This window comes from Thermophilibacter sp. ET337, from assembly GCF_024733715.1.
Classification (GTDB): Bacteria; Actinomycetota; Coriobacteriia; order Coriobacteriales; family Atopobiaceae; genus Thermophilibacter.
Window position 1 is genome coordinate 1 of record NZ_JANRHO010000008.1, and the last position, 56,491, is coordinate 56,491.

Annotated in this window: 52 protein-coding genes; 11 read left to right on the forward strand and 41 right to left on the reverse strand. The window is 67.9% G+C overall.

The features are described from left to right. The 13 genes from NW198_RS07675 to NW198_RS07735 form a co-directional block, all read right to left on the reverse strand. A partial coding sequence (locus tag NW198_RS07675; protein ID WP_258340641.1) for an S-layer homology domain-containing protein occupies positions 1-1,904 on the reverse strand: 1,904 nt, incomplete at its 3' end. 376 nt (positions 1,905-2,280) lie between these two features. Then, complete coding sequence (locus tag NW198_RS07680; protein WP_258340642.1) at positions 2,281-3,564, reverse strand: AI-2E family transporter; 1,284 nt, start codon at positions 3,562-3,564, stop codon at positions 2,281-2,283. Between the two features lie 105 nt (positions 3,565-3,669). Continuing rightward, complete coding sequence (locus NW198_RS07685) at positions 3,670-4,497, reverse strand: SigB/SigF/SigG family RNA polymerase sigma factor (protein ID WP_087314063.1); 828 nt, start codon at positions 4,495-4,497, stop codon at positions 3,670-3,672. Continuing rightward, entirely contained in the window at positions 4,487-4,855 is a 369-nt protein-coding gene (locus NW198_RS07690; RefSeq protein ID WP_258340644.1) for an ATP-binding protein, read from the reverse strand. The genes NW198_RS07685 and NW198_RS07690 overlap by 11 nt, the downstream gene beginning before the upstream one ends. Beyond that, on the reverse strand, positions 4,855-5,448 hold the full coding sequence (locus tag NW198_RS07695; protein WP_258340645.1) for a hypothetical protein: 594 nt from the start codon (positions 5,446-5,448) through the stop codon (positions 4,855-4,857). The genes NW198_RS07690 and NW198_RS07695 overlap by 1 nt, the downstream gene beginning before the upstream one ends. Before the next feature lie 55 nt (positions 5,449-5,503). Beyond that, a complete protein-coding gene (locus NW198_RS07700; protein ID WP_258340646.1) occupies positions 5,504-6,871 on the reverse strand; it encodes a replication-associated recombination protein A in 1,368 nt (455 codons plus the stop codon). Between the two features lie 277 nt (positions 6,872-7,148). After that, a complete protein-coding gene (locus NW198_RS07705; RefSeq protein ID WP_258340647.1) occupies positions 7,149-8,153 on the reverse strand; it encodes an alpha/beta hydrolase in 1,005 nt (334 codons plus the stop codon). Between the two features lie 182 nt (positions 8,154-8,335). Then, positions 8,336-9,583, reverse strand: a complete 1,248-nt coding sequence (locus tag NW198_RS07710) for a deoxyguanosinetriphosphate triphosphohydrolase family protein (RefSeq protein ID WP_258340648.1) — start codon at positions 9,581-9,583, stop codon at positions 8,336-8,338. 7 nt (positions 9,584-9,590) lie between these two features. Continuing rightward, positions 9,591-10,958 carry a hypothetical protein gene (locus tag NW198_RS07715; RefSeq protein WP_258340649.1) on the reverse strand — a complete coding sequence of 456 codons (1,368 nt, stop codon included), beginning with the start codon at positions 10,956-10,958 and terminating at the stop codon, positions 9,591-9,593. Positions 10,959-11,108: 150 nt separating this feature from the next. Further along, on the reverse strand, positions 11,109-12,920 hold the full coding sequence (locus NW198_RS07720) for a GNAT family N-acetyltransferase (RefSeq protein ID WP_087314050.1): 1,812 nt from the start codon (positions 12,918-12,920) through the stop codon (positions 11,109-11,111). Positions 12,921-12,997: 77 nt separating this feature from the next. After that, a complete protein-coding gene (locus NW198_RS07725; protein WP_258340650.1) occupies positions 12,998-13,771 on the reverse strand; it encodes a metallophosphoesterase family protein in 774 nt (257 codons plus the stop codon). 127 nt (positions 13,772-13,898) lie between these two features. Continuing rightward, complete coding sequence (locus NW198_RS07730) at positions 13,899-14,432, reverse strand: very short patch repair endonuclease (RefSeq protein ID WP_239386606.1); 534 nt, start codon at positions 14,430-14,432, stop codon at positions 13,899-13,901. Then, positions 14,426-15,391, reverse strand: a complete 966-nt coding sequence (locus NW198_RS07735; protein WP_258340652.1) for a hypothetical protein — start codon at positions 15,389-15,391, stop codon at positions 14,426-14,428. Before NW198_RS07735 ends, NW198_RS07730 begins: the two co-directional genes overlap by 7 nt. Positions 15,392-15,579: 188 nt before the next feature. Here NW198_RS07735 and NW198_RS07740 point away from each other — a divergent pair, with 188 nt between their 5' ends. After that, on the forward strand, positions 15,580-16,806 hold the full coding sequence (locus NW198_RS07740) for an MFS transporter (protein WP_258340654.1): 1,227 nt from the start codon (positions 15,580-15,582) through the stop codon (positions 16,804-16,806). Between the two features lie 169 nt (positions 16,807-16,975). Here the strand turns inward: NW198_RS07740 and NW198_RS07745 are convergent, their stop codons facing one another. The 8 genes from NW198_RS07745 to NW198_RS07780 all read right to left on the reverse strand — a co-directional run bounded on the left by NW198_RS07745 (position 16,976) and on the right by NW198_RS07780 (position 25,541). Continuing rightward, positions 16,976-18,025 carry a hypothetical protein gene (locus NW198_RS07745; protein WP_258340655.1) on the reverse strand — a complete coding sequence of 350 codons (1,050 nt, stop codon included), beginning with the start codon at positions 18,023-18,025 and terminating at the stop codon, positions 16,976-16,978. A 468-nt stretch (positions 18,026-18,493) separates the two neighbouring features. Beyond that, positions 18,494-19,762, reverse strand: coding sequence for an acetylornithine/succinylornithine family transaminase (locus tag NW198_RS07750; RefSeq protein ID WP_239386604.1), 1,269 nt, complete (start codon positions 19,760-19,762; stop codon positions 18,494-18,496). Positions 19,763-19,775: 13 nt separating this feature from the next. Continuing rightward, positions 19,776-20,657, reverse strand: coding sequence for an acetylglutamate kinase (gene argB, locus NW198_RS07755; RefSeq protein WP_258340656.1), 882 nt, complete (start codon positions 20,655-20,657; stop codon positions 19,776-19,778). Positions 20,658-20,887: 230 nt separating this feature from the next. After that, entirely contained in the window at positions 20,888-22,174 is a 1,287-nt protein-coding gene (gene argJ / locus NW198_RS07760) for a bifunctional glutamate N-acetyltransferase/amino-acid acetyltransferase ArgJ (RefSeq protein ID WP_258340657.1), read from the reverse strand. Positions 22,175-22,219: 45 nt separating this feature from the next. Continuing rightward, entirely contained in the window at positions 22,220-23,296 is a 1,077-nt protein-coding gene (gene argC, locus NW198_RS07765; RefSeq protein ID WP_258340658.1) for an N-acetyl-gamma-glutamyl-phosphate reductase, read from the reverse strand. Between the two features lie 276 nt (positions 23,297-23,572). Continuing rightward, entirely contained in the window at positions 23,573-24,175 is a 603-nt protein-coding gene (locus tag NW198_RS07770; protein WP_258340659.1) for a DAK2 domain-containing protein, read from the reverse strand. 126 nt (positions 24,176-24,301) lie between these two features. Then, entirely contained in the window at positions 24,302-24,589 is a 288-nt protein-coding gene (locus NW198_RS07775; protein ID WP_258340660.1) for a hypothetical protein, read from the reverse strand. Positions 24,590-24,647: 58 nt separating this feature from the next. Continuing rightward, positions 24,648-25,541 (reverse strand): LysR family transcriptional regulator, encoded by an 894-nt coding sequence (locus NW198_RS07780; protein ID WP_258340662.1) that lies wholly within the window; start codon positions 25,539-25,541, stop codon positions 24,648-24,650. A 227-nt stretch (positions 25,542-25,768) separates the two neighbouring features. Here NW198_RS07780 and NW198_RS07785 point away from each other — a divergent pair, with 227 nt between their 5' ends. Further along, the gene (locus NW198_RS07785; RefSeq protein WP_258340663.1) at positions 25,769-26,752 is read left to right on the forward strand and encodes a LacI family DNA-binding transcriptional regulator; all 984 of its coding nucleotides are present in this window, start codon (positions 25,769-25,771) and stop codon (positions 26,750-26,752) included. 119 nt (positions 26,753-26,871) lie between these two features. On the opposite strand, the gene NW198_RS07790 is transcribed toward NW198_RS07785, so the two are convergent. Further along, on the reverse strand, positions 26,872-27,396 hold the full coding sequence (locus NW198_RS07790; protein WP_258340664.1) for a DNA-deoxyinosine glycosylase: 525 nt from the start codon (positions 27,394-27,396) through the stop codon (positions 26,872-26,874). Between the two features lie 147 nt (positions 27,397-27,543). Between NW198_RS07790 and NW198_RS07795 the strand changes: the two genes are divergently transcribed. Then, positions 27,544-27,798, forward strand: coding sequence for an HPr family phosphocarrier protein (locus tag NW198_RS07795; protein WP_087314024.1), 255 nt, complete (start codon positions 27,544-27,546; stop codon positions 27,796-27,798). Between the two features lie 45 nt (positions 27,799-27,843). Here the strand turns inward: NW198_RS07795 and NW198_RS07800 are convergent, their stop codons facing one another. From NW198_RS07800 to lacA, 5 genes are all read right to left on the reverse strand, one after another. After that, entirely contained in the window at positions 27,844-28,545 is a 702-nt protein-coding gene (locus NW198_RS07800) for a TVP38/TMEM64 family protein (protein ID WP_087314022.1), read from the reverse strand. A gap of 362 nt (positions 28,546-28,907) precedes the next feature. Then, positions 28,908-29,693 (reverse strand): TIGR00730 family Rossman fold protein, encoded by a 786-nt coding sequence (locus NW198_RS07805; RefSeq protein WP_258340666.1) that lies wholly within the window; start codon positions 29,691-29,693, stop codon positions 28,908-28,910. A gap of 150 nt (positions 29,694-29,843) precedes the next feature. Continuing rightward, positions 29,844-32,198 (reverse strand): ferrous iron transport protein B, encoded by a 2,355-nt coding sequence (feoB, locus tag NW198_RS07810; RefSeq protein ID WP_258340667.1) that lies wholly within the window; start codon positions 32,196-32,198, stop codon positions 29,844-29,846. Positions 32,199-32,377: 179 nt separating this feature from the next. Beyond that, complete coding sequence (gene lacB, locus NW198_RS07815) at positions 32,378-32,905, reverse strand: galactose-6-phosphate isomerase subunit LacB (protein WP_204571338.1); 528 nt, start codon at positions 32,903-32,905, stop codon at positions 32,378-32,380. Between the two features lie 12 nt (positions 32,906-32,917). Continuing rightward, on the reverse strand, positions 32,918-33,346 hold the full coding sequence (gene lacA / locus NW198_RS07820; RefSeq protein ID WP_204571337.1) for a galactose-6-phosphate isomerase subunit LacA: 429 nt from the start codon (positions 33,344-33,346) through the stop codon (positions 32,918-32,920). 306 nt (positions 33,347-33,652) lie between these two features. Between lacA and NW198_RS07825 the strand changes: the two genes are divergently transcribed. Then, on the forward strand, positions 33,653-33,991 hold the full coding sequence (locus tag NW198_RS07825) for a PTS lactose/cellobiose transporter subunit IIA (protein ID WP_087217116.1): 339 nt from the start codon (positions 33,653-33,655) through the stop codon (positions 33,989-33,991). A 109-nt stretch (positions 33,992-34,100) separates the two neighbouring features. Here NW198_RS07825 and NW198_RS07830 read toward each other — a convergent pair whose 3' ends face one another. Beyond that, the gene (locus NW198_RS07830; protein WP_309147706.1) at positions 34,101-35,147 is read right to left on the reverse strand and encodes a LacI family DNA-binding transcriptional regulator; all 1,047 of its coding nucleotides are present in this window, start codon (positions 35,145-35,147) and stop codon (positions 34,101-34,103) included. A 295-nt stretch (positions 35,148-35,442) separates the two neighbouring features. Between NW198_RS07830 and NW198_RS07835 the strand changes: the two genes are divergently transcribed. Continuing rightward, positions 35,443-37,317, forward strand: a complete 1,875-nt coding sequence (locus NW198_RS07835; protein ID WP_258340669.1) for a lactose/cellobiose PTS transporter subunit IIB — start codon at positions 35,443-35,445, stop codon at positions 37,315-37,317. 138 nt (positions 37,318-37,455) lie between these two features. Then, complete coding sequence (lacG, locus tag NW198_RS07840; protein WP_258340670.1) at positions 37,456-38,889, forward strand: 6-phospho-beta-galactosidase; 1,434 nt, start codon at positions 37,456-37,458, stop codon at positions 38,887-38,889. Between the two features lie 76 nt (positions 38,890-38,965). Here lacG and NW198_RS07845 read toward each other — a convergent pair whose 3' ends face one another. From NW198_RS07845 to NW198_RS07865, 5 genes are all read right to left on the reverse strand, one after another. Next, positions 38,966-39,571 (reverse strand): hypothetical protein, encoded by a 606-nt coding sequence (locus NW198_RS07845; protein WP_258340671.1) that lies wholly within the window; start codon positions 39,569-39,571, stop codon positions 38,966-38,968. 70 nt (positions 39,572-39,641) lie between these two features. Beyond that, entirely contained in the window at positions 39,642-40,304 is a 663-nt protein-coding gene (locus tag NW198_RS07850; RefSeq protein WP_258340672.1) for a PTS sugar transporter subunit IIC, read from the reverse strand. Beyond that, complete coding sequence (locus NW198_RS07855; protein WP_258340673.1) at positions 40,301-40,639, reverse strand: PTS sugar transporter subunit IIC; 339 nt, start codon at positions 40,637-40,639, stop codon at positions 40,301-40,303. The genes NW198_RS07850 and NW198_RS07855 overlap by 4 nt, the downstream gene beginning before the upstream one ends. A 70-nt stretch (positions 40,640-40,709) precedes the next feature. Then, positions 40,710-40,859 carry a PTS sugar transporter subunit IIB gene (locus tag NW198_RS07860; RefSeq protein ID WP_258340674.1) on the reverse strand — a complete coding sequence of 50 codons (150 nt, stop codon included), beginning with the start codon at positions 40,857-40,859 and terminating at the stop codon, positions 40,710-40,712. A 154-nt stretch (positions 40,860-41,013) separates the two neighbouring features. Next, positions 41,014-41,208 (reverse strand): hypothetical protein, encoded by a 195-nt coding sequence (locus tag NW198_RS07865; protein ID WP_258340675.1) that lies wholly within the window; start codon positions 41,206-41,208, stop codon positions 41,014-41,016. Positions 41,209-41,481: 273 nt separating this feature from the next. On the opposite strand from NW198_RS07865, the gene NW198_RS07870 reads away from it, so the two are divergent. The 4 genes from NW198_RS07870 (at position 41,482) to NW198_RS09670 (ending at position 45,106) form a co-directional block, all read left to right on the forward strand. After that, entirely contained in the window at positions 41,482-42,246 is a 765-nt protein-coding gene (locus tag NW198_RS07870) for a DeoR/GlpR family DNA-binding transcription regulator (RefSeq protein ID WP_258340677.1), read from the forward strand. Between the two features lie 51 nt (positions 42,247-42,297). Continuing rightward, a complete protein-coding gene (locus NW198_RS07875) occupies positions 42,298-43,074 on the forward strand; it encodes a DeoR/GlpR family DNA-binding transcription regulator (protein WP_258340678.1) in 777 nt (258 codons plus the stop codon). A gap of 293 nt (positions 43,075-43,367) precedes the next feature. Beyond that, positions 43,368-44,873: a hypothetical protein gene (locus NW198_RS09665; protein WP_375378033.1), complete on the forward strand. Its 1,506-nt coding sequence runs from the start codon at positions 43,368-43,370 to the stop codon at positions 44,871-44,873. Next, positions 44,783-45,106, forward strand: a complete 324-nt coding sequence (locus tag NW198_RS09670) for a hypothetical protein (RefSeq protein WP_375378034.1) — start codon at positions 44,783-44,785, stop codon at positions 45,104-45,106. The genes NW198_RS09665 and NW198_RS09670 overlap by 91 nt, the downstream gene beginning before the upstream one ends. Positions 45,107-45,505: 399 nt before the next feature. Here NW198_RS09670 and NW198_RS07885 read toward each other — a convergent pair whose 3' ends face one another. Next, positions 45,506-46,360, reverse strand: coding sequence for a DegV family protein (locus NW198_RS07885; RefSeq protein WP_087314016.1), 855 nt, complete (start codon positions 46,358-46,360; stop codon positions 45,506-45,508). 195 nt (positions 46,361-46,555) lie between these two features. Here NW198_RS07885 and NW198_RS07890 point away from each other — a divergent pair, with 195 nt between their 5' ends. After that, complete coding sequence (locus NW198_RS07890) at positions 46,556-48,319, forward strand: 1-deoxy-D-xylulose-5-phosphate synthase (RefSeq protein WP_258340680.1); 1,764 nt, start codon at positions 46,556-46,558, stop codon at positions 48,317-48,319. An 8-nt stretch (positions 48,320-48,327) separates the two neighbouring features. On the opposite strand, the gene NW198_RS07895 is transcribed toward NW198_RS07890, so the two are convergent. The 7 genes from NW198_RS07895 to NW198_RS07925 form a co-directional block, all read right to left on the reverse strand. After that, a complete protein-coding gene (locus tag NW198_RS07895; protein WP_258340681.1) occupies positions 48,328-49,719 on the reverse strand; it encodes a DUF2130 domain-containing protein in 1,392 nt (463 codons plus the stop codon). A 172-nt stretch (positions 49,720-49,891) separates the two neighbouring features. Further along, positions 49,892-51,286, reverse strand: coding sequence for a S1C family serine protease (locus NW198_RS07900; protein ID WP_258340682.1), 1,395 nt, complete (start codon positions 51,284-51,286; stop codon positions 49,892-49,894). Positions 51,287-51,465: 179 nt separating this feature from the next. Then, a complete protein-coding gene (locus NW198_RS07905; protein ID WP_087314007.1) occupies positions 51,466-52,140 on the reverse strand; it encodes a response regulator transcription factor in 675 nt (224 codons plus the stop codon). Positions 52,141-52,332: 192 nt separating this feature from the next. Then, positions 52,333-53,196, reverse strand: a complete 864-nt coding sequence (locus NW198_RS07910) for an amino acid ABC transporter ATP-binding protein (protein WP_087314005.1) — start codon at positions 53,194-53,196, stop codon at positions 52,333-52,335. Next, complete coding sequence (locus NW198_RS07915; protein ID WP_087314003.1) at positions 53,186-54,505, reverse strand: amino acid ABC transporter permease; 1,320 nt, start codon at positions 54,503-54,505, stop codon at positions 53,186-53,188. The genes NW198_RS07910 and NW198_RS07915 overlap by 11 nt, the downstream gene beginning before the upstream one ends. A 135-nt stretch (positions 54,506-54,640) precedes the next feature. Beyond that, positions 54,641-55,474, reverse strand: coding sequence for an ABC transporter substrate-binding protein (locus NW198_RS07920; RefSeq protein WP_258340683.1), 834 nt, complete (start codon positions 55,472-55,474; stop codon positions 54,641-54,643). A gap of 63 nt (positions 55,475-55,537) precedes the next feature. Then, a complete protein-coding gene (locus NW198_RS07925) occupies positions 55,538-56,365 on the reverse strand; it encodes an ABC transporter substrate-binding protein (protein ID WP_087313999.1) in 828 nt (275 codons plus the stop codon). Positions 56,366-56,491: the final 126 nt, after the last annotated feature.

Consider the following 56,491-nt stretch of genomic DNA (forward strand, 5'->3'; position numbering starts at 1 on the left):
CGGGTGATGCTGCGCCCGGGCTCGAGGTTGCCCTCGCCGCTGCCGCTGAAGATGCCCTCGGAGACGGCCCAGCTCATGGCGTCGGCGGCCCAGGCAGAGAGGGTGTCGGCGTCGCCGAACGCGGTGAGGTCGGCGCGGGCGGAGACGTCCTCGCCTGCCGCCTGGGCGGAGTTGAACAGGATGCAGGCGGCCTGCTCGCGAGAGAGCGCCGAGAAGAGTCCGAAGGAGCCGTCGCCGTTGCCCTTGAAGACGCCGGTCTGGAGCGACCAGGCGATCGGCGCAGTGTACCACTCGCCCTCCTCGACGTCGGCGGGAAGCTCGCCGACCTCGACGGCGGGCATGCCGGCGAGGTTGTAGAGCACCGACGCTGCCTCGGCGCGGGTGATCGTGCGGCCGATGCCGAAGGTGCCGTCGGGATACCCGTTCATGAAGCCGTTGAAGTACATCCAGCGGACGGGCTCGGAGTACCACTCGCCCTCGGCGGCGTCGGAGAGGGTGAGCTCATGAGAGACGGAGTCAAACGTGACCACCCAGGCGGAGGCGTGGTCGACGGTCATGCTGACCGTGCCGTCCTGCGCCACGACCGAGGAGCCCTCGAAGCGCAGCATGCCGGCGCCCTCGTCGTAGCGATACGCGTTGGCGTAGATGCCGCCCGCGGGAAGCCCTAGGTCGGCCTCGAGGGTCATGGGGAAGCCGAAGGCCCCGTCGTGGGCGATCGTGAGCTCGACGTAGCCAAAGAGGCCGCCGACGAGCGAGAGCGCGCCCTCGGGCACGGTCCCGGTGCCGAGCGTCACGGCAAGGTCGAGGTCGGAGAGCTTGGCGTCGGTCGGGACGTCGGCGCCGTTGAAGGTCCAGGAAACGCCCGGGGACACGTTGAGGCGCACGCCCACGTCACGACCGGCGACGGCCTGGAACACGAGGGAGGGCACCACGGTGTCGCCCCACAGGTCCACGCTGTAGTCATGGCCCGCCTCGGTGGCGACGAGACCCTCGACGACGGAGACCCAGTCGGAGTCGACGTCGCCGGGCTCCTCGGGTGTCTCGGGCAGCACGTCCGCGACCGCCTGGGCGATGAGCTGGTGGCCGTAGGCGTTGGGATGGAAGTCGAGGTTGACCGTCTTCAGGTCCACGACCGCCGCGTTGCAGGGGTTGGACTCGGCGCCCTCGAAGGCGCCGTGCGCGTCCGCCACGAGACATCCGGCGGCCTCGACGGCCGAGAAGCCCTGGTTCATGGCCTGAACGCCCTGCTCGAAGGCGGCGACGACGTCCTCGAGCCCCTCGACGGCGAGGCTGCCGTAGGGGTTGTACTGGTTCACGAGGACGATCGTGGCGTCGGGGTTCGCCGTCTTGATCGCGGTGATGGCCGTGCCCACGTTGGTCGCGAGCTCAGCGAGGGCCTCGGTCGCCTGCTCGGAGGCGGGGAACCCAGCGAGCAGGCCCTTGAGCATGTTGACGAGGGTGAGGTCGGCCGCGCCGCCGGAGCTGGTCAGCAGGCTTTCGACGAGCTCGGGCGTCATCGCGTTGCCAAGCGCGCCGGACAGCACGGGGTCGGCGTTGATCCCATCCGCAAGATAGGCGTACAGCGCGCCCATGAGGTCGTTGCCGCCCACGGTGATGGTGATGACGTCGGCGCTTGCCACGCTCTCGTCTCCCAGCTGAGCGAGCAGCGCCTCAGAGGTGACGCCGTCGTTCGAGGCGAGATTGGTGAGCTCGTAGCCGCACTTCTGCGCGACGAGCTCGGGGAAGGACTCCTCCCCCTCAGAAAGCCCGTAGCCCGCAGAGACGCTGTCGCCCAGGGCGACGTAGAGGGCGGCGTCGTCCGCAAGGGCGCGGGCGGGCATCAGTCCCACCGCCAACGCCAGGGCGCACAGGGCGCCGAGCAGACCGAGGAAACGTTTTCTCATGAGCATCTCCCTTCGTCGTCTGACAGGCGGCCGAAGCCTCGCGCGCGGCGAGACGGGCCCTCCATCATGGTTTCACACTTCGGAAGATCCTCCATCGCCCGTTCGAGCGGCAAATCGGGTGATACCAGTGGTTCCTCGGCACGGCGGCTGCGCCCGAGCCCCCGCCCGGAACGGGCGGTCTCGACCGCGGCAAGGGCGCGCGGGCTCCCGTCTCAGGCGGCCTTCACGCGCGTCCGGCGGCGTCTCCGGGGCAAACGTCGCACGCGCGACTCTTCGCGATTGCGCCGAGTATCGGCGTCGCACGCGGGACGGGCCCGGGTGACGATCGGCGGCGCCGCGGGTGAGGGCGGCGGATGTCCTACGCTCCCTTCTCGCCCTACGCGTCCTTCTCGCCCGGCGCGTCCTGGCCCGCGGCGGCGGGGGCCTTGGGCTCGGCCTTCTGCTCGTGCAGGCGGGTGAGGCCGTCGAGCAGGCGCGAGCGCGCGATGAAGGTGTCGTCGTCGAGGGCGTCGAAGGTGGGCTGGGGTCGGCCGTCGGCGTAGTTGAACGGCGTGCTCCCAAAGAGCGCGCCCTCGCGCGAGACGAGCTGGCGGCCGGTGTGGGACTCGAAGTAGTAGACGAAGAAGCCCTTGATCGCGGCCGTGAGCGGCACCGCCAGGAGCATGCCCACCGCGCCGCCCAGGGCCCCGCCGATGATGATGCCCACGAGCGAGAGCGCGGGGTGGATCTTGATGGAGGACTGCATCACGAGCGGCGAGAGCACGTTGTCGGTGACGTTTTGGGCCACCACGGTGATGACGAGCGTCCAGAACGCGCAGACCGGGCTCACGAAGAAGCCCAGGAGCACGGCGGAGATCGACGAGAGGAACGGGCCGATCACGGGCACGAAGTGCAGCACGAACGTGGCGATGCCGATGAGGCCCGCATAAGGGTGGCCGATGAGCGCAAGCCCGGCGGCCACCATGAGACCGTTGGCGAGCGAGGTGATGAGGGTCCCGCGCATGTAGCCGCCCATGGAGCGGGAGAGGACGGCGAAGGTGAGCACCATCTCCTCGTCGTACTCCGGACCCGCGATCACGGCGAGCTCGCGCATGATCTTGGGGTAGTCGAGCGCAAACCAGTACGCCAAGATCAGGCCCAGGAAGAAGGTCACGAAGTGGCCCGCGAGGTCGGTAAGGTTGGCGACGAGGCCCGAGGAGAGGTTGCGCGCAAGGTCGGAGGCTATGCCGGAGCCCGCCTCGGTGAGCACCTGGACCAGGGCGTTCACGGTGTTCTGGACGTTGGTGTTGCCCGTCGTGCCGAAGTAGTCCCAGAAGGTGGCGAGGCCGTCCTGGAGCTGCGTGAAGTAGGTGGGGACGTTTCGCAGGAGCACCATGAGCTCGCGGGCGAAGGGCCCCACGAACAGCGCCACCACCGCGACGATGGCGGCCAGCACGATGAGCAGGGCGAGAAGGGCGGCGAAGCCGCGCGGGACGCGCCGGTCCTCGAGCCAGTTGGTGATGGGGCTGCAGACAAAGCCCACGATGACGCCGATGAGCAGCAGTTCGACGGCCTGTCCCACGATGGTGAGGCCGCGCACTGCCAGCAGGAAGAGCGCGACGCCGCCGACGATGGCCCAGGCTATGGTGGCCCTCAGGCGCCACTTCTCGTATCTGGTCATGCTCCTCCTTCGTGGGTTGACAATCTCGTCAGGTTATAGCGTCAAGGTTGACACTATAACCTGACGAGATTGTCAACCTTCGCGGGGACGACGACCCCCGCCGTCTCATGAGCTCATGAGGCCCTCGGGGTCGATCTTGTCCTGGATGCGGCGCAGGGTGCGGCGCAGCAGGCGCGAGACCTGCACCTGGGAGATGCCCAGACGCTCGGCGATCTCGACCTGCGTGAGCCCCTCCTCGAAGCGCATCTGCACGACCTCGCGCTCGCGCGGCGAGAAGTCGGCGATGGCCTGCTCGAGGACGATGCGGTCGTCCGACGCGGCGAGGTCGGGGTCCTCGGTGGCGTAGTGGTCGATAACCGAGGGGGTCTCGTCGTCCTCTCCCCCGCCGCCGCCCTCGAGCGGGACGGAGCTGTAGGCGCTCGACGACTCCATGGCCTCGAGCACCTCGTCGACGGTCGACCCGAGGTAGTCGGCGATCTCCGCCACGGAGGGGCTGCGCTGCAGCTGGTTGGTCAGCTCGTCGGTGGCCTGGTTGACCTTCGCCGAGAGCTCCTGCAGCCGGCGCGGCACGCGCACCGACCAGCCCTTGTCGCGGAAGTGGCGCTTGATCTCGCCCATGATGGTGGGCGTGGCGTAGGTGGTGAACTCGAGCCCGCGGTCCGGGTCAAAGCGGTCGATGGCCTTGATCAGGCCGATCGTTCCCACCTGCACGAGGTCCTCGAGGGACTCCCCGCGGTTCTTGAACTTTGAGGCGAGAAAGCGCACGAGGTTGATGTGGTTGACGATCAGCTGGTCGCGCGCGTCGGCGTCCCCGTTGTCCTTGAGGCGACGGAAGAGCTCCCTGGTGCGGTCCTTGTCCCAGGCGGCCTTTCCGGAGGAGGCGCGGCGCGTGGCGCGGACGGCGGCTCGCTCGGCGGACCCCTTACTGGTCATGGGCGTCCCCCGCCCGCTTGACGAGGTGCAGCGACCGCCCGTCCTCGGAGACGGAGAAGACGTCGCACACGGCGGAGAGCAGGACCTCGACGAGGTCGATGGAGTCGTCGGAGGGCTCCTGCTCGCCGAGGGTAAAGTCCATCGTCATGGCGTCCTCGGAAAGCGAGAAGGACACGTCCACGCGCTCCGGCGCCGTGGCGCAGGAGTAGACGAAGCCCTCCTCCGCGACCATGCGGACGTCCTCGACGTCCTCGACGCTCATGTCGCAGCAGACCGCGAGCGTAGAGGCCATCATGCGCACCGAGCGGGCAAACCCCGCCTCAGCGGGGACGCTGAGCGTCACGTTCTTCTCGTCCATCACTTGTCCTCCGCGTCCTTGGAAGGGGCGTCGCCCGCGGGATCGGCCTCCTGCGCGGCGGCCGTGGCCGGGGCCGGGGCCGCGCCCACGGCGCCGTACTCGACGTAGCGGGGCGGCGCCTGCTCGACGCTCGGCGCGAGCTCGACCTGGTCCTTCTCGACATCCCCCTCGCCGAGGCGCGCGGCGCGCTCGGAGGAGGCGGTGCCCTTGAGGCGCGAGACGACGCTCGCCACGCCGGAGACGGCGGACTCGGCGGCGCGGTTGACCACGCCGGTCACGCTGGAGGCGGTCCCGGAGACGGACGAGACATCCTCGAGGATGCCGTTCACGCGCTCGAGCGAGACGTTGGCGGTGTCGAGCGAGACCTCGGCCTTCTTCAGCAGCGGCAGCGCCTCCTTGGCCACGGGCTCGAGCTCGTCGACGATGCCGTCGAGCTTGGCGACGATGGGCTGGGCCTGCTCGATCACCTCGTTGGCGGAGGCGCTGATCTTGTCGACGCTTTTCCTCGCCGTGCGAGCCGTGAGCGCGAGCTCCACCACGGCCCAGATGCCGACGACGGCGAGGACGAGCAGAGCGATGTAGAGGAAGTCCATGTGCGTCCTCCTTAAGGAGCGTCTTGTGCCTCAGATGATTCCCTAACGTCTCATTTTACCCAACTGGGCGGCCGTCTTTGCCGCGCTTCTCGGCGCCGTCCTCGGCGTCGGCGATGTCGCGCCCGATGGCCTCCTGGCGCCACGCCTCCCAGCCGCGCGGGCTCGCCTGGTAGAAGCAGCCGCGCTCAAGGCCCTCGGGCAGGTAGCGCTGCGGCACCCAGCCGCCCGGGTAGTTGTGCGGGTAGAGGTAGGGACCGTACTCGTCGGAGCCGGGGCGATGGCGGTCGCGCAGGTGGCTGGGCACCTCGCGGCGAGGTCCCGAGCGCACCTCGGCGAGCGCGGCGTCGATCCCGGCCTCCGCGGCGTTTGACTTGGGCGCCAGGGCCACGTAGGTCGCCGCCTGCGCCAGGTTGATGCGGCACTCCGGCATGCCGATGACCTCGGTGGCCTTGAAGGCCGCGTGGGCGACGAGCAGCGCCTGCGGGTCGGCGTTGCCCACGTCCTCCGAGGCGCAGATCATGATGCGCCGCGCGATGAACTTGGGGTCCTCCCCCGCGTCGAGCATGCGGGCGAGCCAGTAGAGCACGGCGTCGGGGTCGCTGCCGCGCATCGACTTGATGAAGGCCGAGATGACGTCGTAGTGCATGTCCCCGGCCTTGTCATAGGGAAGCCCCCGGCGCGGGTTGGCCTCCAGGACGTGCTCGCGGGTGATGGTCGCGGGACCGCTGCCCTCCCCCTCGGCCGGGCGGTCCACCATCTGGGAGGCCAGCTCGAGCGAGGTGAGCGCGGCGCGCCCGTCGCCACCGGCAAGCGTCACGATCTCGTCTTCCGCCTCGGGCGCGAGCTCGAAGGCGCCCGCGAGCCCCTCCGGGGCGGCCAGGGCGCGGCGGACCAGCTCGCGGACGGAGGCGTCATCGAGGGCGGTGAGCTCCACGACGCGGCTGCGGCTGATGAGGGCGGAGTTGACCTCGAAGTAGGGGTTTTCCGTCGTGGCGCCAATGAGAACGACGATCCGGTCCTCCACGGCGTGCAGGAGGGCGTCTTGCTGGCTGCGGTTGAAGCGGTGGATCTCGTCCACGAACAGGATGGTGCGACGCCCGGAGGTGAGCAGGCGGCTTTCGGCGGACTCGATCTCGCGCCGAAGGTCCTTGACCGTGCCGGTGATGGCGCTGACCTCGACGAACTCGGCGTGCGTGGTGTTGGCGATGATGCGCGCGAGCGTGGTCTTGCCCGTGCCGGCCGGCCCGTAGAGAATGACCGAGGAGAGCGTGTCGTGCTCGATGGCGCGGCGCAGCCAGCTGCCCGGCCCCACGGCCTTGGCCTGGCCGACGTAGCCGTCGAGCGTCGTGGGCCTCATGCGGGCCGCGAGCGGCGCGTTTTGGTTTTTTCGCGCGGTCTCGACGCGCGTGAACAACGTATCCATGGGAACGATTGTACGCCATCGCGCGGGATGCCGCCGGCCGCGGGCGCAGGGGGTTGTTTCAGGACGTGCTCTGCGAGAAACGTCCCTCCGCAACTCCCGGCGCCCGCGGGCGGCGGCGCGCCCCTGTCGGCACTCTGGGGCGAAGGTGCGGGATCGCGACGTTCTTGTCGGCCAAACCGTCGCGTTTCCGCACCTCGGCGGCTGGCGTGCGGGATTGCGACACTTCTGTCGACAAGAACGTCGCGCCGCCGCACCTCAGTAAAACGCGCGGAAAACCCTACAGGTGCTCGGCCACGAAGGCGTCCACCGTGGACCAGTAGAGGTCGGGGTCGGTGCTCGCGGCCAGGCCGTGGCCGGCCCCGGAGACGACGAGCTTCTCCTTCTGCTCGCTCGCGCAGGCGTCGTAGCACTCGTCGAGCATCGAGAAGGGCACGAAGGCGTCCTCGTCGCCGTGGATGAAGAGCATCGGCACGCTCGCGGAGCGCAGGCTCTCCACCGCAGAGGCCGCCTCGAAGGTGTAGCCGGCGCGCAGCAGGCACGCCGCGTCGGCGACGTTGAGGATCGGGAAGCTCGGCAGGCCGAAGACGTTGTCCAGCTGCAACACGAACTCGTCCCAGACGCTCGTGTAGCCGCAGTCCTCCACGATCAGGCTGACGTTTTCCGAGAGGCCGCTCATGCCGGAGGCCATCATGACCTCGGCGCCGCCCATGGAGACGCCAAACAGGATGATGCGCGCCTCGGGGTCGCGCGCCACGATGTCGTCGACCCAGCCCAGAAGGTCGCGCGCGTCTCCCCAGCCCATCTGGATGAGGTCCGTGTCGACGTTGCGCTCGTGGCCGCGCGCGGCAGGCATGAGCACGCTCATGCCCAGCTGGGAGAAGTGGTAGGCGTACTTGGCCATGTCCGCGGGCTCGCCGATGTAGCCGTGGCAGACCACCGCCCAGGTGTGCCCGTCGGAGTAGGCGTCGCCGTTCGCGCCGTCGAGCTCCCAGCCCAGAAGGAGCGTGCCGTCCGAGGCCTGGTGGGAGACGCTGCGCTTCTCCGCCTCGAACCAGGAGGCAGCCTCGGCGGCATACGCCTCGTCGAACTTGGGCGCCTCGGCGTAGTCGAGCCCGCCCACGCCGCCTTCGCGCATCGAGCGCGCCATCGAGACCTCGGCGTTCGGGTTCAGCGCAAAGTCCACGAGGAAGTTCCCGGCGAGGCCCAGCCCCACGACCACGAGGGCGAGAAGCGCGGCGACCACGATCGCCACGACCCGCCTGGCTCTTCTCGCCAACGCCATACCTACCCCCTCCTTGCGTATATCGGGCCGCCATTCTACACGTGTTGGCCGAGGGGTCAATTATGGGTTAAAGGAGGTGCCGGGAACTCCATCGCGAGCGTGCGCCTTGAGACGCCACGCTCCGTGCAGCGGCTACGGGTCTGCACGCGCCCCTCTCGTCAGCCGCGCCGCCGCCCGGCGCCCTACGCGCGGACGCCGGCCGAGAAGTACCCGCGGTTCGGGAAGAGCCCGGCGGCGTCGGGGAACAGAGCCTCGCAGGTGGCCATGAAGTAGTCGTCGGTCATCGAGGAGATGAAGTCCACCACGGTCTGGTCCGGGTCGCGCTCCCAGTCGTAGCCGCGCCCGTAGAACGCGAGGCGCCGCTGCGTGGGCAGCACGTGGTGCGCGAAGATCGCGGCGGACTCGTCGCCGGCCGCGAGCGCCTCCAGCTCGTAGTCGTAGAGCCGCCCGAAGAGCTCGGCCACCTCGGCGGAGAAGTCGCCGTTGACCTCGCCGGCGCCGTAGATCTTCTCGTAGTTCTCGCGCTTGGCGCGGCGCATCTCGGCGAAGGCCTCCTCGCTCATCTCGATGCGGTCGCGGCCCAGGCTGTGCTCCACGACGTCCGCGACAAAGGCCGCGAGCGCCCAGGCGTTGTAGCCGCCGCCCAGGCCGTCGTCGAAGGTGTCCTCGGAGCAGAGGCCGGCGCTGATGGCGTCCTGGCGGTCCTTGCCCACGTAGGCGATGATGTCGGAGACGCGCACCACGCAGCCCTCGAGCGTCATGGGACGCAGGTGCGAGATGGTCTCGTCGCCGTGCTCCCAGGACGACTCGACCACGCGGTCGAAGGTGTCGAACTCCGCAAGGCCGCTCGTCTCGAAGACCTGCTGCTCGAACTCGCCGTTGTGGCACAGCGCCCCGTCGAGGGTCTGCAGGCTCACGTTGCGCCCGGCGAGCACATCGACCACGCGCACGCTCTGCACGTTGTGGAAAAACCAGCGGCCGGTGCGGGCGTGGAAGACGTCGTTCAGGAAGCGCTCGCCGGCGTGGCCGAAGGGCGTGTGGCCCAGGTCGTGCGCCAGCGCGATGGCCTCGATGAGGTCCAGGTTGAGCCCCAGAGCGCGGCCGATGTCGCGGGCGACGCGCGCCACGAGCTGCACGTGCAGGCCGCGGCGGCACAGGTCGTCGTTGGCGCGGAACGAGAAGACCTGGGTCTTGCCCGCCAGGCGGTTGTAGGCCGGCAGGTGCATGATCTTCTCGGCATCGCGCACGAAGGCGGGCCGCATGGCGGTGTCGCGGTCGCGCTCGCAGGGGTCGCGGCGGATGGCCGAGGCCGCGCGGCAGGCAAACGGCGAGAGCGCCCCCGAGGCGAGGCGCTCGGCCACCGCCTCCGAGGCCCCCTCGGAGAGGCGCCCGGTGAGCCCGGGCGCCAGCCTGTTCACGACCGCCGACATCGGGGCGCTACTCGTTCACGACCAGGCAGCCCAGGTCGAAGTGCTCGCCCCAGGCGCCCATGACGGACTCATGCCCGCAGCGCGCGTAGACGCCGCGGAAGGCTCCGCGGCACAGGAACAGACCGAGCATGTTGCCGACCTCGATGGGCTCGGAGCCGCCCTCGCCGCCCACGACGATCTGGGAGCGGTAGGCGGGGTCGTAGCGCTCGATCACGGCGCCCTCCTCGCAGCCGGCGAGAAGGACGCGCCACCACTCGTCGCGGTCCATGCGGTCGACGCCCGCGACGGCCTCGGAGGCACGGTAGCCGCCGGCCGGGCGGACGATCCAGCCGTCCTGCTCGGCGAGGTAGGGCGTGAGGTCGCACCCACGCTCGAGGAAGTGGGCCTCGGGGACGTGGGCGCGCACGAAGGCGAGCTCGTCGGAGGTGAGGACAGCCTCGGTCTCGGGTGCGTGGAGCACGGCGAAGATGGCGTTGGTGGCCACCGGCGCGGCGCAGAAGCCGCCGATCAGGCAGGCCAGGCCGCGGCGGGCGGCCTCGACGAGCGCCTCGGCGCCCGCGCAGGGCTTCTCGAGCATCTCGCCCAGGGGGGCGCGGCGGTAGACGCAGACGACGGGGCCCTCGGAGTCAACGAGGCGACGCTGGCCGGCGGCCTCCTCGATGCGCAGGTCGCGAATGTCCACGAAGCGCGCGAAGACGCCCTCCTCGGCGAGGCGCTCGATGAGGTCGGCAAACTCCACGGCCGAGGCGCTCTCCGGGTAGTCCACGATGCCCACGACCGGGCGCTCGGGGTGATGGGTGCCGGCGTCGGCGTTTGCCCAGGAGGCGTAGGTCTCGCGCAGGGCCTCGATCACGCCGCCCACCGGGTCGAGGGCGTGGATGCCCTCGTGGCGCTCGGAGAAGCGACGGTAGGCCTCGGTGAGGCACACGGCGCGCGTGACGTCGATGGCCGAGGTCATGCCCGCGCTCGTGGTCGCCACGCCGCAGAAGCGGAAGGCACCCGTCTCTTGGTCGAAGAGGGTGTCGAGGCGCATGAAGGGGATCAGCTGGTCATAGCCGGTGGGGATGAGGGTCTGCTGCTCGAACTCCTCCGGAAGGCGGAAGAGCGCCCGGTAGTCGGCGTCGTCGAGGTAGTGGGCCGTGACCTTCTCGAGGATGCGGCCGAAGGTCTCTGCGCCGTCGCGCAGGATGCCCAGCTCGGCGGGACCAAGGATCTTGGGCGTGACGGCCCAGTCGGGCACCCCGCGGCCGCCCCGCACGGGGTGGGACGCGGCGAGGAAGGCGTCGCCGGCGGCCTTGCCCTCGGCGTCACCCCCCAGCTCGTTCACGATGGCGCAGAACTCGGACTCGAGCGCGCGGCTCTGAAGATTGCTCATGGATGACTCCCTTGGGGTCAGCTTTGGCGTGTTTGCGCTGGGGTTTTACCGTTGCGCGGCGTGCATTGTAGGTGTTGGTGCCCATGCGCGCGAAAAGCCGACAAAATATATAGATATGTGGACGCTTGGTGTAGACGCGCTGCTCAGAGGCTACGAGATGTACCAGAGGCCCTCGGCGGGCGCCACCTCGAACCCCATCGAGCGCTCGAGCGAAAGCGACGCCTCGTTGTCCGGCCAGACGGCGGCCCAGGGCGTGTCGCCGCGGGCGATCGTCTGGGCGAGCTTGGCGGCAGCGAGCGTGCTCCCCCACCCCTTGCGTCGCGACCCCTCGAAGACCTCGAGCATGCCCATCGAGCCGTCCGGGTGTTCCCCGACAAAGCCCACGATGCGGCCGTCCTCGAAGCCGCCGAGAAACGCCCCCGCCTCGAGCAGCTCCTCGAGCTCGCCGGGGGCGAGGTACTCGGGATGGGCGTAGTGCTCGAGGATGACGCCGGCATAGGCCGTCGTGAGCGGGCGCACGTCACGCGTCGCGTCGATCTTGGGCGCCTCGCCGCGCCACGTCACCAGGTGGCAGGGGCGCGGGGAGCCGCCGACGGCGCGGGCGGCGTCGCGGGCCGTCCGGCGATCGCCGCACAGGCACACCACGCCGCGCGAGCCCAGGCAGGTGAGCGCCCGGCGCAGGGTGGCCCGACCCGTCGCCCACGCGAGGGTCTCGCCCCCCGGAAGCCCGAGCACGACGGCGCCCTTGTCGGCGAGAAGGACCTCGCCCAGGCCGCGGCGCAGCGCCTCGACGACGGGCAGGGCGCCCTCGCCGGCCCGCCGGGCGATGGCCAGGGCGAGCGTCCGGCGCTGCTCGGGGCGCACGGCGGTGGCGTCCACGACAAACGAGAGCCGCTCCGCGAGCATCCGCTGCCCCTCGGGGCCCGGATGGTCGGAGCCGTCCGCGAGCAGCTCCGGCAGAGCCTCGGCGTCGAGCAGCGCCGCGCCGTCGACGAGCCGCATCTGCGGGTGGCGACGCACGGCCGTCTCGATGAGAGCGTCCACCTCGCCGGCGCAGCTGCGCGGGTGCGTGGGATAGAGCTCCTCGGCGTGCGGCAGCGGCGTGAGCACCCACGTCGGGACCTCGGGCCAGGCTTCGGAGACCTCGTAGAGGTAGGCGAGGATCTCACGCCCCACGCGCGAGGCCTGACAGGGCTCGTAGCGGTAGTTCTCGCCAAGCTCCACGACGATCGCCTCGGGACGCGCGACCTCGGAGAGGCCCGCGAGCGAGCCGGGCTGGAAGACCTGTCCGCCCACGCCCTGGTTGAGGAGGTCGAGGTCGAGATGGGCGGCGAGCCGGGCGGTCCAGGAGCGCCCGGGGTCGCACGAGACGAAGCCCTGTGCGATCGAGTCGCCGAGCACGAGCAGCTGCCCGCGCTCCGGCACGGGCTCGAGGTAGGTGCCGTCGGCGCGGACCTCGCGCACGGCGCAGGAGGAGAGACAGGGCAGCCAGACGCGCACGCGATGGGGCTCCCCCATGCCGGGAAGCGGGATGCGCACGAGCCCCGGCTCCGGGGCGGCGTCCGGGTCGTCGAGGGCAAACTCGACGAGGTCGTTCTCGTCCGGCGTCATGAGCGGGAGGTGGCGGCCGTCGACGTCTGCCGAGACGCCGTCGAAGGGCGGCGTGGGGCCGCCCTCGTGGCGCGCCGCGTCGTCGAGCACGGCCTGCGCGCCCTTGGGGACCGCATCCACGCGCACCTCGACGGCCACGCGCGTGGCGTCGGTCGAGAACTCGAGACAGACGCCCGAGGTGCAGGCCGCCATGCTCCGATAGAGCCCGGGATGCCACGCGCGGACGCTCCCGAGTGCCCTGAGCTGGTCGACGGTGAATCTGATCGGACGGACCCAGCCGCCCTTCTCGGCGGCGGTGTCGATGGCGCCGTGCAGCAGGTCCGCGGCACGCGCGCTGATGGCGAGGTTCATATGGTCCCTCTGCGTCTAGAGTGCGTTTCTGGCCAGAACATTGTACACATGCCGGCCGCAACGGGTGAGCTCGGCGCTCACTCCCCCTCGCGCACGGGCTCGTAGAACGCCTTGGCGTCGTCGAGGCGCAGCACGAGCACCTGCCCGAGCCCGGCCCCGCCCGCGGCGCAGCAGTCGATGTCCCAGCGGTCGCCCCCCACGCGCACCATGCGCGCCAGGCCGTCCTCGCCGATCGGGTCGCGGTCGAGGTCGTGCGCCATGCGCTCGAGATAGGGCGTCGGCGTGTGGCCCGCCACGATCACCGGTCCGTCGCCGCGCTCGCCGGCGAGGCCGGCGGGCGCCCCCCAGAACTCCTCGCGAATCCAGGTAAGGTCCTCGGGGTCCTGGGCGGAGAGATACTCCGCCGCGCCCCGCTCGTCCCAGAGCTCCGGCACGGGCGCGGAGAGCCGCACCCCCGCGTGGACGAGCAGGTAGCGACGGTCCCTCACGACCGTCTGGGCCCAGCGCGACAGGGAGCGCACCCATGCCACGAGCTCGTCCGCCTCGTCGTCGGTCAGCTCCGCGAGCCCCGACGAGGTCTTGGCGCCCCCGTTGATCCCCCAGTTCATGGTCGCGAGCGGGTCGCCGGGACTGTCCAGGCACGAAATCATGAGGTCCTCGTGGTTGCCCATGAGCGCGCACACGTTGGGGAGCTCCCGGCACACGCGCAGGACGCCCACCGGGTCCGGGCCTCGATCGATCATATCCCCCAGGCAGAAGAAGCGGTCCTCACTCGAGGGCGAGACGCGCATGAGCGCGCGCTCGAGCGTCGCGCGGTGGCCGTGCACGTCCGAGAAGACGTATGTGGACATCTGCGACCCTCCCTCGCTCCTCGCGTCGCGCCCCCTTGCGGGCGCACCGTCCTTCTCAGCCTAGCACCTCGCCGCGAGGCACGCCGCCCCGGCACGGGCGAGCGGCGCCTGCGGGCCACGAGACGGTCTATCCGCGCCGCGCGCGCCGGCCCGCGCGCAGCCGGCGCAGCCGCCAGGCGCCCTGCGAGCCGATCTCGACCACGTGCCCCGGGAGGCGCTCCTCCCCCGCCCGGCGCACCACGTCCACGATCTGGTCCATGGTCTTCTCGAGGCGCGCCTTCTTGAGCCGACACTCCCACACCACGACGACGGTCCAGCCCTCGGCGACGAGCTCGGCGCGCACGCGGGCGTCCCGCGCGCGGTTGCGCTCGAACTTTGCCTCCCAGAACTCCGCGTGCGTCTTGGGCCTCGAGGGGGAGCAGAAGGGGCAGCGGTGCCAGAAGCACCCGTTGATCAGGATGGCCACGCGCCGGCCGGGAAAGCACACGTCCGGGCGGCCGGGGATCTTCCAGTGGAGCCGGTAGCCCGTCAGCCCCGCCTCGCGCAGCGCGGCGCGGACCTTGAGCTCGGGTCCCGTGTTCTTGCTCCTGTTGGCCTGCATGACGTGGCGCGTCGCCTCCGACGAGGCGGCGGGGGTCCCCGGGCGCGGGGACGCTACCACGCGGGGGCCTCGTCCGGCTCGGTCGGCGCGCCCTCGAAGTTGAGGTCGCGCGTGAGCTCGCGGGAGGCGGCCAGGTCAAAGCCGTCCGAGAAGAGCTCGTCGATGGTCGGCAGGACGCGGGCGCGGGCGGCGTCGAAGAGGTCCCAGAAGCCCGCCGTGGAGACCTGGCCCGTGAAGGGGTTGGCCCAGGGCGCGTGCCCCCGGTTGTCGAAGTCCGAGACGTCCTCCGGGCGGGCGCGGTGCGACATGCAGCTCACCAGCGAGTAGGGGCTTCTCGTCACCGCGCGCTCGAGGGTCGCCAGGACGGAGCGCTTGCGACCCGAGGGAGAGTCAAAGACGCGCTGGGCGAGGCGGAACTCTACGACGCCCGTGGAGAAGGTGCGGGGGTCGATCGCCCGCCCGAAGACCCACAGCGCCACGTAGAAGTAGACCTTGTCGACGGCGGCGAGCACGTCGCGCGACGCCTGGAGCACGCGCTCGTGGGGACGCCAGCGCTCGACGGTCTTGCCCGTGAGCGCGTGCAGCGCCATCTCGTCGAAGTCGCGCTCGATCTCCATGTGGACGCTCGACGCGGCGTCCTCGTCGAGGCCGGGCACGCCGGCCGAGGTGAGGCCGTTTTGCCAGTAGTAGACGAAGGGGTGCATCGTGGAGTCGAGCAGCCAGTGGCAGGCAAAGCCCGCCACGTAGGCGCGCGCGAGCTGGCGCTCGTGGCCCTCCAGGCGCAGCGCCGCCTCGCGCATGGCAACGAGAAGCGCCGCCGAGCTGCACTCGTGCAGGGCGCCGCCCAAAGGCGACCACTTGTGCATCAGCGGGTCGACCCTCAGATAGAAGAGCGGGTCAGGGCCCTGGTTTCCCAGCAGGAACGCGTCGCGCTCGCCCACGGAGCGCAGGCCGAGCAGGTCGGTGACGTCCTCGAGGACGCCTCGTCCAAAGAGGTCGTGCGTGAGAATCGCAGGCATGGCGTTCCCTTCGTCGTTGGCTTCCCCGATTATGCCACTGAGCGTGCCGGTGGGAGCCGGTTGATTGGCCGCGGCCCCCGACGAGGCGCCCTTCTCGCCTCCCGTTGCACGTTTACCCACTTCTTACCGCTGAGCGACCCCGCGCTCGCCTACCATAGACACGTTGCGTCACCGCGGAAAGGAACCACATGGCACATCAGAAGATGACAAAGGCCGAGAAGAGCTGGATCGTCTATGACGTGGGCAACTCCGCGCTCGTCCTTCTCGCCACGAGCGTCATTCCCATCTACTTCTCGTCGCTTGCGCCCGAGGGCGGGGTGGTCGTGGCCTGGAGCTACGCCGAGACCGTCGCCTCGCTGATCATCGCGCTGCTCATGCCCATCCTGGGCTCGATCGCCGACATGCAGGGCATGAAGAAGAAGTTCATCGTAGGCTGCGTGGGCACGGGCGTGGTGGCCACCGTGGCCATGGGCTTTGTCACCGCGGCGATGGCGTTTCTCGTGGTCTACGTGATCTCGTCGGTGGCGCTCAACTCCTCGATGGTCTTCTACGACGCGCTGCTCGTGGACACCACCACCGACGAGCGCATGGACGAGATCTCATCGGCGGGCTACGCCTGGGGCTACATCGGCAGCTGCGTGCCGTTCATCGCGTGCCTGGGCGTAGTCTTGGGCTATGAGAGCCTGGGCATCACGCTGCAGACGGCCATGCAGATCGCGTTTGTCATCACCGCGGCGTGGTGGGCGGTCTTCACCGTGCCGCTGCTCAAGAACGTGCAGCAGCTCCACTTCAAGCCGCGCGAGCCGCACGCCGTCTCCCGCGCCGTGTCCGGCCTGGCCGGTACCCTGCGCGAGATTTGGGCCAACAAGGCCATCCGCTACTACATGATCGCGTACTTCTTCTACATCGACGGCGTGCACACCATCATCAAGCTCTCGACGAGCTACGGCACCGACCTCGGCATCGACTCCACGCAGCTCGTGTTGGCGCTTCTGGTGACGCAGTTCGTGGCCTTCCCGTCCGCGATCATCTACGGGCGCCTCTCCTCCAAGTACGGCACGCGCCGAATGCTTCTGATCGCGATCGCCGCCTACTTTGGCATCACCCTGTTCGCGGCGTTCTTCCTGCGCTCGGCCGTGGAGTTCTGGTTCCTCGCCATCCTGGTGGGCATGTTCCAGGGCGGCATCCAGGCGCTCTCGCGCAGCGAGTTTGGCAAGCTCTGTCCCAAGGAGCGCGCCAACGAGTACTTTGGCTTCTTCGACATCTTTGGCAAGTACGCCGCCATCCTGGGCACCTTCCTCGTGGGCACGTTCACGGCGCTCACCGGAAACTCCAGCATCGGCGTGCTCTCCATCGCGGCGCTGTTTGTCGTGGGCTTCCTCGTGATGACCAAGGTCCCGGAGCGCGCGGCGTAGGCACGTCCGACAATCCGTCCGGAACCCGCACGTTGTCCAAACAGGTGCGGCGTCCGGACGGTTCTCACCACCAGACCGTCCGGAACCCGCACGTTCCTGAAACAAGTGCGGCGTCCGGACGTTTTTCGTGTCCAGACCGTCCGGAACCCGCACGTTCTTCTCGACAGATCTAGACGTTGCTCCTGCGCAGCGCGTCCCAGTCGGGAATCATTCTCGTTCCCTCAGGCAACGCAATCGCCGACCCCCTCTTGGGGACTCCATACTCGTCGAGCAAGGCGGCAAACTCCATCGGGCGCCCCGTCAAACCAAAGCTAAACCTCACCAGGGAAACGTCGTAGAGCGTAAAGCGAGAGCCGCGGATGTTTTCGTCGGAGAGGACCTCGTCGATGCCCCGGCCGCCCATGAGCTCCTCCTCAACGTATTTCCCCCTTCCGTCGAGCTCGCCAAGGATGACGCGGCCGTCAGCACGCACCCAGCAGAAATCGGCGCGATAGGGCTCCCCCGCCTCGACGACGCGCGGAACCTCGACCTGCAGCTCTGGGCGCACGTATCCGAGCAGGAGCATCCGCCCGCGCGCAATGGACTCTCCCCCGTTCTCGCTGCGCGGGTCCGCCCAGGCGAGGTCCGAGAGAGCGCGCTCCACGTTGCGCCGACGAGCCATCATCGACTGCGCATAGTCCTCGAACGCGTCCTTACCGACCAATCCCGTCCTAAGCGCGGAATCGATGATGCCCAGGCCACGAGGAAAGTCGGTCCACCTCAGACAGTCGAGGACCGTCTGTTGCGGAGAGGTCACCCTCAGCCCGCCCACCTCCTCGACGCCCTCGCGCGGATCGAGCACCGGATGGCGCGCCACCGCCCCGCCGTCCGACCCGCACTGCTTTGGAAGTGTCGCCACATGGGTGCGCCCCACCAGCGTGTCAGAGACGTCCACGCCATAGGCGAGCGCGGCGGTCGGCCCGCAAAAGGTCCACGTTGGGTGCGCGACCTGCAGCCCCCGCGCAATCCACAGAGCCCGCTCGGAAGACGCGAGGCTCGACCATTCCCGCGCATCGGCAAAGAGCCCGCGGACGGGAGACACCGCCGCACCGGAGGACACCCTACGCGAGAGGGCCCGTCGGACGGCGTCGACGTCATCGCCCCGCGGCACGTAGCAGACGCCCTTATCCGCCGCCCCCTCCAGCAGGTCGGCAATCCTCGCGTCCACGGCACGACTCATGAGATTCCCTTCGACGTAACGTTTGTGGGAACGCATTGTCGCGGAAAAGCCAGTGGCGATGTTGTGTCACATATATAACTGTTTTATAAGTGATGGATATTATTGCGGAGAGAGTTAATTTCCCAAGCTTGCCGCCCCATGGGGCTTGCCGTCAGCGAACGGTATGTCCTGCGTAACCTTCGCAAACGGTAGTTTGACCCGGTGAGCGGCAGGCGGGCGAGAAGAACCTGTGGGAGCCGCGGCCCCCGCGGAAAGGTGCGGCGTCCGGACGGTTCTCGTGTCCAGACCGTCCGGAACCCGCACGTTGTTTGAGTGGGTGCGGCGTCCGGACGGTTCTCGTGTCCAGACCGTCCGGAACCCGCACGTTGTTTGAGTGGGTGCGGCGTCCGGACGGTTTTGGTTCCCAGACCGTCCGGACGCCGCACGCAAGAACAAAGGACCAGCCGAGAAGAACGGCAGCCCCGCGACCTACGCCAGGCGGTCGAGGATCTTCTCGAGGCGGTCGCAGGCCTCGTCGACCTCCTCGCGGGTGATCACGAGCGGCGGCAGGAAGCGCAGGATGGAGTCGCCGATGTGGTTCATGACCAGGCCCTCGGCCAGGCCCTCCTCGACGGCTCGCTCCGCGACGGGCGCGTCGAGCTGGGCGCCGCGCATGAGGCCGTGGCCGCGGCACTCCTCGACATGGTGCATCGCGGTGAGGCGGTGGCGCAGGTGGCGCCCGACGGAGAGCACGTGCTCGCCGATCTCGCGGTCGACGAGCTCCTTGACCGTGGCGAGGCCCGCGGCGCACGCGAGGTTGTTCCCGCCGAACGTGGAACCGTGGTCGCCAGGGGCAAACAGGTCAGCCACCTCGGAGCGGGCGGCGAAGGCGCCCATGGGGAAGCCGTCGGCGATGCCCTTTGCCATGGTCACGATGTCCGGCTCGATCTCGGAGCGCTGGTAGCAGAAGGGCGAGCCGCAGCGATAGAAGCCCGTCTGGACCTCGTCGCAGATCATGAGAATGCCCTTCTCGCGGCAGAGATCACGAACGTCGCGCAGGTAGTCGTAGTTGGCGTTCCAGACGCCGCCCTCGCCCTGCACGCACTCGAGCATGACCGCGCAGACGCTGCCGCGCTCGACGCGCTCGCGCAGCGCGTAGATGTCGTTCAGGGGCAGCGCGACAAAGCCCTCCGGCAGCGGTCGGAAGCTGCGGTGGAACTTGTCCTGCCCGGTGGCCGCGAGCGTCGCGAGCGTGCGGCCGTGGAAGCTCTGTCGGGCAGTCACGATGACTGCGGCGCCGTCGAGGTTGACCTCGCCCCAGCGGCGCGCGAGCTTGATCGCGCCCTCGTTGGCCTCGGCGCCGGAGTTGGCGAAGAAGGTCTTCCAGCGGGTGCCCGTGGAGCCCACGACGTGCCCGCCCTCGTCGGTCGTGGTGGAGAGCATGGTGGAGAGGGCGGCCGCCAGGTGCACGCGGTTCTCGTCGTAGAAGTAGTTGCTCGTCTGCCAGACGCGGTCGAGCTGCTCGGCGATCGCCTGCCTCACGGCGGGGTTGGCGTGGCCCACGCTCGCGCAGCCGATGCCGCCGAGAAGGTCGATGTACTCCTTGCCCGTGGAGTCCACGAGCGTCGCGTCGTGCCCGGAGACGAACTCCACGGGGTAGCGGGAGTACGTCGGCATGACGTAGGTGGCGTCAGCCTTGGCGACCCGGTCCTCGACGGTGGAAAAGACGGACGTGCTGTCGTTCTTCTCGTCGGTCATGAGGCATCCTCTCCTAGGACTCGTCCTGTGTGAACATGGTACCGCAGCCTGCGTCGGTGAAGATCTCAAGAAGCAGGGAGTGCGGGAAGGTTCCGTTGAGAATGACCACCTCGGAGACGCCGGCGTCGAGCGCCTCGGAGATGGAGCGAATCTTGGGCAGCATGCCGCCGTCGAGCCGCCCGGAGGCGAGAAGCTCGTGGGTCTCGGAGCGCGAGAGGCTCTGGATGAGGGAATCCTCGTCGGAGACGTCGGCGAGCAGGCCGTCGACGTCGGTGAGGTAGATGAGCTTGTCGGCACCCATCGCCTCGGCGATCTTGCCGGCGGCGACGTCGGCGTTGATGTTGTAGAACCCGTCCGGGGCGCAGCCCACGGTGGCGACCACGGGGATGTAGCCGTCCTCGAGGATGGTCTCGATGAGGCTCGTGTCCACCTCGCGGATGCGGCCCACGCGCCCGAGCTCCGGGTCGATGACCTCGGCCTTGAGGGTCTTGCCGTCCGCGCCCGAGATGCCCACGGCGTTGTGGCCGTACTCGTTGAGCGCCCAGACGAGGTCCTGGTTGACCTTGCCCACGAGCACCTCGCGCACGGCCTCCATCGTGGCGTCGTCGGTCACGCGCAGACCGTCCTTGAACTGCACGGGTAGGCCGAGCGCCTTGACGTGCGCGCTGATGGCCTTGCCGCCGCCGTGCACGAGCACGATGCGGATGCCCAGGAGCTTGAGCATCTCGATGTCGGCCACCACCTGACGACAGAGCTCGGGGTCCTCCATGGCCGAGCCGCCGTACTTGATGACGAAGGTCTTGCCGGTCATCCGGTGAATCCAGGGCAGCGCCTCGTTCAGCACGTCGACCTTCGAGGCCGCTGCGTCGCGCTGCTGCTTGTCGCGCTGTAGCATGTCTGCTCCTTCGATACGCTGGCGAGAAGAACATGGGGTCGTCCGGTCCGCGGGGGCGCGGGCAAGGTCCGGCGCTCGAACAGTCCTCGCCCTCCGTGGAGTCCGCCGCGAGTTCCGCAGGCGCGCCCTTTGCGCCGAGGACTGTCTGAGCGCCGGACTGAGGCCGGCGGACTCCCCTCCGGGCTGCGGAACTCGCGGCGGACCTTGCCCGCGCCCCCGCGGACCTTCGGCTACGTGCGGTAGTCGCCGTTGATCGTGACGTAGTCGTGGGTGAGGTCGCAGGTCCAGACGCGCGTCGCGGCCTCGCCCATTCCCAGGTCAATCGTGATGTCGATCTCGGGAGCCTCGAAGCGGCGCAGCATGTCGTCCTCGTCCATCGGCACGGTGAGGCCCGCGCGACACACGGGGACGCCCATGAAGTCGATGTCGACGCGCTCCTGGTCGAAGGGCACGCCGCACTTGCCGGCGGCGGCAGCCACGCGGCCCCAGTTGGCGTCGTGGCCAAAGATGGCGGTCTTGACCAGCGGCGAGTTGGCGATCGAGCGCGCCACGACGTCCGCTTCCGCGTCGTCGGCGGCGCCCGTGACGTAGACGGTGACGAGCTTGCTCGCGCCCTCGCCGTCGGCCGCGATCTTGCGGGCCAGGTCCACGGCTGCCACTCGCACGGCAGCTGCGACCTGCGCAAACGCCGGATGGTCGCAATCGATTTGCTCGCCGCCCGCACCTCCGGTGGCGAGCAGGAAGGCGGAGTCGTTGGTCGAGGTGTCGGAGTCCACGGTCACCTTGTTGAACGAGACGCGCACGGCGCCGAGAAGGGCCTCGCGCGCCGCCTCGGCCGTAAGCGGGGCGTCGGTGGTGAGCACCGCGAGCATCGTGGCCATGTTGGGCTGGATCATGCCCGAGCCCTTGACGAAGCCGCCCACGTGGAAGGCGCGCGGCGCGCCGGAGCGCTGCGCGAGCTCGCCCGCCACGGAGACCTCCTTGGACACGGTGTCGGTGGTCATGACCGCGCAGGCGGCGTCGTGCGCGGCGGCCGGCGTCGAGGCGAGCGAGGCCACGGCAGCCGGGACACCGGCCTCGTAGGGGGCAAAGGGCAGCGGCACGCCGATGACGCCCGTGGAGGCCACGAGCACGTCCTCGGGCGCGCAGGCGAGCTCGCCCGCCACGTAGGCGCAGGCGCGCTCGGAGCAGGCGAGGCCGGGCTCGCCCGTCGCGGCGTTGGCGTTGCCGGAGTTGAGGACGATCGCGCGGGCGCGACCGTCGGCCACGTGGGCGCGGCTCACCGTGACGGGAGCCGCACAGAAGCGGTTGGTGGTGAAGGTCGCGGCGGCCACACAGGGCTCGTCGGCAACGACGAGCGCAAGGTCGAGGCGCGCGGGGTTGCGGCGAAATCCCGCCGAGACGCCCGCGGCGCGGATGCCGGCGGCGGCGCAGACGCCGCCCTCGCAGGGAACGAGCCCGCAGGCCTCGGGCGTGTCGGGCACGACCGGGACCGCGAGCGGCGCAAAGTCAGACATGGGGCTCTTCTCCGTTTCAGGCCCGCCCGCAGGCGGGCTCCGAGGCTAGACGAGGGGCGCCGGGGCGAGGAGCCCGGCGGTCTCGGGAAGGCCCAGCACCACGTTGGCGCACTGGACGGCCTGGGCGGCCGCCCCCTTCCCGAGGTTGTCGATCGCGCACGAGGCGACGATCGTGCGTCGTCGTCGCGCGTCGAGGGCAACGCCCACCTGGGCGCGCGCGGTGCCAAAGACCGAGGAGGTCGCGGGCATGGAGCCGGCCGGCAAGGTCGTGACCAGTGGCTCGTTTGCATAGGCGCGCTCGTAGGCAGCCTGGACGTCCTCTGCGGTCACGCCGTCGGCCGCCTCGAGGTAGACCGTGGAGAGCAGCCCCCGCGTGAGCGGCGCGAGGTGCGGCGTGAAGACCACGGACATCTCACGGCCGGCAACGTCGGTGAGGGTCTGCTCGATCTCGGGCGTGTGACGGTGTCTGGCCACGCCGTAGGCCTCCACGGACTCGTTGGCGTGGCAGTAGTGGGTGCGCGGGGTGCATCCGCGGCCCGCGCCGGAGACGCCGGAGATGGCGTCTGCGATCACGAGGTCGCCGGTCGCGAGCCCCGCGGCGAGCGCGGGCGCGGCGGCGAGGGCTGTGGCCGTGGGATAGCAGCCCGGAACGGCCACGAGCACGGCCTGGCCCGCGGCGCGGCGCGCGGCGAGGCCGGCGAGCCCGTCGCGGAAGAGCTCCGGCAGGCCGTAGACGGTACGTCCGAGCAGCTCGGGGCTCGTGTGCGGGGTGGCGTACCAGTCCTGGTAGACCGCGGCGTCGCGCAGGCGGTAGTCGGCCGAGAGGTCGAGCACGGTCACGCCGCGCGCGAGCAGCTCGGGCGTGAGCGCGAGGCTCGCGGTGTGGGGGACGGCGAGAAACGCGACGTCGGCCGCCGCAGCGATGGCGTCGGGCTCCGGCAGCGACAGCACGAGGTCGCAGGCGCCCGCAAAGGCCGGATAGACCGCGTCGAGCCGCGTGCCGGCCTCCTTGCGGTCCGTGGCCATGGTCAGCTCGAGGTCGGGGTGGCCCAGGATGAGGCGGCAGGCCTCGATGCCCGCGTAGCCCGTTGCCCCCACGACGCACGCCCTGATGCTTCCCATGCTCCCACGTCCTTCTCGACGGCCTTTTTTCACGCACTCTACGGAGCGCCCCCGCGGCTGTCAACGAGGTGACATGTTCCGGACATACTTCGCGAGGCCGCAACGAGAGCCCCCGGGAGGGTATGTACACTGCGCATATCGGGTGTGTACACCATCCGAGTTCGGACTGATCATGTTTTAGCAGGTCAGAGGCTTGCCGAGAAGAACGTGAAGGCCGGAAAGTGTACACACCCTAGCAGGGGGGCGCACCTGCCCCTCACGGGACGCGAAGCGCAGCTACGCCCGAGAGAGCCCGCGCAGGAAGTGCGCGACGGCGACCGCCCCGGGGTCGGCGATCCCCCGGCTCGCCTCGCCGAGATTCCGCGCCGGGCCGAACTTCGCAACCTGGCCCTTGGTCGCCTCGGCGCCCGCCTCCGCGGCGTCCGCCACGTCATCGAGCAGGTCGAGCTCGTCGCCCCCGCAGGCCGCCGCGGCGTCCCCGGCGGCGGCGAAGGCGTCCACCAGCGTCTTGTCGCCCGCACGGGCCTCGGTGGCCGCCATGAGTCGGCTCGTGGCGCAGGAGAACATTTCCTTGAGCTCGTCGACGGTGGCCTCGTCGCCCACCGGGGCGGCCTCCTGAAGGCCGTCGAGCCAGGCGTGCCAGAGGGGCGCGGCGGCGCCGTCGAGGCGCATCACCGCCGTCGCCACGTCGTCGAGCATCTCCTGGATTCCACCCTCAGAGGACACCACGGCCTGGCTCACCACGGAGGCCACCGTGACCATCGTCTCGCCGAGGTCGCCGTCGCCGAGGCGCGCGTCCAGGGCGGCGAGCTCCTCCTCCGCCATGATCACGTCCGTGCAGGCATGGATCATCCGCAGCGCAAGCTCTTCTCGCCTCATGGTCCCTCCCCCTCGAGCAGGAACTACCTGCACCGATTGTAGGAGGGAGCGGGCGCGCGGGAGGGGTGCGGGCGCGCGGGCGGCGCGGCCCCTCGGCCAGCGGCGCCCCTGCCGGGGAAGTGCGCCCTACGCGGCGTCGTCGACGCCCAGGCGCTCGGCGGTCTCCCCCTTGATCCAGAGGGTGTCCACGTCGCGCGAGACGAACTCGCGCCCGCTGTCCTCGAGCACGTGGACCTCGGTGCTGTCGACCGGCAGCTCGAAGAGGTTGTTCTCGTAGTCCACGACCTCGTAGTTGCCACCGTTTAGAGAGACGCTGCGCACCTCGCGAGCGTCGGCCTCCACGCCCTCGGGATGGTTGCCGTCGCACGAGTTCAGACCCAGCGCCCCGCCCGCGACGAGCACGCCCGCGATCACGACGCTCGCGACGATGCCCCGACTTTTCCGGCCATAGGGAGCCCCCTTCCCCGTCTCTTTACGAGAGGATCCTCATCTTGGCGAGCGCGCGGCTGAGCTCGAGGTAGCTCACGCCCGCGCCGGCAAGCGACGACAGGCAGATCGGCACCGGCATCCGGTCGCGCGCGGCGATGGGCCGCAGCACGCAGCCCTCAAACGGCGCCAGAAACTCCCCGCCCACGGCAAGGCTCAGCCCGCCGCGCTCGTGCAGGAACTCGCCATAGGACTCCCCGTCGACGATCTCCACGAGCTCCGAGGTCATTCCGCGCGCGGCGTAGGCGCGGCACACCGCGTCGTTGTAGTGGTCAAAGCCCGGGTAGAGCAGCACCGGGCAGGTATTGATGTCATCGAGCGTGAGCTCGGACTTTGCGGCGAGCGGGTTCTCCGCGGACATGACGACCATGGGGCTCATGACGCCCAGGCTCCCGCACACGATGCCCTCGCCCTGCAGCGGCCCGAGGGTGATGAGGGCCCAGAAGCGCCCGGAGCGCAGCTCGTCCACGCACGACTCGGCGGAGGTGAGCAGGACGTCCGTGGCGCAGCCCAGCGCCCGCGCGGTCACGGTCTTGATCAGCGAGCAGAACCGCTCGACCCCCGTGAACGCCGGGACGCAGAAGCCAATGACGAAGTGGCCCGCGGGCTCGCCCGCGCTGCGGGCTCGAACGTGCACGAAGCGCTCGAGCGCATCGAACTCGGCGAGCACCTTGTCCGCCCGCGCACCGAAGGCCTCCCCCAGCGGGGTGGGGTTCACCCCGGAGCTCGTGCGGATGAAGAGCGGCGCGCCGACCTCGCCCTCGAGCTCGGACATCGCCTTGGAGACCGCCTGGACCGACACCCCCTCGCATGCCGCCGCGGATGAGAAGCTGCCGGTGGAGAGTATGGCCGTGACATACCTGAGCTGCTTGATGTTCACGGACGATTCTCCTTTTTTCGGCGCGACGACACACGGACGGTTGTAAGTTTCTCACACGCGTCCCGCGGTCACACCCCGGTGGCCCCATCCTCAAGAGGTAGTTAAGGATGTGTTTCGACGCCGGGCACGGGGCGCGGCCGCAGAGAAGGGCATAACCACACCCCTCCCCCCGACAGCAGCCGCACGGTCGTGCGCTACACTCTCTAGGCAAGGGGGAGGACAAGAACATGGACATCAACCAGATCGCACAGATGGCAGGGGTCTCGCGCGCCACGGTGTCGCGCTACCTCAACGACGGCTACGTCAGCCAGGAGAAGCGCGTCGCCATCCGCCGCGTCATCGAGAAGACCGGCTACGTGCCGTCGCGCCAGGCCAAGACCCTGCGCACCGGCAAGACCAACGTCGTGGGCGTCATCATTCCCAAGATCAACTCCGCCTCCGTGAGCCGCATGGTCGCGGGCATCACGCTCGTGCTCAACGAGGCCGGGTACCAGGTCCTTCTCGCCAACACGGACAACGACGAGGCGCGCGAGGTCGAGTTCTTGCGCCTCTTTTCCGAGAAGAACCAGGTGGACGGCGTCATCCTCATCGCCACCGTCATCACCGACGAGCACCGCGAGGCCATCGCCGCCCTGCCCGTGCCGATCGTGGTGCTCGGCCAGAACGTCGACCTCTGCTCCTGCGTCTACCAGGACGACTACGAGGCCATGCGCGGGGTTGCCGCCGTCGCGCTGCGCGGCGCGGCGCGGCCCGCCTACATCGGCGTCTTCGAGGAGGACGTCGCCGTCGGCCACGAGCGGCGGCGCGGCTTTCTCGACGCGTGCGCCGAGGCCGGGATCGAGGTCCCCGAGCGCGCGATGCGCGTGGCGGAGTTCACGGTGGACTCCGGCTACGAGCAGGCCGAGGCGCTGCTCGAGGCGTATCCCGAGCTCGACGCCATCGTCTGCGCCACCGACGCCATCGCCTACGGCACGCTCGCCTGCCTGCGCGAGCACGGCCGCGCCGTCCCGGGCGACGTCATCGTGACGGGCATCGATGACGCCGAGATCTCCCAGATCGTCACGCCCACGCTGACCACGGCCCACCTCCACTACAAGACCTCCGGCGTCGAGACCGCCCGGATGCTCGTGGGCATCATAACCGGCGACGACTCCATCGGCCGCGAGCTCAAGATGGGCTTTGAGGTCGTGACGAGAAACTCCACGCGCTAGCGGCGGGCAACGGGCCCGCGCTCTTCTCGGCCATCCTCCCCTGGCTGCGTAACATGCATAGTTCCGTTAACTTTTATATATCCGCAGGTCGGAAATTGGCATTTCCGGAACTGTGCATGTTAACGCGCGTCCCCGCTTCCCAGCGCGGCGAGAAGGACCGCGCGCCAGCGCTCCGTGAGGCGCGGCAGCGACCACGCCGCGTTGGCCGGGCTCGTCGAGGGCAGGACCTCGGCCGGCATGCCCGTGACCGGCTCGAGCCAGCGGCGGTAGAGGTGCCCCGCGGTGGCGCCGTTGCACAGGACCGCCCCGATCGGCGCCGCGCCCGTGATGCGCGCGACGTCGGCGGGCACCACGTTGCGGATGGAGGCGTCGCTCGAGCCGCGCACGTCGCAGGACTCGATCACGTCCCAGAGCGCGACGCCGTGGCGCAGCAGCAGCGCGCGCTTGGCCGCAATGTCACCGTCCGCCGGCGCGCCCTCCCCCAGCACCGCCGCCATGACCTGCCAGAAACGGTTGCGCGGGTTGCCGTAGTAGAAGCTGTTCTCGCGCGAGAGCACCGAGGGAAACGAGCCCAGCACGAGCACGCGGCTGCGCTCGTCGAAGACCGGGTCGAACCCGTGGGATATGCGCTGGTAGTCTGCCATGGGGCCATGGTAGCGCGCTCGGCACCGGTTTGCTACCATCCGCCGAGACGTCCCTGCGCGCTCGGCGAGTTTTCCCTGCCGCACGCCCGTCCGCGCGCCTAAGGTTTATCGTGTCGGGAACTCGCCTCGCCCCCGAGAGGAACCCCCATGCACGAGCTACCTTGCGACATCACGGACCCCTTGGGGCTGCACGTGCAGCTCGCAGTGCTGCTTGCCAGCGAGGCGGGACGGTGGCGCAGCCGCGTGACGCTGGAGCACGCGGGACGCACCGTGGATGCCAAGCAGGTGCTCGAGCTCATGATGCTCGGCGTGCGTCCGGGCGAGCACGTCGTCGTGCGCGTGGACGGCGCCGACGAGTCCACCGCCTCGCGCGCGATCGGCGACATCCTCAAGACGTTCTAGGGCATCCCGCGAACGCCGCGGGCCCACCCGCCGAAGAGCCGCGCCCTAGCCCCTGACCCGGGCCTCGAAGCGCTTGTAGATCGCCCCGCCCGCAGCCGCGAGGGCCACCGCCACGACGACCGACGCCGCCGCCACCCCGTAGTCGCCGCTCCCGAAGGCGGAGGCCGCGACCGTCGAGGTCACGATCGAGGGGATGCGCCCGAGCGTGGTGATGGCGAGCACGGCCGGGAAGCGCATGCTCGTGAGGCCGGCGAAGTACGTGAGGAAGTCCTTGGGCGTGCCGGGGATGAGAAACACGACGAGCATCACGAGCTCGAGCTTGCGCGTGTCGTGCAGCCAGGCAAAGCGGTCGAGGTGGCTGCGGTCGAAGAAGAGTCCCACGAGCGACCAGCCCCAGCGCCGCACCGCCCAGTAGATGACGCTCGATGCCGCGGCGCTCGCCGCCATGCACACGAGCGTCCCCTCGACAAAGCCAAAGGCATAGCCGGCGGCGAGCTCCACGGGCTCCCCCGGGAGAAACGCGAGGGCGATCTGCAGGGCGTTGACGCCGCCGACCGCAAGACGCGACAGCACGGCGTGGTCCGCCACGAAGGCGCGCACGGCGGCCGGGTCGGACGCCCATGCGTAGACCTCGGGCATCCACCGCGCACAGCACACGGCGAGCACCGCGGCCACCGCCACGAGCGCCGCGATCACGCGGGCGCGACGGCGCGCGAGGCTTGTCTCGTCGTGGTTCTTCTCGCCCATGCGCCTCCCTTCGTCACAGCCATTGTGCCATGGCCCCCGGACAAAAACCCACGCGGCCGCGCGTGCTTGCCGGATGCTTACATCCTGGCGACGTGCGCCAGCAGCGCCAGCTCGAGGCCGCCCAGCACAAGCGAGAACGCAAGGCAGCACAGAAGGATCGTCCGCTCGGATACCGTCTTTGACATGACCGCCTCCCGTCGCCCCGTCCGCCCGGTGGCGGCGCGCTGCCGAGTCATGAGCGCGGCCGCCCCGGGATGGTGACATTGTCCCAGGGGCGGCCGGGCGGGGCCATCGATTGCGCTTACGACCAGGTGACGGTTTGGTAAGGTGGCTGGCCGCGGCGAGCGGGCGCGGGACAGGGGCTAGCCGCGGATGACGGAGAGCGCGACGCGGACGGCCTCGTCCTCGTCGTCGGTGACCATCACGAGGTCGGGGTCGAGCGGCGAGATGTTGCCCGCCGCCGTCACGGTGCCCTCGAGCCACTCCATGAGGCCGTTCCAGTACTCGGAGCCGAAGAGCACCACGGGCACGCGCGTGACCTTGTGGGTCTGCACGAGCGTCAGCAGCTCGAAGGCCTCGTCGAGCGTGCCGAAGCCGCCCGGGAAGATGATGGCGCCGCTCGAGTACTTGACGAACATCGTCTTGCGCACGAAGAAATAGCGGAAGGTCATGCCCAGGTTGACCCACTTGTTGATGCCCTGCTCGTGCGGGAGCTCGATGCCCAGACCCACGGACTTGCCGCCCGCCTTGGCCGCGCCGCTGTTGGCCGCCTCCATGATGCCGGGGCCGCCGCCGGTGATCACGGCGACGCCCGCCTCGGCGAGCTTGCGGCCCACGTGACGCGCGGCGCGATACATCGGGTCGGTGCGCGACGTGCGGGCCGACCCAAAGACGGTCACGGCCGGCCCCAGCTCCGCGAGCGCGCCAAAGCCGTCGACGAACTCCGCCTGAATGCGCAGGACGCGCCACGGGTCCATGTGCAGCCAGTCGGTGGAGTCCTCCGGGGCGAGGAGGTTGCCGGTCGTGGTGTTGTCCGGGATCATCGGCCCGCGCAGGATGACGGGACCGCGGTGGTAGGTCGTGCCGAGGGGCTCGTCGTGCGGGGCGGTGGGGTCGGGGTGCTTCTCGGGACGCTTCTCGTCTGCCATGGTGTCTCCTTCTGTCGGGCGCCCTACGTTACACGCCCGACGTCAGCTGCGGGTAAGCCGCGCCATAGCCATTGTGTACCCATTTGCGCACGCGCCTGTCGTGCGAGGGCCCGGCGGAGCCGCCCGCGGGAGTCCGCCTCTCGCAAGCGCCTACCCCAGGCCGAGCGCCATCCCCACGAGACGCACGACAAGCGCCACCACCCACGCCACGCCGCACTGCATGGCGACGACCGCCCACATCATGCGCGTGCCCAGCTCGCCCTTCACGGCGGAGACCGCCGCCACGCACGGGGTGTACAGCAGCGTGAACGTCAGGAACGCAAAGGCCGTGAGCGGCGAGAAGAGCGTCGCCAGCCCCGCCGTGGAGCCGCCCATGAGCACCGTGAGCGTGGCCACGACGTTCTCCTTGGCGCCAAAGCCCGCGACGAGCGCGGCGGCAGCCATCCAGTTGCCAAAGCCGAGCGGGGCAAAGAGCGGCGCCAGCAGCGTCCCCAGCGCGGCGAGCATGCTCTGGGACTGGTCGGCGACCACGTTGAGCCGCACGTCAAAGGTCTGGAGGAACCAGATCACCACGCTCGCCACGAAGATGATCGTGAACGCCTTGGTGGCAAAGCCCTTGGCCTTGTCCCAGGCGAGGCGCGCCACGGTGCGGGGCGCGGGCATGCGGTAGTTGGGGAGCTCCATCACAAACGGCACCGGATCGCCCTTGAAGGCCGTGCCCTTGAGCACGAGCGCCACGAGGATGCCCACCACGATGCCCATGACGTAGAGCCCGATCATCACGAGCGGGGCCGCCTCCGGGAAGAACGCCGCCGAGAAGAGCGCGTAGACCGGCACCTTGGCCGAGCAGCTCATGAACGGCGTGAGCATGACCGTCATCTTGCGGTCGTGCTCGGAGGGCAGGGTGCGCGTGGCCATGATGGCCGGCACCGAGCAGCCAAAGCCGATGAGCATGGGCACGAAGCTTCGGCCGGAGAGACCCAGGCGCCGCAGCAACTTGTCCATCACAAAGGCCACGCGCGCCATGTAGCCGGAGTCCTCGAGAATCGAGAGCAAGATGAAGAGCACCACGATGATCGGCAGGAAGGAGAGCACCGAGCCCACGCCGGCAAAGACGCCGTCAATCACGAGGGAGTGCACCACGGGGTTGAGCCCAAAGGCCGTGAGCGCGGCGTCGACCTGTGCCGTCACCCATTCGATGCCCAGGGCGAGGAGGTCGGAGAGCCGCTGGCCGATGACGTCGAACGTGAGCCAGAAGACGAGCGCCATGATGCCGACGAACACCGGGATGGCGGTGTACTTGCCCGTGAGCACGCGGTCGGCCGCGACCGAGCGCGCGTGCTCGCGGCTCTCGTGCGGCTTGACCACGCACTCGGCGCAGACGCCCTCGATGAACGAAAAGCGCATGTCCGCCAGCGCCGCCATGCGGTCGCGGCCGCTCTCCCCCTCCATCTGGCTGATGATGTGCTCCACGGCGTCGAGCTCGTTTTGGTCCAGCCCGAGCGCGCCCATGACGAGGGAGTCGCCCTCGATGAGCTTGGTCGCGGCAAAGCGCACCGGGAGGCCGGCCGCGGCGGCGTGGTCCTCGATGATGTGGCAGATGCCGTGGATGCAGCGGTGCAGGGCGCCATGGTCTGGCCCGTCCGCCGCGCAGAAGTCGACGCGCCCCGGGTGCTCGCGGAAGCGCGCCACGTGCAGCACGTGCTCCACGAGCTCGGAGATGCCCTCCTCGCGCGCGGCGGAGATGGGCACCACGGGGATGCCGAGCGCCGCCTCGAGGCGGTTCACGCTCACCGTGCCGCCGTTGGCCGTGAGCTCGTCCATCATGTTGAGGGCGAGCACCATCGGACGGTCGAGCTCCATGAGCTGCAGCGTCAGGTAGAGGTTGCGCTCGATGTTGGTGGCGTCCACGATGTCGATGATCGCGTCCGGCCCCTCCTCGAGGATGAAGCGGCGCGAGACCACCTCCTCGCTCGTGTACGGCGAGAGCGAGTAGATGCCGGGCAGGTCCGTGACCGTGACCTCGGGATGTCCCTTGACCTGGCCGTCCTTACGGTCGACGGTGACGCCCGGAAAGTTGCCCACGTGCTGGTTCGCTCCCGTGAGCGCGTTGAAGAGGGTGGTCTTGCCGCAGTTCTGGTTGCCCGCGAGGGCAAGGCTCAGCGGGCGTCCCTCGGGGATGGCCTTGCCCGCCGCGCGCGGCGCGTACCTCTCGCCGATGGCGGGGTGCGGGGAGGCCTCCAGGCGCTCGCGGGTTCGCGGGGCGTCGTGCATGTCGTGCACCTGGGTGAGCGCGATGTGGGCGGCGTCGTCGCGACGCAGGGTGAGCTCGTAGCCGCGCAGGCGGATCTCGAGCGGGTCGCCCATCGGGGCGCGCTTCATCAGCGTGACCTCGACGCCGGGCGTGAGCCCCATGTCGAGGATGTGCTGGCGCAGCGAGGGCTCGTCGCAGTCGACCGACGCGACTACCGCGTCCTTGCCAATCTCGAGCTCGTCAAGGTTCATGCAGGTGGCCCCTCCCAATCGTTCGTCCGGACGTCATTGTACCCGAGGAGCGGCGTGCGGCACCATGTACCGCAGGGCGCCGGTGAGTTCGAGCGACCCGCGCCGCATAGCGCAAACGGGCCCGGGAGTCCCGGGCCCGTCTGATGAGGGGGTGCTATGCCACAGGACGCAAGCCCGCACTAGTCGTGATAGCCGCCGCGATCCCACTTCTCGATGAACTCATCGAAGAAGTGCGGATCGGCCTGAGCCTCGGCGTCGGCCTTGTTGACGGCGTCGATCTTGGCCACCAGGGCGTCACGCTCGGGCGTGGACTCGTACTCGGCCTCGAGGAAGGCGAGCATGATATCGGCCATGAGGAACTCACCGGTGATCTTGCCGCCGAAGCCGACGACGTTGGCGTTGAGCTCGCGGCGGGCGTACAGGGCGCTCGTCATGTCACGGACCAGGGCGCAGCGGGCGCCGGGAACCTTGTTCACCGAGTTGGTGATGCCGATGCCGGTGCCGCAGAGCACGACGCCCAGGTCGGCCTCGCCGGAGGCCACGGCCTCTCCCACGGCCTTGCCGTAGATGGGGTAGTGGGTGCGGGTGTGGCTGAACGTGCCGCAGTCCAGCACCTCGTAGCCGGCCTCCTCGAGGCGGTCGTGCAGGTAGGTCTTCTCGTCGGTGACGATGTGGTCGCAGCCGAGGGCGACGATCTTCTTGGTCATTTCTTGTCCCCCTTAGGCCATCTTGTTGAGCATGTCGACGCGGATCTGATGACGGCCGGCGGCGTAGTCGGCCTTCAGGAACTCACGGGCGATCTTCTTGGCGACCTCGGGGCCGACGACGCCGGAGCCCATGCAGACCATGCGGGCGTTGTTGTGCTCGCGGGTCATGTAGGCGCTGCGCTCGTCGGAGATGTTGGCGGCAACCATACCCTTCACGCGGGTGGCGGCGAGGTAGCTGCCCACGCCGTACTCGTCGAAGCAAAGACCCTGGGAACCCTCGTTCTCAAGCAGGTCCGCGGCGACCGCGCAGGCGGAGTCCACGAAGTCCGCGGCAGGGGTCTCGGACAGGTCCACGACCTCGTGGCCGTCCTCTATCAGCGTCTCCTTGACGAGTTCCTTGAGCGGCATGCCAGCCGCGTCAGAACCGATAACAACCCTCATGTTGCCCTCCTCCTTTTCCCATGACGCTCACGTTGCGCGTCATTGTGCCTATTCACATTATTCAACATAATCGAACACTTTCAATCATGCAAGAACTATTTCGAACTCACGTAATCTTCGAGGATATTCGTTCGAATCTTGCACTATCTACCGTTTACCGGCCTATTCATACCATCTATCCATCTCCATTCGTATAGCAAAGTGTTTACTTTTGTTGCTATGCTAGGCTGCGTTGTGCCCGGATGCTCTACGCATCTTTAATATCCACCAAAATGAGCACGTGCTCATTTAGAAAGGAGGAGCCTCGTGGCATCTAAAGAAGAAATCTCGATGATCGGTTTTGAAATCATCGCTTACGCGGGGGACGCCCAGACCGACCTGCTCACCGCATGCGAGAAGGCCAGCTCCGGTGACATCGCCGGGGCGCGCGAACTCCACGCCTCGGCGAAGCAGGCGCTCATCGACGCCCACAATGTCCAAACCCGGCTGCTTTCCCAAGAGGCGGGCGGCTGCGAAATGGACGTCACCTTCATCATGGTCCACGCCCAGGACACCCTCATGACCACCATGATGCTCGAGAAGCAGACCCGCTTCACCATAGACGCCTATGAGCGAATCGCCTCGCTCGAGGCGAAGCTCGCCTAGGCGGGCGCCAAGGTCCTATCGCCCCGGCACGGTCACACACGCTCACCCTGGGCTCGCGGCGAATCAAAACACTCCGAGCATCGCCCCAGGGTATGCGAGTCCGAGCGCGCTACGGTCTCACCGCGACCGTGGCGCGCTCGACTATTGCACCCGGAAGACGCACCGCCTCGACGCGCTCCTCCCCCGACATCTGGGCGAAGAAGTGGTCGAACGTCCTCTTTCCCCGCTCGCGCAGGTCAAATCGAACCGTGGTCAACGTGTTGTGCGGCACCACGCCTTGCAGGGAGTCGTCCACACCCACGACGCTCACGTCCTCGGGCACCCGACGCCCATGAGCCCTCAGGGCGGTCATCGCCCCCATCGCCATCTGGTCGTTGCCGACGTACAGCGCTGTCATGTCCTTGTCCTGCGCAAGCTTGACGCCAAGCTCATAACCGCTGTCCGCCGTCCAATCGCCGCGCAGGGGCTCGAGCCGCTCAAGCCCGGCATCGTCGAGGGCGTCGGCCCAGCCGCGCAGGCGGAAGTCGGCCGTGATCGAGCCCTCGGGTCCAGCGAGGTGCCTGATGTGCGCATGGCCGCGCTCCCGCAGATAGTCGACGACCATGCGCGAGCAGCCGTACTGATCGGAGTCTATCGTCGTGCAACGAGGATGCTCCTTCATCGAGATGATGATCGTGGGCAGGCCGGGCACGGGCTTGAACTCGTCGAAGTCCTCCACCGCGCGGTTGGTGTTGAAGATCATGCCGTCAACGGGAAGCTCCGCCAGGCGGCGCGCGACGTTGCGAAGGCGCACCGGCCCTCCCTCGTCGAACTCGACGAGCGTCACCGCGTAGCCGCAATCGCGCGCCGCGGAGACGATGCCGTCGAGAGTCGCCACGTTGCCGGCGCGGGTGATGTCGAACATGCACAGGCCTATGCAGCCGTACTTCCCGCCGCGCAGGGACCTGCCGGCGAAGCTTGGGTAGAAGCCGAGCTCATCCATGGCGTCCTCGACGCGCTTGCGTGTCTCCTCGACGACGCACGCCTGATTGTTCACCACGCGCGAGACCGTCTGGCGCGAGACGCCCGCCAAGCGCGCGACGTCCGCCATCGACACCGCGCGGGTTCCGCGCCGGCCCGCCGCCGCACCCGTCTCTCCTGCTACCGACCGCCCCACTCGGGCACCCCCCCCTCGACTTGTTCAAGATGCACTGGCCCACTCTATCATCATCGCCGCCGAGCGGCCAACGCCGCTCACGGACGATTTCACGCCCTTCACAGGCCGCCTCACGGCGGCTCGGTCGATTTCGCATGCCGTATGTTAACGTGCTCATTGTAGTTATGGGCACGTGCTCATTACGGGATCGCATCCGGGCAACAGGCCCGTCATGCAGCCGCCGCCCACCGCAGACACCTGTTTTCAGCTGGCTATTGACATCTGCGGAACAACCTGCCATGTGAACGGAGGATCCATGGAAAAACTCATCGCGCTCATCGAGAAGGGAAAGCCCTTCTTCAACGCCATCGCGCGCAACAAGTACCTCAAGGCGATTCGCGACGGCTTCATCTCCGTCATGCCCATCATCATCGTGTCGAGCGTCTTCCTGCTCGTCAGCGCCGTCCCCAACGTCTGGGGCTTCTACTGGCCCGCAGAGATCAACGACGTGCTCATGAAGGCCTACAACTACTCGATGGGCATCGTCGGCATCTGCGCAGCGGCCACCACGGCCAAGCACTTCTGCGATGCGCAAAACCGCGACCTGCCCAAGAACAACCAGATCAACTTCATCTCGGTCATGATCGCATCGCTCATCGGTTTTCTGCTGCTCTCCAGCGACGCCATCAGCTTCACGGATAACGGGGTCTCCATCTCCGGCCTCGCCAACGGCTACATGGGATCCAAGGGCCTGCTAACCGCCTTTATCTGCGCGTTCGCCACCGGCATCATCTACAAGTTCTTTATCAAGCGCAACATCACCATCAGGATGCCCGAACAGGTGCCGCCCAATATCTCCCAGACCTTCAAGGACATCATCCCCTTTGGCGTCTGCCTGGTCTTCTTCTGGGGCTTTGACTTTGCATTCCGCAACATCTTTGGCTTCTGTTTCGCCCAAGGCGTTATCCAGGTGTTCCAGCCGCTCTTCTCCGCGGCAGACGGCTATGTTGGCCTCGCCATCATCTACGGCGCCATGTCTCTCTTCTGGTTTGTAGGCGTCCACGGCCCCTCCATCATCGAGCCCGCAATCTCCGCCGCCCTCATCTCCAACCTCGAGCTCAACATGGCCATGTACCAGGCCGGCGAGCACGCAACCGCCGTCCTCACCAAACCGCTTCAGGATTTCGTCGTCGCCATGGGCGGCACTGGTGCCACGTTGGTGATCTGCTTCATGTTCGCCTTCCTCGCCAAGTCCAAAGAGATGCGCGCCGTGGGCCGTGCCTCAGCCGTACCGGTTTGCTTTGGCGTCAACGAACCGTTCCTCTTCGGCGCGCCCATGGTCTTGAACCCCATCTTCTTCATCCCCTTCATCTTCGCGCCCATCGCCAATATCTGGATCACCAAGTTCTTCATCGACGTCTTGGGTATGAACGGCTTCATGTTCAGCCTTCCCTGGACCACCCCCGCACCCGTTGGCATCGCCATGGGCCTGGGACTTCAGCCCCTTGCGTTCCTGCTCATCCCCGCCCTGCTGATTGTCGATTTCCTCATCTATTTCCCCTTCTTCAAGGTATACGACCGCGAGAAGTGCGCTGAAGAAGCCGAGGCCGATCAGGCTGAGGTCGCCCAGCGCGCCGCCCATAAGCAGGCTGCCATGAACGCCGCATTCCAGGGCAAGGCCGACACCGCAAGCGTCGCCACCGGTGCCGTCGCCAAGGCCGCTGCGAGCATGGCAGCAGAGAAAAAGCGTGCCGCCGGCCAGTCTATGGACGAAGAATCTGCGGGCAACGCCACCCCCGCTGCATCTGATAACGCCGTTGCCAGCGCCTCGTCCAGCACCATCGCCGCTGCGAGCGACCCCTATGCAGCGCTCAACGGTCGTCGCGTCCTTGTCCTGTGCCAGGGAGGCGGAACCTCCGGCCTGCTCGCCAACGCGCTGGCCAAAGCTGCCCGCGAGCACGGCATCGACCTTGAGACCGCAGCGGACGCTTACGGCAGCCATCTGGACATCATGCCGGACTTTGACCTTGTTATCCTGGCGCCCCAGGCAGCGTCCTACTTCGACGACCTCAAGGCCGACGGCGAGCGTATGGGCGTTGCCTGCTGCGTCACCCGCGGCAAGCAGTACATCGACCTCACCCGCGACGGCGAGGCATCGCTGGCATTTGTAGCCCAGCAGTTGGGCCTCTAGATCCCTGCACGTGCGACGGCGCGCTCGAATAGAGCCCCCCATTTCCGCGGTCCGGGGGCAGCACGCTCTACCGTCTTCTCCCGGACCGCCCCTAACCCCTTCAGCCCTAACAGCCCTTCAAACAAGATTGGATTCGCCATGAGCCACATGTCCCCCGCCGATACCTCCCAGCGCTTTCCCGACAGCTTTGTTTTTGGCGGCGCCACCGCCGCGTACCAAGTGGAGGGCGCCTGCCAAAGCCACGGCAAAGGCAAGGTCGCTTGGGACGACTACCTCGCCGAGCAGGGGCGTTTCTCACCCGAGCCCGCCTGCGATTTCTACAACCGCTACGACTCCGACCTTGAGCTGTGCGAGCGCTTTGGCATGAACGGCATCCGCGTGTCGATCGCCTGGAGCCGCATCTTCCCCGAGGGCGGCACCGGTCCGGTCAACGAAGAGGGCGTCCGGTTCTACCACGACCTCTTCGCCAGCTGCCGAGCCCACGGCGTCGAGCCCTACGTGACCCTCCATCACTTCGACTCCCCCGCCGCGCTCTATGCCGACGGCGACTTCCTCAACCCCGCCACCATCGACGCCTTCGAAGCCTACGCGCGCTATTGCTTTGAGGAGTTCCCCGAGGTCGCGAACTGGTTCACCTTCAACGAGATAGCGGCGGCGACCATCAATCGCTATGTCGAGGGCACCTGGCCCCTGGGAAAGAAGGTCTGCCTGCACGAGTGCCTCCAGGCCCAGCACAACATGATGCTCGCCCACGCGCGGGCGGTGCTCGCCTTCGAGGAGTGCGGCCATCCGGGCAAGATCGGCGTCATCCACGCACTCGAGTACAAGTATCCCTACGACCCCCGCAGCGCCGCGGATATCGAAGCCGCAGCCAACGACGACGTGCTGCAGAACCGCCTGCTGCTCGACGCCACCTTCCGCGGCGACTACGCGCCCGACACGCTCGCCCGCATCGAGGCGCTGTGCGCCGTGAGCGGCGGTACGTTCCGCGCCCCCGAGGGCGACCTCGCCATCATGCGGCGCGCCGCCCAGCTCAACGACTGCATGGGCATCAACTACTACCAGAGCCGCTTCCTCAAGGCCTATGACGGCGAAAACGACCTGCATCACAACGGCACGGGTGACAAGGGCACCGGCCGCTGGCGCGTTGCCGGCGTGGGCGAGCGCGCGCTGCGCCCCGGCATCCCCACCACGGATTGGGACTGGATCATCTACCCCAAGGGGCTCTTCGACCTCTTGATGGACATCTCCCTGCGCTACCCCAACTACAAGGAGCTCCTCGTCACCGAGAACGGCATGGGGCGCAAGGACGAGCTCGTGGACGGCGTGGTCGATGACTCCGAGCGCATCTCCTATGTCGAGGACCACCTGCGCTGGATCCTCAAGGCCGTTGAATGCGGCGTGAACGTCACCGGTTACTTCATGTGGAGCCTGCAAGACCAGTTCTCCTGGACCAACGGCTACAACAAGCGCTACGGGTTCTTCTACGTCGACTTCGAGACGCAGAAGCGCACGCCGAAGGCGAGCGCCTACTGGTTCAAGCGCATAGCCCAGACGGGACGACTGGCATAAAAAAAAACGCGCCGCCGAGAATCACCCTCTCGGCGGCGCACGCCGTTGGAATCAGCGGTATCAAGCGCGAGAAGCCCTACTTGAGGGCGTCCTCGAGCACTTTCTCCGCGCGGGCCTGGTGCTCCTTGGCTCGCACCTCGTCCTCGCGGTTCTCGTACTGGATCGCCAGCAACTGGCACAGGCGGAGCTCCTCGGCCTGCCGGGCGCCCTTCAAAGCGCCCTCCATCTCATCCACGCATGCCGAAGACCCGCACAGGAAAATGTCGTACGTCTCGCGACTGCCCTTGGCCAGGGCCTCCGAGCCGCTCACCTCTATGCGCCTGAGCATGTCGTGGGCCGCCTTCTTGTCCTCCACCTCGACATAGAAGCTGAACGCGCGGATCGCGAGGGCGAGCTCCTGCTTCTTGTTCATGCGCAGGGGCAGCATCCGCTCGATCACGCGGGTGGAATTCTCGTTGTCGCCGAGCGCGAGGTACGCGTTAAGGCTCATGTACAGGCGGTTGTACTCCGAGTACAGGGCCTTCGTGATTGGCTGGTCGAGCAGCGCCAAGCACGCATCGAAATCCCGCTCGCCCAGGTTATGCTCCAGGCGGGCGAACGTCGTGCGCTTCTTCACCTCGACGAAGATGAGCGCCGCGCCGGACACGATGAGACTGATCATGCCGATCGTCTTCATATCCATGATGCCCCCAACGCCCCGCCCCGCGAACCGAAAGGGGCGGGGCAACATGCCCCTTGACGGGATGACTTACCTATCGGTGCGCGTAACGCGGATGCTCGAGCACCTTCACGGGCGCGCGGCCAACGACCAGCTTCCCGTCCTCGACGTACCCCTCCTCACGGTCCTCGAGCTCGTCGATGAGCAGGCCGCACAGTTCCGCGATGTGCTCGGCGCAGGCGGGGTCGTCGATGAGACCACGCGTCTCCCGCGGGTCCTCGTCCAGATTGAAGTACTGCTCGGCGCCTGTCTGGGTGAACCACAGGTACTTATCGCGCTCGGTGACGATCCGCTGATTGGACTGATCGCGGTCGCGGCTCTGCTCGCCGTGCAGGTACGCGCGATCGAGCTTTTCGGCGCCGGCGAGCTCCTGCGCCAGCGACGACCCCTCGACCCCCTCGGGAATGGATAGCCCGCACAGATCGAACATGGTGGGCATGAGGCCCATGAGCTCGACGAGGCTCTCGCTCTTGCCGGTGGCGCGACCCCCGCCGGGCAGGGCGATGCCCACGGTCGGGACGTTGAGGAAGGCGGCCATGATGAAGCCGAGCAGCAGGAAGATCCGCATGTTCTTCTTCATCATCATGGCGAGGAGCATGGCCAGGCCGACGGCGGGCATCATGCCGCCGGCGGTGGAGAAGCCGGAGAGGACCCACGGAACCTGGTTCTGCAAGAAGTTCACGATATCCTCGATCACGAAGAATCCGATGCCGCGGCGATGAAGACCTCGGCATCATGGGCGATGGCGGCCGCGGTGCTGCCACCGCCCATGATGCCGAGGTCCGCGCCTACAATGGTGCCGGAGATGACATCCGGCTGAACATAGGCGCCGATGTTGTTGACGCCGAGCCACATGAGCTCCATGGTCACGCGGATCATGATGGCTGTCTTCATGTCACCGAGGATGATGCCGATGCCCACGGACGCCAGCAGGGGCTTACGGAAGCCCAGGTGAGGACCGAACTGGTCCCAGGTGCACAGGCCCGCCCAAATGGCGAGCAGAAGTGCCTGAAGCATACGCTCTACTTCCATATCCGCCCGCTCCGCTCGCGCTTCACGGGCACACCCCAGGCCCCTCTTGCCCAAAGCTGATTACCGGTGCCTAGTAATTCTTGAGGAGCTCGACCGCGGGGTCGTTGGGGACCTTGTCGGAAACGATGATCGCGGACTCGATGCCGTAGTCGGGAATCCAGGCGGTGGCGACCTGGCCGTTGACCAGGCGGTCATCGATGTCGACGAGCTTTAGTTCCATGAGGTTCTCCTTATCGTTCGCACTTGCCTTCTTTGCCGCATGGCTACCCCATCCCCTCACGCGGGCGTCGAGAGACGCGAGCTCCGCGCGGGCGATGTGTTGGGCGCGCGCCCTGTGGGGGCGTGGGCGCGTGCCCGGGATCGACGCGGTGTCCCTAGAGGTCGAGGTCGCACTCGGCATTGAGTTCCTCGTACGCCGTGCGCCTCTCCGCCACGAACGTCTCAAGGCTCTTCTCGGCGGTCGGACCGAGGGCGACGACGTCGGGCTGCTTGCCCGCGATCATCTCGATGGCGCCGAGGGCTGCTCGCGCGAACTCTCCATGGCTTGCGAGGATTACTCCGATGCGCATGCGCGGTACGTTCCCAAGCTCATGTTTGTTTAAAACGTTCTCCGTTGTTATATTCTGTGATATTATGATTCTCGATGTTTGCCGTATTATCAAGATTCGGATTTGCAGCAATACGATTAATCGCCCTTTTTACCAGCTCATTTATTATTTTCTATCCGTAAACGGTAGCTTTTTGCTAGTGAAAGATTTGTTCATATTGAGGCATACTTGTCAGATAGTTTGATGTTCGTTTTAATTAAAACGAACATCATTAATAACATTCTAGGAGGCACTGTGAAGTCCGAGCGGCATCAAGCTATCCTCAATCTCCTTGAGCGGCGCCATACGGTCTCCGTCAACGACATCGCCCATGAACTCGGCGTCTCGACCATGACCGTCCGTCGCGACCTCGCCGACCTCTCCGCGGAGGAGCTCGTCACCCGCATCCACGGAGGGGCCCAGCTTCCCCACAGCGCCCACGGGACCACCCTGTCGCGCATCCACAGCCCCGATGAGAAGCACCATCAGAACGTGCAGCAGAAGCGCGCCGTGGCCATGCTCGCCGCGCAACACGTCCATACGGGCGACTCGATTTTCATGGGCGGCGGCTCGATCCTCGAGATGATGTGCGAGTACCTGCCCAAGCGAGGCATCCGAGTGCTGACCAACAGCGCCCCCGTCTTCAGCCTGCTCGCCGACAACGCCGAGGTCGACCTCTACCTGATCGGCGGCACGTACCAGCCCAAGACCCGCGCCTTCATCCTACCAAGCAGCAACAGCGGGTTTTTCGGGCTCACCGCCTCCAAGGCGTTCGTCTCCGCGACCGGCATCTTCGACAACGAGGTGTTCGGCTCCCATATCGACGCCGCCACGGTCCTCGCCGACGCCCTGAATCGGGCCGATGAGCGATACATCGTCACCGATGACCAGAAAGTGGGCAGGCGCGATTACTACGCGTTCACTACCCTCGACCGCATAGACGCCGTGTTCACCAACCCCGACGCCACCCCGGAGCACCTCGAGGCGCTTCGATTCTGGACCAACGTCATCACCGGCTAACGCACGGGCGCTGCGTCCCCCACCGGCCATCGCCATCTGAAAGAAGTCTCCATGCTCAAAACCGAACGCCTGGAAAAGCTGCTCGAACTGTGCCACCAGCAGGGGTCGCTCTCCGTGAGGCAGGCCGCCCGCTCTTTCTGCATCTCCGAGATGACCGCGCGCCGCGACTTCGACGAGCTCGCGGCAGCCGGTCGCGTGATCCGCGAACATGGCGGAATCTGCCTGCCCAGCCCCCTGCAAGCGCCCCCGAGCGAGCTCCCGTATTTCGAGAAGCTCTCGATACGCCCGCGCGAGAAGCAGGACATCGCCCGTGCCGCGTGCTCGCTCATCAAGGAGAACGACACGGTCTTCCTGGGCCCGGGGTCGACCTGCGCATCGATCGCGCGCCTGCTGCCCGCGATCCCCCTGCGCGTGGTGACCAGCAGCCTAATCGCCTTCAACATCCTCCAGCGCAACCCCGCCATCGAGATCTTCATTCTGGGCGGGCAATACCGCAGCCGCTCCGGATCCCTCGTGGGCGCCGTCACGGAGGAGATGCTCGCCCCCATCGGGATCGACAAGTGCTTCATTGGCGCGAACGGCGTGAGCAACGGCGCCGCGTTCACATCCAATTTGGACGAGGGCCGGCTCCAGTCCCTCGCATGCGACCGCAGCGACGAGCGTTACCTCGTGTGCGATGCGGCCAAGATCGGGCTGCAGGACTTCTACAACTTCTGCAACCTTGAGCGCATCGACGCGCTCATCACCGATGCGAGCATCACACCAGAGCAGAGCACCCTCGTGGAGGGCTCCACCCGGCTCGTCGTCTCGTCGCATGACGAAGCATAGGCAGGCAGCCCACCCGGTTCGTCCCTGAAAGCGGAAAGGCCCCTGGCGCCACCCGCGTGCAACAATGTACCCGCATCTAAAACGCCCGACCGGCCACGCAAGATGGTCGATCGGGCATATCTGTCCGCGCCTTGCGGGTGCGCTATCGATGTAGGGTCGACGCGAAACCTACGCCGTGTAGACGCTCTCCCGAGTTTTGCAGCCGTATCGGATAAATAGCGCGCTATCGGCCCTGCTAGAGGGCCTTTTTCTTTGTGTCGATCATTATTGTTCCCGCAGGTCAGGGGCCGGATATGTACCTCAGGAAGTCAAAGAAGAACGGGCGCGTGTACCTCACGATCGTGGAGGCCTACCGCGACGAGCGCGGCAAGAACATGTCCCGCACCGTCGAGAGCCTCGGCTACGTCGACGACCTGGAGCGCTCCGGGATCGCCGACCCGATCGGGCACTTCACCGAGGAGTGCGCGAGGCGCAACGAGGCCAGGCGCGCCGGGACCGAGCCGGTGATCGTGAAGATCGGCCCCCTGCAGAGGATCGACAAGCGCGACGGGGAGGCCCGCGTCGAGCTCGGGGCGGCCGTGGTGGACGCCTACCTCAACCGGGACCTGGGGCTGTGGTCGTTCTTCGAGCGCAGGAGGACGGCGAGGAGGGTCTCCTTCGACCCCTACCGCGTGCTCGAGCTGCTGGTGTGGGACCGCATCGCCCACCCGTCGTCCAAGAAGGGCGCCTGGGAGGACAGGTCCGCCTTCCCGCGCAAGTGCCCCTTCTCGCTCGGCGACGTCTACCGCGCGCTCACCTACCTCGACGAGAGGCGCGGCGAGCTGGTCGCGCACGCGAACGCCTCGCTCGAGGCGGCGCGCGGCCCCCGGGACGCCCGCGTGCTCTACTACGACGTCACCAACTTCTTCTTCGAGGTCGAGGACGAGGACGGCTTCCGCATGCGCGGGGTCTCCAAGGAGCACCGGCCGAGCCCGATCGTGCAGATGGGGCTGTTCCTCGACGCCGACGGGATCCCGCTGGACTACGCGCTGTTCCCGGGGAACGCGCCCGACGTCGCGACGCTCGTGCCGGCGATGGAGGGGGCGGGCGTGCGGCTCGGGCCCGACAGCCCGGAGCGGGTCGTCGTGGTCGCCGACAAGGGCCTCAACGCCTCGGCGAACATCGCCCGCTGCATCCTGGACGGCAACGGCTACGTCTTCTCGCAGAGCGTGCGCAGGGCGGACGCCGGGCTCAGGTCCTGGGTGCTGGCCGACGAGGGCTACGCCTCGAACGAGGAGGGGACGCACAAGGTGAAGTCCCGCATCGGCGAGAAGGCGGTCTACGTCACCGGCGAGGACGGCCGCAGGAAGAGGGTCATGGTGCCCGTCAAGCAGGTGGCGTTCTGGTCCAGGGGCACGCGGAGAGGAGCCGCGCCGAGCGCGCCAAGGCGGTGGAGAAGAGCCTGCGCGCGATCGCGCGCGGCGACGCGGCGCGCGCCTACGAGAGGTCGAGCTCGCGCTACGCGAGGCCGGTGCCCGTGGACCCCGAGACCGGCGAGGTCGGCGCCACCGCCTGGGTCCTCGACGAGGCCCGGATCGCCGAGGACGCCCGCTGCGACGGGTACTGCTGCATCGTCACCTCCGAGCAGGACATGGCCGACGGGGAGGTCATCGACTGCTACCGGGGCCTGTGGAGGATCGAGGATTCGTTCCGCGTGGTCAAGGGGGAGATGGACGCGCGGCCGGTCTACGTGTCGACCGAGGCGCACATCCGCTCCCACTTCCTCGTGTGCTTCCTGGCGCTGCTCGTCATGCGCCTGATGCAGGCCGACGTCGGGCGGGCGACGGGGTCGAGGCCCTCGGCCGGCGCGGTGCAGGAGGCGCTCTCGGGCGTCGTTGGGCACCGCCTCGACGGGAACCACTGGATCTTCGACTACCGCACCGACCTGACCGACGCGCTCGGCGAGGCGGCAGGCATCGACCTGACGCGCCGGGTCGCGTCCAAGGGCAGGGTGCGCGAGATCATGGCGTCCGTGAGGAAACCGAGGAGCTGAGGCGTACCACGTCGTGAAAAGTCATCGCGGAGAGGGCGGTTCTCCCAGCTAGACGGTGGAGAACCGCCCTTTTCAGCTGCAAAAGTCAGATTGTACCCGAGGCGCGTCGAGCAAGGCGCAATCCCACGGCGCCTTTGGGAGGCCCGTCTGATGCAAAAACGACCTTCAATCCATATCGAGGCGGCGCGCCGGACAAAATCGCCCTTCGATCCATGGAAAAAGGCGGCCTTATCTTCGCGCAAGGTGAGAGAACTTTAATTCTGTTAGCTCTTGACTTATGCGTCAGAGCCGCGTCGCCTCAAAACGCCCCAAATCACATGGATCGAAGACAACTTTTGCTTTCGCGGGCAGCGAAAAATGGACTGAAGGTCGATTTTGCAGACGTGCGCGAGGCTCGAGCTACCCCCGGACCGCAAACGCGACGCCGAGCGCGCCCGGCCCGCAGTGCGAGGTGATGACGTTGCCCGTCTCGTACCACTCGATCTCCTCAAAGCCCAGGTCGTGCGCATGGTCGGTCGCGAGCGTCTGCACCTGGTCGGGCAGGCCGGGGCTCTTCACGAAGACGATGCGCGCCGGGTCGAAGTCCTCGCGCAGAACGAGATAGTCGATCAGCGCCACGGCGGCCGAGGACATGGAGCCGCGCAGCTTCTTGGTGGCGACGAGCTTGCCCTCGATGAGCTCCACGACGGGCTTGATCTTGAGCAGCGTCGCGCCGAGGAAGGCGGCGTTGGACAGACGCCCGCCGGCACGCAGGTAGCCGAGGTCGCCGGGAAGAAACGCCATGCGCACGCGCGACGCGAGACCCTGCGCGAAGGCGCGCGCCTCGTCGACGGAGGCCTCCGGGCGCTTCCCCACCCAGCGGCTCGTCTCACGCACCACGAGGCCCTGCCCGATGGTCACGTGACGGGTGTCGATGGCCGTCACGTAGTCGCGCCCGGCGGACGCCGCGAGCGCGGACTCCAGCGAGCAGGTGGTGGCGGCGGAGTACGCGAGATGCAGGATCTGCGCCGCAGGGTCCTGCTCGTGAATCCGATCAAAGGCGACCTGGAAGTCATGCGGGGTGCACCCGCTCGTCTTGGGCAGCACGCCGAGCTGACGGCATTGCTCGAGCATCTCGGCGGGCGAGATGGCGCCGTCGTCGATGGTCCGCTCGCCCAGGGAGACGTGCATCGGCACGAGCTCGATGCCCCGCTCGGCCGCCTCGGCGGCGGGGATGTCGCAGCCGGTCTCGGCGGTGATGACGATGTTGGCCATGTCGTTGGCTCCTCTCGGATCGTGCGCTCAGATATGCAAAGTGTAGCCGCGCCCGTCCCGGGCGCGCCCGAGCGGATCGCGCCTTTCGGCGAGCAGTCGTCCTCGCCCCGCTTTCCGCAGACACGACACAACTTGCCGTCCCAAATGTGCGAAGCTATATGGTCGCAGCGGAACAATCAGAGGGAAGGAGGTCCCGTGTATCTCGAGCGCATCAACGGTCCCGAGGACGTCAAGGCCCTCCCCTCCTCCGCGCTTCAGACGCTGTGCGACGAGATTCGCACGGCCATCATCGAGCGCTCCGCGCACGTCGGCGGGCACATGGGGCCCAACCTCGCCGTGGTCGAGCTCACGGTGGCGCTGCACCGCGTCTTCTCGACCCCGCGCGACAAGATCGTCTTCGACGTCTCGCACCAGACCTACGCGCACAAGATGCTCACGGGCCGCGCGCAGGCGTTTCTCGATCCCGCGCGCTACGAGGACGTCTCGGGCTTTTCCAACCCCGGGGAGTCCGAGCACGACCTCTTTGCCATGGGCCACACCTCGACCTCGGTGAGCCTGGCGTGCGGTCTGGCCAGCGCGCGTGACCTCGCGAGCGAGAGGTACGACGTGGTCGCCGTGATCGGCGACGGCTCGCTCTCGGGCGGGCTCGCCTTCGAGGGGCTCGACAACGCGGCCGCCCTCGGCAGCGGCATCATCGTCGTGGTCAACGACAACGAGTGGTCCATCGCGCCCAACCACGGCGGCATCTACCGCAACCTCGCGGAGCTGCGCGCCACGGGCGGACGGGCGGAGCGCAACGTCTTCCGCTCGCTCGGCTTTGACTACCGCTACCTCGAGAACGGGCACGACGTCGCCGCGCTCGAGGCCGCCCTCGCGGAGCTGCGCGGGTGCGAGCACCCCGTGGTCCTGCACGTGCACACCGAGAAGGGCCGCGGCTACGCCCCCGCGCTGGCCGACCCCGAGACCTGGCACCATGCGGCGCCCTTCGACGTGCAGACCGGCCTGCCCGCCGTCCCCGGCGCGAGCGTCGACTACGCGCGCATCACCGGCGAGTTCCTCGTGGGGCACATGGAGGCGGACCAGCGACTCGTGGCCGTGAGCGCTGCGACCCCCTACATCATGGGCTTCACGCCCGAGATGCGCGAGCGCGCCGGAAGGCGCTTCGTCGACGTGGGCATCGCCGAGGAGCACGCCGTCACCTACGTGACGGGCCTCGCCCGCGCGGGCGCCCATCCCGTCCTCGGCGTCTACGCCACCTTCCTCCAGCGCGCCTACGACGAGCTCTGGCACGACCTGTGCCTCAACGCCGGTCTCGCCCCCGCGACCATCCTGGTCTTCGGGGCGTCCGCGTACGGCACGACCGACGCCACGCACCTCGGCTTCTTTGACATCCCCATGCTCGGCGCCATGCCGGGCCTGACCTACCTCGCCCCCACCTGTCGCGAGGAGTACCTCGACATGCTCTCCTGGGCGCTCGCCTACGAGGACGGCCCCGTCGCCATCCGCGTCCCGGTGGCGGACGTCACGTCGCGTCCCGACTTCGAGCGCCCCGAGGGCGGCTATGCACGCGGCTGGGAGGTCGCGCGTCGCGGCTGCGACGTGGCGCTGCTCGCCCTGGGCGACCTCTTCCCGCTGGGCGAGAAGATCGCGGACGCCCTGGCCGCGCGCGGGGTGCGGGCGACGCTCGTGAACCCGCGCCTGGCGACGACCGCCGACGAGGACCTGCTCGGACGGCTTGCCGCGGGGCACCGAGTCATCGTCACGCTCGAGGACGGCATCCTCGAGGGCGGCTTCGGGGAGCGCGTGGCGCGCGCCCTCGCCTGCGATGACGTGCGTGTGCGCTGCTACGGCCTGCCGCACGCCTTCGTGGACCGCTATCAGCCCGACGAGCTCCTCGCCCGCTGCGGCATGACCGTCGAGGGCGTCGTATCAGACGTCCTCGCGCTGCTCGAGGCCTGAGGCGCCCCCTACTCCACCGCGTCGGGCTCGACGGCATCATCCTTCTCGCTGGCCGCCTGGGCCTCCTCCGCAGCCGCGCGGGCCTCCGCGAACTTGTCCCGCATGGTGGGGTTTTTCCACGTGAGCTTGCGAATGGTAAGCTCGTCGGCCTTCTTGTTGGCCAGACGCAGCTGGTTCTCCGACGAGGTGAGGTTGTCCTTGACCTTCTGGAGGTGCTGGATGGTCTTGTCGATCTCGTCGATCGCGGACTGGAACTTGCGGCTCGCGGCCTCGTAGTTTCTGCCGAACTTGTCCTTGAAGTCCTCGAGCGCGTCCTCGAAGCGCGTGATGTCGATGTTTTGCTGCCGGATGTCCGCGAGCTCTCGCCGATAGTCATGGGCGTTCTCCGCGGCGTTGCGCAGCAGCGTGATCATGGGGATGAAGAACTGCGGACGGATCACGTACATCTTCTCGTACTCGTAGGAGACGTCGACGATGCCGGCGTTGTAGAGCTCGCTCTCGGGCTCGAGCGTCGAGACGAGCACCGCGTACTCGCAGCCCTTGTTGCGACGGTCCTGGTCGAGCTTCTTGAAGAAGTCAGCGTTTCTGTGGCGGCTGCGGGCGGCCGAGGCGTCCTCCTCGCTCTTCATCTCGAACATGATCGAGACGATCTCCACGCCCTCAGGATCTGCCTCCCGGAAGACGTAGTCGCCCTTGGAGCCGCCGACGACCTCGTTGTCCTTGTGGAACTCCGCGCCCCGAAACCCCGTGGCGCGCCAGCGGTTGAACTCCATCTCGCAGTGCTGCTCGAGGGTCTCGCCGATGAGCTTGGTCGTGAGGCGCGAGCGCTGGTTGCGCAGGCGCTCGATCTCGTCCTCGCGGTCGCGGATGGTCTGGTCCTTGTGTGCCGCCTGCTCGACGAGCTGCTGGCGCAGCGACGCCTCGACCTGCTCGCGCTCGAGCCTCGCCGCGCTCACCTGCCCCTCGAGCTCGACGATCTTGCGGTCCTGCTCGCCGGTGGCCTCGCTGACCGCAAGCGCCTTCTCGGTCGCGAACGCGGACTCGCGGGCCGCGAGCTGCGCCTCGAGCGCCGAGATGCGCTGCTGGGAGGCGGCGAGGCGCTCGGAGAGGTCCTTCTCCGCCGTGGCGCGGGCCAGGGCGAGGGCGTCCTGGCCGCGATCGAGCTCGGCGCGCAGCCGGGCGAGCTCGGCGTCCTTTTTCGCCATGTGGCGCTCGGCATCCTGGCGCTCGCGGGCGACCGCGGCGTCCACGGCGCTCGCGCGCTCGCGCTCGGCGAGCTGCTCGCGGGCCTCGAGCTCCTTTTGGAACTCGGCGTCGCGCACCTGGCGCACGATCTGCGCGTACTCCGTCTCGTCGACCCGGAAGACCTCGCCGCAGTGCGGGCACTTGATCTCTGCCATCGCTTCCCCCCGTTCTTCTCGTCTCCCCTAGGGTACCCGTACGAGCGGACAAGAATTGCCGAGAAGTTCCGCACACCTTCCCGTCACGCGCGAAGAAAGGGCCCGCGGCGCAGCTTTCGCTTCGTCGCGGGCCCCGAGTCGCCTCTGGCAAACGGATGGCGTCGGCTCCGAGCTAGCGGCCGCCGAAGGGGTTCATCTGCTGATACTGCTCATAGAGGTTGATGAGGTCCTCGAGCGAGACGTCCTGCCCGTTGACGTTGACGGTCTGGTTCTGCTGCTCCTGCTGCTCCTGGAGCGCCTCGTCGGAGCCCAGCGTCACGTCGAAGGCCATCTCCTCGCTGCCGCGCATGACGGTCACCGACACGGTCTCGCCCTCGCTGTGGGAGCGCACGGCCAGGATCGCGGTGTCCGCGGAGGTGACGTCGGTGTCGCCGATCTTGGTGATGACGTCGCCCGCCTCGATGCCCGCCGCGGCGGCAGGGCCGCCCTCGGCGACCTCGACGACGTAGGCGCCCTGATCGACGGCGAGGTTGTTGCGGAAGGCGTTCTGCGCGTTCACGGTCTGCATCGTGAGGCCGATGTAGGCGTGGGTGACGTCCTCGCCGGCGATGATCTTGTCGGCGATCTCGGTGGCGTAGTCGCTCGGGATGGCGTAGCCGATGCCCGCGAAGCTCTCGGTGTCAGAGGAGTAGAGCGTGCAGATGCCCACGAGCTGGCCCTCGTCGTTCACGAGCGCGCCGCCGGAGTTGCCCGGGTTGATCGTGGCATCGGTCTGGATGAGGTTGGTGTAGAGGGTGTTGCCCGACGAGCCCTCGAGCAGCGTGTTGCGCGAGAGCGCCGAGACGATGCCCTGGGAGACCGAGTTCTCGAGGCCGAAGGGGCTGCCCACGCTCATGACCCAGTCACCCACCTGAAGATCTGCGGAGCTGCCCACCTCGATGGGGGTGACCTCGGCGTCGCCGAAGTCGGCGTGGATCACCGCGACGTCGCTCGAGGCGTCGGTGCCCACGAGCGTGGCCTCGTAGCTCTTGCCGTCGAGGGTGACCGAGATCGACTCCGCGCCCTCGATGACGTGGTTGTTGGTGATGATGTTGCCGTTGGTGTCGTAGATGACGCCCGACCCCATGCCCTCGCCCTGCGCCGTGGTGCTGTAGACGGTGACCACGGAGGGCAGCGCCTTGGCGGCCACGGCGTTGGCGACGGTGAGGTCCTCGTCGGCCGGGTCGATGGTGACCTGCTGTCCGGAGCTGCCGCCGGTGACGACGGTCGTGTTGCCGACCACGCCGCCCGCATAGAGCGCCCCGGTGAGCGCGCCCGCGCCGATCACGCCGCCGAGCAGGCCGGCCACGACGGCCCGCAGCAGCGGGCGGGGCTTCTTGGGGGTCTCGGGCTGCGGGTCCTGCGGGGCGACCCCGGGCTCGTCGTCCTTCTCGGCGTGCGCGGCGCGTGGCGCGTCATTGGCGAGGTCGGCGCCGGGGATGGGAGGGCGTCGGGTGGTGCGCTGCTCGTCCGCGTCCTGCGGACCCTGACCGAAGCTGTTGTTCTCGCCGTACGGATAGTCGCTCATGATCTTTCCCTCTCTCGTGCAGAAGCGTCCTGCAAGGGACGGGCTCAACTTGGGGCCACGAGGAATGTACCCGCTTCAGGACGTCAAAAACGGACGTGCCGGAGAAGACCACCTCCCCGGCACGATGCTTTCCGTTTCCTTAAAACGACGCGAGAAGAACAGGCACGCGACCCTTCTCACTAGACGCGGAAGAGGTACCCCACGCCGCGGATGGTGACGATGTGGCTCGCCACCTGCGGGCCGACCTTGGAGCGGACGCGGCGGATGTGGACGTCCACGGTGCGCGTGCCGCCGCAGTACTCGAAGCCCCAGACGCGGTGCAGCAGCGTCTCGCGCGAGTAGGCGCGCGAGGGGTGCGTGGCCAGGAAGGACAGCAGCGAGTACTCCATGAGCGTGAGGTCCACGGGCTTGTCATCGATGTAGACCTGGTAGGTGGCCAGGTTGATCGTCATGTTGTCCACGGTCACGAGGTCGGCCGGCGCGCTCTCCTCGCCCGGCCACAGAAGCAGCGTGCAGCGCAGCTCAAACTCGGCGGAGCCGGCGTTGGAGAGGATGAAGTCGTTCTTGCCCTGGGTGGGCATGTGCAGGGTGGCGAGCTTGTCCGGGTCCTGGACGAGCAGCATCGGGATGAAGCCGTTCTCCTGGACGAAGGAGTCGACGGCGTTCAGGATGTCCTGGCTCATGCCCTCGCCGTCCAGAATCACGAGGTCGAACTCGTGACCGGAGGAGACGGCCTGCGAGAAGGTCTCCTCGCTCGCGAGGGCGATGGAGACGTCGATCGCGTGCGAGAGCTCCCGCATGCGATCGTGCAGCCGCGTGGTGGCAGAAACGAGCAGGATGTTCTTGTGGTGCATCCTATGTCCTCCCGGATGATGCGCACATGTATTGAAAAAGATTAGCACAACGCCCCCGCACGAAACGGGGGCGTTGTCAGAACTCCGTAAACGAGCCGCAGCTCGGAAACGGTCCCGAGACGGCGGTTAACACGTCGGAAACGATATGTTTCAAACCAACCGCAGGTGAGAGGCACCGCCGGGAGCGCGCCGCTAGTCGATGCTGCCGAGGAACTCCGCGGTGCGCGGGTTCTCGGGATGGTCGAAGACGCGCTCGGGCAGGCCCTGCTCCACGACCACGCCGTCCTCCATGAAGACCACGCGGTCCGCGACGTCGCGGGCGAAGCCCATCTCGTGGGTGACCACGATCATGGTCATGCCGGAGTTCTCCGCGAGGTCGCGCATGACGTCGAGGACGCCGCGCACCAGCTCGGGGTCGAGGGCGGAGGTGGGCTCGTCGAAGAGCAGCACGCCCGGGTGCATGGCCACGGCGCGCGCGATGGCGACGCGCTGCTGCTGGCCGCCGGAGAGCTGGGCGGGCTTGAAGTCGGCGCGGTCGGCAAGGCCCACGGCGGCGAGCTGCTTGAGGGCCTCGGCCTCGGCCTCGGCGCGGTCCTTCTTGAGCACCTTTGTCTGGCCGATCATGACGTTTTCCTTGGCCGTGAGGTGCGGGAAGAGGTTGAACTGCTGGAAGACCATGCCCACGTCGCGGCGGAGCTTGTTGACCTCGGCCGCGCTCTTGTTGGTGATCTCGTCGTCCTCGATGAGGATGTGGCCGGCGCTCGGCGTCTCGAGCAGGTTGATGCAGCGCAGCATCGTGGACTTGCCCGAGCCCGAGGGGCCGAGAACCACGACGACCTCGCCGGGCCAGACGTTGAGGTTCACGTCCTTGAGCACGAGCGTGTCGTCGAAGCTCTTGTTGAGGTGCTCGATGCGCACGATCGGGTGCTCGCCGGGCGTGAAGTGGTGCTTCGTGAGGCCCTGGTCGGCCTCGTAGGCGATGGCCGCGGCCTCGTCGGCGGGAAGTGCGGGCGGGACCTCGATGGCCGGGGCGCGGTGACGCAGCTTAGCAGACATCGGCGGCCTCCTTCATCTGAGCGGCGGCATTGTCGGCCACGTCGGCGCGACGCTTGGGGCGCGGGCCGCCTCCGCGCTCGGAGCGGGCGATGTTCTCCTCGACGATGCCCACGACCTTGATCAGCGGCAGCGTGACGATGAGATAGAAGATGCCGGCGGCCACGTAGGGCGTGATGTTGCCCGTTACGGTAGTGAGGTTCTTGGAGAACATCATGAGCTCCATGACGCCCACCGAGGAGAGCAGCGACGTGTCCTTGAAGGCGGTGATGAAGTCGCTCGTCACCGTGGGGATCACGCGGCGCACGGTCTGCGGCAGGATGATGGTGAACATCGTCTGCACGTAGTTCATGCCGAGCGAGCTCGCGGCCTCGTACTGGCCCTGCGGGATCGACTGGATGCCCGCGCGGAAGATCTCGGCGAGGTAGGCCGAGGAGTTGATGGCCATGACGATGATGCCCAGGAGGTTGTTGTCGATGTTGATGTTGAGCATCGGCAGGCCGAAGAACATGATGTAGATCTGCAGGAAGAGCGGCGTCCCGCGCAGCACGTTGATGTAGACCACCGCGATGGCGCGCAGGATGCGCCACTTGGAGATCTTGAGCATCGCGAAGAGCAGGCCCAGCGCGATGGCAAACGGGTAGGCCGCCACCACGATGCCCAGGCATAGGACCCAGCCCGGCGCAAGCGACGAGAAGGACGTCACGAGCAGCTGGGGCTTGAGGAACATGCCGAGGAACTGGTTGGAGTTCCAGACCTCCACCCACGGCTGCTCGTCGAGCCAGTTGACGACCGACTGCAGCGGCGTGTTGGCGATGGTCTCGATGGGCTTGGAGTCCGCGAGCTTCTGCTCGGCGCCGCCGCTCACGTAGGTGCCGGAGACGACGCACTCCCCGCCCTCGGAGGGGAACTGCATGTTGGTGATCTCGAGGCGCAGCAGCGACCCCTCGGGAATTGCCTGGTCAAAGCTCACCGTGATGGAGCTGCCGGCGGGCGTCGCCTCGCCAGTGACGTCCATGCGCTTGAGGCCCTCGAGGGCGGTGATGCGCGTGGTGGAGCCGTCAAAGGTGGACCCCTCGGGCAGGCTCAGCGTGACCGAGGTGACCTCCTCGCCGGGCTCGACCGTTCCCTCCCAAGTGAGGCGCGTGTCCATGCCGCCGATGACGCCGTCGCCGCCGTCCTCGTTGGGGCGAGCGGTGGCCTTCTCGGTGGTGAGCGCCTGGGCGGTCAGCGGCGTCGCGAGCGTCGTCGCAAAGACGCCCGTCAGCGCCAGGGCGAGGGCAACGAGGAGCGCCCCCCGTCTGTGCTGCATGCTTCCTCCGTTTCGTGCGGGCGGCGTGGCAATTTGACAATCTCGTCAGGTTAAATTGTCACATCCATGCGATGTGACAATTTAACCTGACGAGATTGTCAAATTGCCACGCCGCACCCCGCTCGTTCTTCTCGCCTAGACCTCGGTGGTGCCGAACCACTTCTGCTTGAGCTCGTCCATCGTGCCGTCCTCCTCGATCTGGGCGAGGGCGTCGTTGATGGCGTCCTTGAGGCCCGGGTTGTCGTAGGAGACGGCGATGCCGTACTGCTCGCCGGTGGGAATCTCCTCGACGACCTCGAGGTCGGAGAAGGACTCGGCGATCATGTTCTGGGCGACGGGCAGGTCGATGACCATGGCCTTGTAGAGGCCCGTGGAGACGCCCATCATGCCGGCCGTGACGTCGGCCAGCGGCACGCAGGTGGCGTTGGGCAGGTTCTCCTCGATCCAGGAGTTGCCGGTGGTGCCGGTCTGGCAGGCGACCTGCACGCCCTCGGCGTCGAGGGTCTCGGAGGTCTCGCCGGAGCCGGCGAGCGCGACGATGCCCTGGTTGGAGTTGAGGTAGGGGTCTGAGAAGTCGACCTCCTCGAGGCGGGTGTCGTCGATGGTCATGCCGGCGATGGAGATGTCTGCCTTGCCGCCCTGGGCGATGGTGGGAACCAGGGTGTCGAAGGCCTGGTTGGGCAGCCACTCGCAGGTGAGGCCGAGCTTCTCGGCGATGGCGTTGGAGAGGTCCACGTCAAAGCCCACGGTCACGCCGTCCTCGTCGATGTACTCGAACGGGGCGAAGCCGAGCTCGGCCACGTTGGTGAGCACGCCCTCCTTCACGAGGGTGTAGGAGGCCTCCTCGGCGGTCTCGTCGGTCGTCTGGGCGTCGTCGGCGGGCTGCTCGGAGCCGTTGCAGCCGGCGAGCAGCACGGTGCCGGCGAGGCCGAGGGTGGCGACGAAGTTGCGCCTGTTCATGTTGGTCATTTCAGTTCCTCCCGATTGGTGTCAAAGGTGCAATGAGACAAAGGGGCTGCCCCCTCGTATCGCCTAGAGCTCGGCGCCGAGCCACTTGACCTCGAGCTCGGAGATGTAGCCCTCCTCCTCGAGCTCGGCCAGGGCGCCGTTGATGGCCTCGGTGAGGCCGGGGTTGTCCTTGTTGACGGCGATGCCGTACTGCTCGCCCGTGGGGATCTCGATGGCCACCGCGCAGTCGGTGAACGAGTTGGAGCAGAGGTAGGTCATCACGGGCAGGTCCGCCACCGCGGCAGCGTAGAGGCCGGTCTGCACGCCGGTCACCGCCACGACGGGGTCGTCGAGCGCCACGATCTCGGCATCTGCCAGGTTCTCCTCGGCCCAGGACGCGCCGGTCGTGCCCGCCTGGACGGCGATCTTGGTGCCCTCGACGTTGAGGTCGTCTTCGGTCACGTCGGCGTTCGCCGCGAGCGTCACGAGGCCCTGGTTGGAGTCCATGTAGGAGTCGGTGAAGTCCACCTGCTCCATGCGGGCGTCGGTGATTGTGATGTTGGAGACGCCCACGTCGGCCTTGCCGCCCTGCTCGATGAGCGGGACGATGGTGTCGAACTTCATCGCGGGCAGGACCTCGCACTCCAGGCCCAGCTTGTCGGCGATGGCGTTGATGAGGTCGATCTCAAAGCCCTGGGCCTCGCCGGTCTTCTCGTCCACGAAGTCGAGCGGGGCGTTGGCCAGGTCGGAGGCAACGGTGATCGTGCCGTCCTCGACGAGGGTGTAGGCGGCCTCGGAGGCGTCACCGGTGGTGGGGGCGTCCGTCTGCCCTCCCCCGCTGCATCCCGAAATCGACAGGGCCAGCGCGCAGGCGACCGCGAGGCCGCCCGCAAAACGGCAGGAGAGCTTCATGTCAGGGTTCCTTCCCCCATAGCTTCGGCGCGTGGTCACGCCCTTTCCCGACGGTGGCACGGGTCTTCCCGTGTCAGGGCGCATGCCCCGTCCGTCGCCGAGTGTTCAGTTTCGCCCTTGGCGGGG

Excerpts from the sequence above, each read along its gene's own strand:
- NW198_RS07900 (WP_258340682.1), bottom strand. The coding sequence starts at position 51,286 with ATGAGCGACTATCCGTACGGCGAGAACAACAGCTTCGGTCAGGGTCCG.
- lacG (WP_258340670.1), top strand. The coding sequence starts at position 37,456 with ATGAGCCACATGTCCCCCGCCGATACCTCCCAGCGCTTTCCCGACAGC.
- argC (WP_258340658.1), bottom strand. The coding sequence starts at position 23,296 with ATGGGAAGCATCAGGGCGTGCGTCGTGGGGGCAACGGGCTACGCGGGC.
- NW198_RS07795 (WP_087314024.1), top strand. The coding sequence starts at position 27,544 with ATGCACGAGCTACCTTGCGACATCACGGACCCCTTGGGGCTGCACGTG.
- NW198_RS07700 (WP_258340646.1), bottom strand. The coding sequence starts at position 6,871 with ATGGATACGTTGTTCACGCGCGTCGAGACCGCGCGAAAAAACCAAAAC.
- NW198_RS07680 (WP_258340642.1), bottom strand. The coding sequence starts at position 3,564 with ATGACCAGATACGAGAAGTGGCGCCTGAGGGCCACCATAGCCTGGGCC.
- NW198_RS09665 (WP_375378033.1), top strand. The coding sequence starts at position 43,368 with ATGTACCTCAGGAAGTCAAAGAAGAACGGGCGCGTGTACCTCACGATC.
- NW198_RS07790 (WP_258340664.1), bottom strand. The coding sequence starts at position 27,396 with ATGGCAGACTACCAGCGCATATCCCACGGGTTCGACCCGGTCTTCGAC.
- NW198_RS07920 (WP_258340683.1), bottom strand. The coding sequence starts at position 55,474 with ATGACCAACATGAACAGGCGCAACTTCGTCGCCACCCTCGGCCTCGCC.
- NW198_RS07885 (WP_087314016.1), bottom strand. The coding sequence starts at position 46,360 with ATGGCCAACATCGTCATCACCGCCGAGACCGGCTGCGACATCCCCGCC.
- NW198_RS07710 (WP_258340648.1), bottom strand. The coding sequence starts at position 9,583 with ATGTCGGCGGTCGTGAACAGGCTGGCGCCCGGGCTCACCGGGCGCCTC.
- NW198_RS07875 (WP_258340678.1), top strand. The coding sequence starts at position 42,298 with ATGCTCAAAACCGAACGCCTGGAAAAGCTGCTCGAACTGTGCCACCAG.
- NW198_RS07770 (WP_258340659.1), bottom strand. The coding sequence starts at position 24,175 with ATGAGGCGAGAAGAGCTTGCGCTGCGGATGATCCATGCCTGCACGGAC.
- NW198_RS07705 (WP_258340647.1), bottom strand. The coding sequence starts at position 8,153 with ATGGCGTTGGCGAGAAGAGCCAGGCGGGTCGTGGCGATCGTGGTCGCC.
- NW198_RS07835 (WP_258340669.1), top strand. The coding sequence starts at position 35,443 with ATGGAAAAACTCATCGCGCTCATCGAGAAGGGAAAGCCCTTCTTCAAC.
- feoB (WP_258340667.1), bottom strand. The coding sequence starts at position 32,198 with ATGAACCTTGACGAGCTCGAGATTGGCAAGGACGCGGTAGTCGCGTCG.
- NW198_RS07845 (WP_258340671.1), bottom strand. The coding sequence starts at position 39,571 with ATGGATATGAAGACGATCGGCATGATCAGTCTCATCGTGTCCGGCGCG.
- NW198_RS07860 (WP_258340674.1), bottom strand. The coding sequence starts at position 40,859 with ATGGAACTAAAGCTCGTCGACATCGATGACCGCCTGGTCAACGGCCAG.
- NW198_RS07740 (WP_258340654.1), top strand. The coding sequence starts at position 15,580 with ATGGCACATCAGAAGATGACAAAGGCCGAGAAGAGCTGGATCGTCTAT.
- NW198_RS07695 (WP_258340645.1), bottom strand. The coding sequence starts at position 5,448 with ATGGACTTCCTCTACATCGCTCTGCTCGTCCTCGCCGTCGTCGGCATC.
- NW198_RS07895 (WP_258340681.1), bottom strand. The coding sequence starts at position 49,719 with ATGGCAGAGATCAAGTGCCCGCACTGCGGCGAGGTCTTCCGGGTCGAC.
- NW198_RS07750 (WP_239386604.1), bottom strand. The coding sequence starts at position 19,762 with ATGACCGACGAGAAGAACGACAGCACGTCCGTCTTTTCCACCGTCGAG.
- NW198_RS09670 (WP_375378034.1), top strand. The coding sequence starts at position 44,783 with ATGGACGCGCGGCCGGTCTACGTGTCGACCGAGGCGCACATCCGCTCC.
- NW198_RS07925 (WP_087313999.1), bottom strand. The coding sequence starts at position 56,365 with ATGAAGCTCTCCTGCCGTTTTGCGGGCGGCCTCGCGGTCGCCTGCGCG.
- NW198_RS07905 (WP_087314007.1), bottom strand. The coding sequence starts at position 52,140 with ATGCACCACAAGAACATCCTGCTCGTTTCTGCCACCACGCGGCTGCAC.
- NW198_RS07735 (WP_258340652.1), bottom strand. The coding sequence starts at position 15,391 with ATGCCTGCGATTCTCACGCACGACCTCTTTGGACGAGGCGTCCTCGAG.
- argJ (WP_258340657.1), bottom strand. The coding sequence starts at position 22,174 with ATGTCTGACTTTGCGCCGCTCGCGGTCCCGGTCGTGCCCGACACGCCC.
- NW198_RS07785 (WP_258340663.1), top strand. The coding sequence starts at position 25,769 with ATGGACATCAACCAGATCGCACAGATGGCAGGGGTCTCGCGCGCCACG.
- NW198_RS07915 (WP_087314003.1), bottom strand. The coding sequence starts at position 54,505 with ATGCAGCACAGACGGGGGGCGCTCCTCGTTGCCCTCGCCCTGGCGCTG.
- NW198_RS07745 (WP_258340655.1), bottom strand. The coding sequence starts at position 18,025 with ATGAGTCGTGCCGTGGACGCGAGGATTGCCGACCTGCTGGAGGGGGCG.
- lacB (WP_204571338.1), bottom strand. The coding sequence starts at position 32,905 with ATGACCAAGAAGATCGTCGCCCTCGGCTGCGACCACATCGTCACCGAC.
- NW198_RS07800 (WP_087314022.1), bottom strand. The coding sequence starts at position 28,545 with ATGGGCGAGAAGAACCACGACGAGACAAGCCTCGCGCGCCGTCGCGCC.
- NW198_RS07855 (WP_258340673.1), bottom strand. The coding sequence starts at position 40,639 with ATGGAAGTAGAGCGTATGCTTCAGGCACTTCTGCTCGCCATTTGGGCG.
- NW198_RS07805 (WP_258340666.1), bottom strand. The coding sequence starts at position 29,693 with ATGGCAGACGAGAAGCGTCCCGAGAAGCACCCCGACCCCACCGCCCCG.
- NW198_RS07715 (WP_258340649.1), bottom strand. The coding sequence starts at position 10,958 with ATGAGCAATCTTCAGAGCCGCGCGCTCGAGTCCGAGTTCTGCGCCATC.
- NW198_RS07720 (WP_087314050.1), bottom strand. The coding sequence starts at position 12,920 with ATGAACCTCGCCATCAGCGCGCGTGCCGCGGACCTGCTGCACGGCGCC.
- NW198_RS07690 (WP_258340644.1), bottom strand. The coding sequence starts at position 4,855 with ATGGACGAGAAGAACGTGACGCTCAGCGTCCCCGCTGAGGCGGGGTTT.
- argB (WP_258340656.1), bottom strand. The coding sequence starts at position 20,657 with ATGCTACAGCGCGACAAGCAGCAGCGCGACGCAGCGGCCTCGAAGGTC.
- lacA (WP_204571337.1), bottom strand. The coding sequence starts at position 33,346 with ATGAGGGTTGTTATCGGTTCTGACGCGGCTGGCATGCCGCTCAAGGAA.
- NW198_RS07865 (WP_258340675.1), bottom strand. The coding sequence starts at position 41,208 with ATGCGCATCGGAGTAATCCTCGCAAGCCATGGAGAGTTCGCGCGAGCA.
- NW198_RS07910 (WP_087314005.1), bottom strand. The coding sequence starts at position 53,196 with ATGTCTGCTAAGCTGCGTCACCGCGCCCCGGCCATCGAGGTCCCGCCC.
- NW198_RS07725 (WP_258340650.1), bottom strand. The coding sequence starts at position 13,771 with ATGTCCACATACGTCTTCTCGGACGTGCACGGCCACCGCGCGACGCTC.
- NW198_RS07685 (WP_087314063.1), bottom strand. The coding sequence starts at position 4,497 with ATGACCAGTAAGGGGTCCGCCGAGCGAGCCGCCGTCCGCGCCACGCGC.